Origin of the sequence: Halomonas sp. BC1, from assembly GCF_002078135.1 — a bacterium.
In the GTDB taxonomy this organism is placed as follows: Bacteria; Pseudomonadota; Gammaproteobacteria; order Pseudomonadales; family Halomonadaceae; genus Vreelandella; species Vreelandella stevensii.
Genome location: NZ_LFGS01000011.1, coordinates 77,936 through 121,263, shown reverse-complemented (window position 1 = coordinate 121,263; position 43,328 = coordinate 77,936). Strand labels below are relative to the sequence as shown.

The window sequence follows — 43,328 nt, the reverse complement described above, 5'->3', positions numbered from 1 at the left end:
TTGGGCGAGGGTTTACGCGGAATTTTGCTAAAAATAATAGCACGCTAATCTTGTTCGTTGTCGAGCAGCAGGGCATCGTCAACGTCAGAGATCTCGAGGGCCGTCTCGTCATCCAGGTCGATGGCCAGATAGCTGTGCTCGACGCGCAGGAAATCCTCGAACAGCGCCCAGTCGAGCTTTTCGGGCCACTGGCGCTCATCCTCTTCCCAGGCGCGCAGCTCGGTTTCCAGAATCTCCACGTGCCGGTCGCGGACAAACGTCTCCAGCGCCTCCGGGGTATCCATTTCGGGAATCAGATACACCGTGCTTTCACGCTCGACGTCGGCCAGGGTCAGGTCGTCGTCTCCCATGGTGGGTTCGAGCGCATTGATCCAGTCCACGAAGGTCTGGGTCGGCCTGACGCTCAAGGCAGAGCGATTTAGCAGTTTCATGGGATTCTCCTCGCCGTCGAAACGTTGACCATTATGGGCGCTAAAACGCGCCCTTACCAACTTTTCGTCCGCCCGTGCGACGTTTAACGTTAATCAACCTCGGGGCGCATCGCCGGGAACAACAACACGTCTCGAATGGAGGGACTGTCGGTAAACAGCATCACCAGCCGGTCGATCCCGATGCCTTCGCCTGCCGTGGGCGGCATGCCGTACTCCAGAGCACGAACGTAGTCGGCATCGTAGTACATGGCTTCCAGGTCCCCGGCGTCTTTTTCGGCTGCCTGCTCACGGAAACGCTCCGCCTGGTCTTCGGCGTCGTTCAGCTCCGAGAAACCATTGGCGATTTCACGCCCACCGACAAAGAACTCGAAGCGGTCGGTGACGAACGGGTCGGCGTCGTTGCGACGCGCCAAGGGGCTCACCTCGGCGGGGTATTCGGTAATGAACGTGGGCTGGTCGAGCTTGTGCTCGGCCACTTCCTCGAAGATCTCGGTCTGCAGCTTACCCAGGCCCCAGCTCTCTTTCACCTTGATACCCAGCTTCTCGGCAGCCGCGCGAGCAGCGTCCAGCGTCGCCAGGTCGGCCTCGGTAATGCCGTCGCCGTGATCCAGAATCGCCTGGCGCAGGGTCAGGCGCTTGAAGGGCTGGCCGAAGTCGTAGCTGGCCCCCTGGTAGGTAAGCGTGGTGGTGCCCAGCACTTCCTGAGCCGCCGTGCGCAGCATGGCTTCGGTCATGTCCAGCAGGTCGCGGTAATCCGCGTAGGCCCAGTAGAACTCCACCATGGTGAACTCGGGGTTGTGGCGCGTGGAGAGCCCTTCGTTGCGGAAGTTACGGTTGATCTCGAAGACCTTCTCGAAACCGCCGACCACCAGACGCTTGAGGTACAGCTCGGGCGCGATGCGCAGGTACATGTCGATGTCCAGCGCATTGTGGTGAGTAATGAAAGGGCGCGCCGCGGCTCCACCGGGGATCGGCTGCAGCATGGGCGTTTCCACTTCCATGAAGCCGCGCGCTTCGAAGAAGCGCCGCATGGAGCTGATCACCGCCGCACGGGTTTCGAATACCTTGCGCGACTGCGGGTTCATGATCAGGTCTACATAACGCTGACGATAGCGCGCTTCCTGGTCGGTCAGGCCATGGAACTTGTCCGGCAGGGGGCGCAGGCTCTTGGTGAGCAGCTGCGCTTCCACCATCATGACGTAGAGGTCGCCCTTGCCGGATTTGTGCACCGGGCCGCGGGCCGCGACGATATCGCCGATGTCCCAGCCCTTGATGTCCTCCAGCACGTCTTCCGGCAGCCCTTTCTTGTCCACGTAGAGCTGAATCTGGCCAGCCACATCCTGAATCACGATGAAGGGGCCACGCTGGCGCATGACACGACCCGCTACCGACGCCTGATGGTCAAGCGCTTCCAGCTCGGCCTTGTCCTTGTCACCCAGCAGTTGCTGTAGCTCTACGGTCAGGCTGTCGCGGCGAAAGTCGTTTGGAAAGGCACTCTTGCCCTGCTCTGCCGCCCGCTCACGGCGGGCGGCGAGCTTGGCACGGCGCTCGGCGATCAGGTGATTTTCATTGTCGAAAGAAGACGCGTCTTGGTTGGTCATCGGGCACCCTATTCAAATTCACACGCTAAAAAGATTACAGACCCTGCTTCAGGCTGGCGATGATGAACTGGTCCAGATCGCCGTCGAGTACCTTGTCACAGTTGCTGGATTGAACGCCGGTGCGCAAATCCTTGATGCGCTGATCGTCCAGTACGTAAGAGCGAATCTGGCTACCCCAGCCGATATCGGCCTTGGAGTCTTCCGCTTCCTGCTTGGCAGCGTTGCGCTTTTGCATTTCGAATTCCCACAGCTTCGCTTTCAACTGCTTCATGGCGAAGTCGCGGTTGGCATGCTGGCTACGCTGGTTTTGACAGGCCACCACGATGCCGGTGGGCTCGTGGGTGATCCGCACCGCCGAGTCGGTGGTGTTGACGTGCTGGCCACCCGCACCACTGGAGCGGTAAGTGTCCACGCGCAGGTCCGACGGGTTGATCTCGACCTCGAAGCTGTCGTCGATTTCTGGCGACAGAAAGACGGAGGCAAACGAGGTGTGGCGACGACCACCCGAGTCGAAGGGGCTCTTGCGCACCAGACGATGGACGCCGGTTTCGGTACGCAGCCAGCCAAAGGCATGGTCACCCTGAATATGCAGCGACGCCGACTTGATACCCGCGACTTCCCCGGCAGAGATTTCGATGATCTCGGTCTTGAAGCCGTGGCTTTCGGCCCAGCGCAGGTACATGCGCAGCAGAATGTTGGCCCAATCCTGAGCTTCGGTGCCGCCCGATCCTGACTGAATATCCAGATAAGCGTTGTTCTCGTCCATTTCTCCCGAGAACATGCGGCGAAACTCGAGTTTTTCCAACGCATCTTGCAGCCCGGACAGCTCCTTGCGGACTTCCTCGACCGTGGCCTCGTCTTCTTCCATCTCGGCCAGCTCCAACAGGTCGCGGCTATCCGCCAGGCCCTGCTCCAGCTCGTCGATGGTGGCCACGATGGCTTCCAGGGAGGCCCGTTCCTTGCCCAGTTTCTGGGCGTATTCCGGGTCGTTCCAGACGTTGGGGTCTTCGAGCTCGCGGGAAACTTCTTCTAGCCGATCTTTACGCTCGGCATAGTCAAAGATACCCCCTAAGAACGTCTGTCCGCTCAGACAGGTCCTTGATCTGGTTGTGAATCGGGTTGGTTTCCAGCATGGATGGCCCTAATCTTGGTCGGTAAATAAAGCTCGCTGACGCGGGGTCGCCTCGCGCCGCAAAAGAGACAGTCGCCGTTGGGACGGCCTGGCCACCTGAGACGGTGCCCGCCACCCCAACGGCGACATTCTGGCAGGCATTGTAACCAAACCCGCTGCCAATCGCACCCACCCTGAGAAAGCAAAAAACCCGGCCGAAGCCGGGTCAGTCGATCAGTAAGCGCGAGCCGTCACATCAGAACCGATAGGTCAGCTGAGCACCGAAGCCATGGGCTTCGTTCTTGTAGTCAGCCGAGTAGTTCACCCCGCCAATGGGCTGGCCGCCGGTTTGTGCGCTGGCCAGCAGGTCGCGCCGTTCTTGCTCGACGAAGGTGCCACGCTCGGTCAGGTAGGAGTAGGCGAAATCAAGCGTCAGGTCTGGCGTGGGGCTCCAGCCTGCGCCAATCGAGAAAATGCGCCGGTCATCTGACGGAATACGTACGCTGCGGAACTCATCGCTGGTGGGCGTGAAGTCGAGCGTGACGCCTGCACGCAGGGCAAGCTGCGGTGTCAACTGGTACTCGCCACCGGTCGCGAACGCCCAGGCGTTGGAGTAATCCTGCTGCTCCTGGGTAATGGTATCGCCCTGGCTGCCCTGGACCAGAATCTGATCGAAGCGACTCCAGCGTACCCACGAAGTGCCAAACATCAGCTTCAGCCGATCACTCATCTGTTGCGTCAACGAGAAGCTGATGGTTTCAGGCGTGGTCAAATCCAGCGTTGCATTATCATCCGCCCGCACCACGTTGCCCGCAGGGTCACGCGCCACGAAGGTGCCATCCAGGGTGTAGTCCACCTTGGAGCGATAGGTCAGGCCGAACGTGGTTTCAGGAACAGGCTGATAGATCACCCCCAGGTTGTAACCCCAGGCATCGTCATCCCCTTCCACGCGAGAATCGACATCCGTGGCCGGGTCGAACCCAGGCCCCGTGGGCAGCTGACGACGCAGCTCACCGTCGACGCGGTTATAGGTCACACCGGCACCTACCGACCACTGGTCGTTGAAGCGGTAGGAAACCGTGGGTTGTGCACTGACCACGCGGATTTCGGTGTAGTCGCCAAAGTAACGGCCCTGGAAACTATCTTCGTAGTCGGTTTTAGCACCAAAGGGAGCATACACGCCAAAGCCAAAGGCCAAGCGGTCATTGACCGGCTGAGCATAGAAAGCAAAGGGTATGAGAGTGCCTGGCACCATGTCGCCATCGTTGGTACCGGGTACGCCACCAATCGGCACCTGCACCCCGGCAGGTGCGCCACCCATCGCCACGCCCGCATCAAGCGTGCGGCTGGCTTCCACGTTACGAATGTCTGTATTCACGTTCAGATAAGTGCCGCCCGCCGTCACCTGAGCGCGATCCAGGAACGACATACCCGCAGGGTTACCAAACACGATGGTGGCGTCGTTGACGTTTGAGCTACGGCCTGCGTGACCATACCCCTGGCCGCTAACGCTCTGTTCGTTGATTTGGTACCCGCCTGCGTTAGCTTGGCTGGCAAATGCTACCGCTGCTACTGCAGCGGTCAGGGTGAGCTTTTTAAAGTTATTATACATAGTGGGCCTCTCTCCCGATGATCCGTCGGACGGTCGTTTGAAATCAGTGTTTTAGTCATTTCGATGGAGATGAGGGCGGCCCTTGACCTATGGGTTACCCAAGGGTTTTACACTATCTTTTTCGAAAGCGATGTCAAAAAGGAGGCTTCGTGAGCGCCATCAAAGTCGGTGAACTGGCCAAACGCGGTGGCGTCACGGCGGAAACGGTGCGTCACTACACCCGTGAAGGCCTCTTGACGCCGAGCAGGCATCCAGACAACGGCTATCAGCTCTACACCGCTGGGGACCTGGAGCGCCTGCACTTCATTCAGCGCGCCCGCAAACTGGGTTTTAGCGTGGCCGAAATACGCGACATTCTGGCCCATGCCGACCAGGGCGACTCGCCCTGCCCGCTGGTACGCGACCTGCTGGCCCATCGCCTGCCGCAAATCAGGGCGCGCATTGCCGAGCTGGAAGCGCTGGCGCACCGCATGGAGCAGGCGCTGGAGAGCTGGCAGGCCATGCCCGACGGCACCCCCGATGGCCACAGCCTGTGCCGCTTGATCGAAAGTTTTCCCGAGGAGGCAGCATGCCCCAACGCCCCGCACCGCCCGCACCGCCCACAACGCTGACCCGCACCGTGCCCGGCATGAACTGCCAGGGCTGCGTCAAGCGCATGCGGGAAACAATTCTCGCCGAGGACGCCACTGCCGAGGTGACCGGCTTCCCAGCCGACAAACGCCTGGAGGTCACCACCACCCTGAGCATGACGGCTCTGGATGACGCCCTGGCAAAGGCAGGCTACCCTCCCAGCGAGCTGGCCCCGCCAGCTGTTGACGACACCAAAACCGAGGCCGAAGGTAACGACTCGACGGCAGCGGCCCACACGGCTGACACGCCACGCTCCCACCAGGGCAGCCAGCGAATACGCCTGGCCATCACCGGCATGACCTGCGCCAGCTGTGTCAAAAGTGTCCAGAAAGCCTTGGAACGCGCACAAGGCGTGGATACGGCCAGCGTCAATTTCGCGACCCATACCGCCCAGGTGTTTGGCCACGTCGATGTAGCAACGCTGCTGGCCGCCGTCGATGCCGCAGGCTACCGCGCCGAACCGATTGTCGATATGCGCGCCGCCGAAGAGACGCGTGCAGAACAAGAAGCGCGGCTCTATAAAATCCGCCTGAAGGGTAGTGCCTACTCGCTCGCCTTGGCGCTACCGCTCATGCTCAGTATGTTTTTCTATCACCCACACCCGGTGGGGATGGGGCGCTTGTTCTGGCTGGTGATTGGCCTGCTCACCCTGGCCATTCTGGTCTTTCCTGGCCGCCACTTCTTTGTGAATGCATGGAAGAACCTCAAGCATCATCAAGCCAACATGGACACCCTGGTGGCCATGGGTACCGGCACCGCCTGGCTCTACTCCATGATGGTGGTGCTCTTTGCCCCCTGGTTGCCTGAGGTGGCTCACGGCATCTATTTTGAAGCCTCTGCCATGGTGATCGGCCTGATTTTGTTGGGCAATGCACTGGAGCTCAAAGCCCGCGGTCGCACCAGCAACGCCTTGAAACGGCTGCTCGACCTGCAGGAGAAAACCGCCCGGGTGATACGCGACGGCGTTGAACAAGAAATCGCGGTGGACGATGTAGCGCTGGATGACCATATTCGCGTGCGCCCCGGTGAGCGGCTGCCGGTGGATGGCGTAGTGCTCGACGGCCAGAGCTATATCGATGAATCCATGCTTACCGGCGAACCGGTGCCCGTGCATAAAACAGCGGACGATGACGTAAGCGCGGGCACGGTGAACGGTAACGGTAGCTTGGTGTACCGCGCCACGCGCATCGGCCGCGATACCCGTTTGGGGCGCATTACCGAGCAGGTGGCCAGCGCACAAAACTCCCGCCCACCGATTGGCGAGCTGGCCGATACGATCTCAGGCATATTTGTACCCGCCGTGATGATTATTGCGGTGCTAACGGCCCTTGCCTGGTACAACCTCGGACCCGCTCCGGTGGCTATTCATATGCTGGTTACTGCTACTACGGTGCTAATTATCGCCTGCCCCTGCGCGCTGGGCTTGGCCACCCCGATCTCTACCATGATTGGCGTGGGCAAAGCCGCCGAGCATGGCGTGCTGGTGCGCAGCGGCGAAGCGCTGCAAACCGCTAGCCGCCTGAACACACTGGTCGTCGATAAAACGGGAACGCTGACCGAAGGCAAACCGCGCGTCACCGAGGCAACGGTGCTGCACGATGATAGCACCCAAGTACTGGCCTGGGTGGCCGCCTTAGAGAGCCGCTCCGAGCACCCCCTTGCCAAAGCGCTGACGGCCTACGCCGAAGAGCAAGGCGCCCGACCCGATACGCTGGCTAGCTTTGATAGCGTGACCGGCGGCGGTGTTAAAGGCACCAGCCAAGCTAATGACACGCTGCTGCTAGGCAATGCGCGGCTACTGGATGAGGCTGGCGTTGATCTTTCCCCAGCAGACGAGAGCATTCGCCAGTTGGAAGCCAAGGCGCGCTCGCTGGTTTATTTAGCGGTGAATGGCAAGCTGGCCGCCCTCTTCGGCGTTAGCGACCCGCTGCGCAAAGATGCCGCCGCCGCCGTGAAGCGCTTGCAGGATGATGGGTTAACCGTGGTGATGTTGACGGGCGATAACGAGCATACCGCTGCTGCGGTGGCCCGCGAGGTCGGCATTAGCGAGTTCAAGGCAGGTATGACGCCTGACGACAAGCACGCAGAAATTGAGCGCCGCCAAGCGGCGGGCGAAGTGGTCGGCATGGTGGGCGACGGTATTAACGACGCCCCCGCGCTGGCCCGAGCCAACGTGGGTTTTGCCATTGGCCAGGGTACCGATATCGCCATGGAGAGCGCCGGTATTACGCTGATGCGCGGTTCACTACACGGCGTGGCCACGGCGATTGAACTGAGCCGTGCCACGCTCTCTAACATCAAGCAGAACCTGATCGGCGCGTTTGGCTATAACGTGCTGTGCATCCCGATTGCCGCTGGCGTGCTCTACCCCATGACCGGCATGCTGCTGTCACCCATTATTGCGGGCGCGGCCATGTCGCTCTCCTCCATCACCGTGGTCAGCAACGCCAACCGCCTGCGGTTATGGAAGCCCACCCAGCAGGAGGCCGTATGAGTTTACTGATCAATCTTGCGGGTATCGCCGTCATTGGCTTGATCGTCTGGTGGTTTTGGCTTAACTAGCAACCGCTTAGCTAACCCCGATATAACGCCCTGGCTTGTGGTTCAGGGCGATAATCAAGTTGAGCATCAGCGCCCCCAACACCGAGTAGCCTACTCGATCCAGCGGAAGCTGGGTCAGGGCGATGAGCAGAATGACGGCGTCGATTCCCAGCTGCACAAAGCCTGCCCGCAGGCCATGCTTATCCTGCAGGTAGAGCGCTAGAATGTTGATGCCGCCGAGGCTGGTACGGTGGCGAAACAGCATCAGCATGCCAATGCCCATCAGCGCGCCGCCCATCACGGCGGCGTACAGCGAAGGGACGCTTTCAAAACTGACCCAGCGCTGGGTCAACTCGGAAAATAGCGAGACCAGGCCAATGGCGGCAAAGGTACGTAGCGTAAAGCTCCAGCCCATGCGCTTGATGGCCAGATAGTAAAACGGCAGGTTGATGGCAAAGAACCACACACCGAACCCCCATCCGCTCAGGTAATTCAGCAGCAGCGCCATCCCGGCGGTGCTGCCTGTCAGCAGCACCGCGTGGGTATACAGGGTGACTCCCAGCGCCACGAACAGCGTGCCCAGCAGCATCGCCATCACGTCCTCGTAGGGCTTGTGGGGGTCCTTGGGAAGATCTTCCATACGCATCGATGCGTCCTTTTTAGGATTGTTGGAGCGGCCGGGGCATCGGCCAAGGACGCGAGGATAGCGGAGCGCGTCAAACGGGGCTAGCGTGCTCCACCATCAATTGCAGTGCCTCGCGACCGCGCCAGCGGTTGCGGTTGAGCTTGTAGGCACAGTGCAGGGTGTCGCCCACCCCAAACGAAGGCAGCTCGCCCGGCGTCAGGGCGCGAAACCAGATCGCCTTGCTGGTCACCGCTCCCATGGAAAGCTCCATCATCAGATGCGAGCCTTCGGCCCCCACCGGGCGCAGCGCCTCCACGATGAAGCGTCCTTCGAACAGCGGAGGTTCGAACTCCCGGCCATAGGGGCCCAGGGTCTCGATCTCTTCCAGCGTGGCCAGGCTAAGCTGGGCCGTTGACAGCTCGCCATCGGTCCATAGGCGAGGGTAGAGCGGCATGTTGCCCAGTTGCTCGCCAACGGCCTGCAGAAAAGCCGCCTTGAAGGCCACCAGCTGCTCCCTGGGCACACCGACCCCTGCGGCACCGCGGTGCCCGCCAAAGCGCGGCAGCGCCTCTGGTGCCAGCTCGAAGGTTCTTTGCAGCGCGTCGCGCAGATGCAGGCCGTCGATGGAGCGGCCAGAACCGGTCAGCATGTTGGGTGCAGCGGCCCGCGTCAGTATCAGCGCCGGACGGCCATAGGCCTGTACCAGGCGGGAAGCGACGATCCCTTGCACGCCGGGGTGGCCGTCTTCCAGCACCACCACGATAGCGGGCTCATTGGCCTCCAGAGCCGCGACCGCCAGCGCCTTGGCTTCCTCGGTCATGTCGGCTTCGATGGCCTTGCGCGACTGATTATCCTGATCCAGCACCTCCAACTGCCGATTGGCGACGCCGTCGCTCTCGGCCAGCATGAAGTGCAGCGCCGCATAGGGGTCGTCCAGCCGCGAGCGGGCATTGATGCGCGGGCCCATCTGAAACGCCAGGGTTTCGGCGTTGAACGGGACACTGTCGGCCCCTAACCGCGCGGCCATGGCGCGCCAGCAGGCGGCATCCATACGGTTGATCAGGGTCAACCCATGGCTGACCACCGCTCGGTTGGCAGGGCTGCCCCCCAACGAGACGCAGTCGGCCACCGTGCCCAGGGCCACGTAGGAGAGCCAGGGCGAGAGCTTGGGGGTGGCATCCGGCAGCGCGCCCCACTCCACCAGCACGCTACGGGCCAGTGACATCAGTAGCCACGCCACCATGCAGCCTGCGATGGTTTTATCCGGATAGCGACAGTCGCTGCGGGTGGGGTTGACGCAGGCGTAAGCCGAGGGCGGCGGGCCTTCCAAGGGCAGCGCATGGTGGTCGCTGACCACCACGTCGATCCCCGCCGCTTTCAAGCGCGCGATCCGCGGCTCGTCGGAGCTGCCACAGTCGGCGGTGATCACCAGCGTGGGCAGCGGCTTCAAGCCGAGCGTTCGCTCCACCAGCGGCAGGCTGATGCCGTAGCCGTCGTGAATGCGGTGACCAATTAAGCTGTGTAGCTTGTGCTCGGGCACGCCAAACAGCTCGACCAGCGTACGCCGAATGACCACGTGAGAGGTGATGCCATCGACATCGTAATCGGTCAGGATGCCGATGGACTCGCCTTCGGCGACGGCCTGGGCGATACGCTCCGCGGCGCGCCGACCATCGGCCAGCTTTTCAGGGTGCACCAGATAGCGCAGGCTGGGCGACACCAGCGGCGTCAGTTCGCCGGTATAGCCGGGCAGCCGCGACGCCAACAGGCGCGCCTGCAGCTCGCTTAGCCCTTGCGCCTGGGCGCGCATGTAAACAGCCTCGTCCAGAGGACGAGGCTCGAGGCGAGGGTGACTGGCTGAGAGGGGTGACACTGTCGTCATGCCACCTCAGCGACGGTTGTCGGCAACGAACTGCTGCACCGCACCCAGCTCTGCCGGCAGCACGGTGTAGCGCTCTTCACGCTCCAGCAGGTCGTTCATGTGCGTGGGTAGCGGCACGCCCTGGAAGCCCGCCTTGACCACGGCTTCGGCAAATTTCGCCGGGTGGGCCGTGGCCAGGGTGATCATTGGCGTGGTGGTATCCTGACGCGCCCGCTCCGCCGCGCGATAACCGGTGGCGGTATGGGGGTCGAGAATCTCACCCGTGCGGCGATGGGCTTCGCGAATGACTTCCAGAATCGTGGCGTCATCCACGCTGTAGCTGGCGAATTTTTCCCGCAGCTTGGCCAGCGGCGCATCGGCCAGCGCCGTGGGCTCCTGCTGGAAGCGCTCCAGCAGGGCGGCCACGGCGTCGCCATCACGCTCGTAGGCATCGAACAGCAGACGTTCGAAGTTGGACGACACGACGATATCCATGGAGGGCGCTAGCGTGGCAGCCAGCTCCTTTTTGGAGAAGTCGTTGGCCGCCAGGGTACGATGCAGAATGTCGTTGGCATTGGTGGCAATGATGAACTGCTTCACTGGCAGCCCCATCTTGTAGGCCATGTAGCCCGCAAAGACGTTGCCGAAGTTGGCCGATGGCACACAGAAGCTCACTTCCCGCTGCGGTGCGCCCAGTGCGACCCCGGCGGCCACGTAGTAGACGATCTGGGCCATGATGCGCGCCCAGTTGATCGAATTCACCGCCACCAGCCGGGTGCCGTTCAGGAAGCCCTGGTTGGCAAAGCTGGCCTTGACCATGGCCTGGGCATCGTCGAAGTTGCCCTCGATGGCCACGTTGAACACGTTGTCTGCCAGTACCGTGGTCATCTGACGACGCTGCACTTCCGACACGCGGTTGTGGGGGTGCAGAATGAAGATATCCAGGTTGTCGCAATGGCGGCAGCCTTCGATGGCCGCCGAGCCGGTATCCCCGGACGTGGCGCCCATGATCACCGCACGCTCGTCACGCTTTTTCAGGAAGTGATCCAACAGCCGCCCCAGCAGTTGCAGTGCCACGTCCTTGAACGCCAGCGTGGGGCCGTGGAACTGCTCCAGCAGGAAGTGGTTGGCGTCGAGCTGCTTCAGCGGCAGCACCGCGTCGTGATTGAACGTGGCGTAGGCATCGGTGACCAGGCCGTGGAACGTCTCGTCGTCGATCTCGCCGTTGACGAAGGGCTTCATGACCCGGAAGGCGATCTCGGCATAGGAGAGCCCGGCCATGCTGGCCAGCTCTTCACGGCTGAAGGTCGGGACGCTTTCCGGCACGTAGAGGCCGCCGTCGCTGGCCATGCCGGTGAGCACGACTTCCTCGAACGAAAGCGCGGGGGCCTGACCGCGAGTACTGACGTAGCGCATGCTCACTCTCCTTCGTCCAGAGCTTCCACACGAATGCGGGTGACGGGGCCTGCGATATCGGCCATGGCCTCGATTTCGCGGATCGCTGCGTTCATCTGGCGCTCTTTGGTGCGATGGGTCAGCAGAATGATCGGCACCAGCTCGCCTTCGGTGGCCTCTTTCTGGATCAGCGCTTCGATGGAGATGCCCTGCTCGGCGAGAATCGTCGCCACACGCGCCAGCACACCAGGACGGTCCACTGCCAGCAAGCGCAGGTAGTAGGCCGTGGTGATCTCTTCCATGGGCATGATCGGCAGCTGGCTGACGTCTTCGTCGATGCCGCTGAACGCCAGGTAAGGCACTCGATAGTGGTGGTCGGTGGCGATATCACGCGCCACGTCCAGCAGGTCGGCCACCACGGCCGAAGCCGTTGGCTCGGCCCCGGCACCGGCGCCGTAATAGAGCGTCGGGCCGACGGCATCGCCCATGACCGCGATGGCGTTTTTCACCCCGTGGACATTGGCCAGCAAACGCTCTTTTGGAATCAGCGTGGGATGCACCCGCAGCTCCAGCCCTTGATCGGTACGCTTGGAGATGCCCAGGTGCTTGATCACATAACCGAGGTTGTCGGCTTGCTCCACGTCTTCGGCGGTGATCCGCGAGATGCCTTCGGTAAAGGCTTTTTCAAACTGCAGCGGCACGCCGTAGGCGATGGAGGCCAGAATGGTCAGCTTGTGCGCCGCATCGATGCCTTCCACGTCGAAGGTGGGGTCGGCTTCCGCGTAGCCCAGCGCCTGGGCTTCGGCCAGCACGTCTTCAAAGGCACGGCCCTCGTCCCGCATGTGGGTCAGGATGAAGTTGCCGGTGCCGTTGATGATACCGGCCACCCACTCGATACGGTTGGCACCCAGCCCCTCACGCAGGGACTTGATGACGGGAATGCCGCCAGCTACCGCCGCCTCGAACGCCACGATCACGCCCTTTTCGTGGGCCGCACGGAAGATCTCGTTGCCGTGCACCGCGATCAGCGCCTTGTTGGCCGTCACCACGTGCTTGCCATTGGCAATGGCCGTCAGCACCAGCTCACGGGCGATGTCGTAGCCACCGATCAGCTCGACGAGCACGTCCACGTTGGGGTTGTTGGCCACTGCGAACACGTCGGTGGTGGCGTTGATGCCGGTAATATCGCAGTCAGCATGAATACTGCGGTGAGCGACCTGTTCGATGACGATGGGACGGCCCGCGCGGCGACTGATATCGTCCGCATTACGCGTCAGCACGTTGAACGTGCCACCACCGACCGTACCTAGCCCACAAATGCCTACTCTTACCGGTTTCAAAATACTTCCCCTTTCGTGTTGGGCGCCCTTGGGCACCGCCTCGTGATTCAGTGTCTCAGCGCTATGTTCGTCACTCGGGTGACGTTATTCATCTTCCAAGCCTAACATGGCCACCAGCCGCTCGGCAGGCACAAAACCCGGCACCATCTGGCCGCTGGGCAGCACGATGGCAGGGGTACCTTGAACCCCAAGCGCCTGGCCCAGCGCATACTGCTCGGCCACCGGATTGTCACACCGCGCACTGGCGCCAATGGCCAGCCGCTCCTTGGCCTGATTCATCGCTTCGCTGCGATTGTCGGAGCACCATACCTGCTGAAGCGTTTCCGCAGCGGCGCTGCTCATGCCCGCGCGCGGGAAGGCCAGATAGTGTACCGCAATCCCGCGCTCGTTGAGCTCTGGAATCGTCTCGTGAAGACGCTCACAGTAAGGGCAGGTAGGGTCGGTAAACACGATGACCGTTGCCTTGGGCTCACCGACGCCGCGAAAAATGACACGCTCGTCTTCGGGGACCGCGGCCAGCGCCTCGGCCCGCTGCTGATTGCGCGACTGCTCGGTCAGGTTGACCAGCCCATTATCGGCGTTTTCAAACAGATCCCCCACCAGAAAGTGGCTGCCATCGGCATTGGAGTAGAACGACTCACCGCTCTCCAGGCGCACATGGTAGATGCCCTCCATCGGCGTGACGCTGACCTGCTCTACCGGCATCGGCTGGCCATTGACGCTCAGGCTTTCGGCCAGGCGGTCGGCCGTGGCGTCCGCCAGGGCCAGCGCGGGCAGCAGGCTGATTGCCAACACCCACCAGGGGGCACGGGACGCTACACATTCAGGCATACGTTGACGCATTGTTTTCTCAACCTCTTGGATGGTGGTCGGCATGCAGTTGCTCCAGGCGCGCCTGGGCGACGTGCGTATAAATTTGCGTGGTCGATAGATCGCTATGACCCAGCAGCAGCTGTACGACACGTAAATTGGCACCATGATTCAATAAGTGGGTGGCAAACGCATGACGCAGCGTATGCGGCGACAGTGGCCTCGAGATGCCGGCCGTGATGGCGTGGGCCTTGATACGGTGCCAAAAGGTCTGGCGAGTCATGGCACGGTCACCCCGGCCGGGAAACAGTGCGGGCCGCGTCGGGTCCTGCATCAAGGCAGGACGCGCCGTGCGCAGGTAGCGCTCCAGCCACTCGGCAGCCTCTTCTCCCATGGGCACCAGGCGATCCTTGTCGCCCTTGCCTCGCACTCGCACCACCCCTTGGCGCAGGTTCACCGCATCGCCGGTCAAACCCACCAGCTCGGAAACCCGCAGCCCACAGGCGTACAGCAACTCCAGCATGGCGCGGTCACGCACGCCCAGCGGCGTTTCGATGTCCGGCGCCAGCAGCAGCCGCTCCACTTCGTCCTCTTCCAGCGTGTTGGGCAGGCTGGGGCGCACCCGTGGCAGCGCCACGCGGGCCAACGGGTCGACATCGATATGCCCGTACAGCCGCGCCCAGCGATAGAAGCTGCGCAGCGACGACACCAGGCGCGCATTGCTGCGCAGCTGATACCCCTGCTCACGGCGATGGTCGAGCCACACGCCCAGGCGATCCGGCGAGGCCGTCAACAGCGTCTCGCCCTCCTCCGCCAACCACTGCTGCCAGGCCGTCAAGTCGCGCCGGTAGGCCGCTAGCGTATGGTCACTGGCACCCTGTTCCAGCCAAAGGGCATCCAGATAGGCATCGATCATGCTCATACGCAAACGGTCTCATGCTAGAACGATAAACAAAAACCCCGCTCCGCAAAGCGGTAACGGGGTTTTCCGTATCCGAGCGCCAAGCGCCCGTGAAAGCGTGGTGATTAAACCAGCTTTTCCTTGATACGTGCAGATTTACCGCTACGCTCACGCAGGTAGTAAAGCTTGGCTTGACGAACGTCACCGCGACGCTTGACTTCGATGGAGTCAACCAGCGGGCTGTAAGTCTGGAAAGTACGCTCAACGCCAACACCGTGAGAAATCTTGCGCACGGTGAAAGCGGAGTTCAGGCCACGGTTACGCTTGCCGATGACCACACCTTCAAACGCCTGCAGACGCTCGCGAGTACCTTCTTTTACTTTAACCTGAACGACAACGGTGTCGCCCGGTGCAAAAGCAGGAATCTCTTTGCTCATTTGCTCGGCTTCGATCGCCTGGATCACCTTGTTCTTGCTGCTCATCTTCATGCTCCTAAATAACGTAGTGGTTTGCCGCGCAGTTGTGGAAGGGGCAAACCGTGATCCCGGCGCTCGAAGCGAGCCACGCGGGAGTCGTTATGGGTGACACAGGTGCGCTGGCCAACGCCTTCGCCCTGCACCGCCGCCATCCTCTAGGGTGTCGTTGTCGACACCACAGACGAGGCGTGTTCCTCGATGAACTCATCCAGCAGCCGTTGCTGCTCGGCATTCAGGGTACGTCCGCTCAGCAGGTCGGGTCGACGCTGCCAGGTACGCCCCAGAGACTGCTTCAACCGCCAGCGCTTGATGGCGGCATGGTTACCGCTCAACAGCACGTCAGGCACTTTGCGCCCGTCGATCACTTCCGGGCGAGTATAGTGCGGGCAGTCCAGCAGGCCGTCGTTAAACGAGTCCTCGATAGCGGAGTCCTGATGACCCAGTACACCGGGTATCAGCCTTGCCGCTGCGTCGATCAGCACCATGGCCGGCAGTTCGCCGCCACTGAGCACATAATCACCGATCGACCACTCTTCATCGATGTCACTCTCCACCACACGCTCATCGATACCTTCATAGCGTCCGGCAACCACCACCAGGGGTCCTGCGGCGGCCAGCGCCTGAACTCCCTGCTGATCGAGCTTGCGCCCCTGGGGCGACAAGTAGATCACGGTGGGCGTAAAACCGGTTGCCTGCTCCGCGCGCTGGCGGGCATCGGCAATCGCAGCCCTGAGGGTATCGACCTTCATCAGCATGCCGGGGCCACCCCCGTAAGGGCGATCATCGACACTGCGATGGCGGTCGGTGGCGTAGTCGCGTGGATTCCAGAACTCCAGGGCAATCTGCTGCTTCTCGACGGCTCGACCGATCACACCCTGCTGGGTAATCGCATCGAACATGTCAGGGAACAGCGATACCACGCCAATCCACATGGCGGGCGCGTCTGTCGCACTTTCCACGGGTGCCGGTGAAGTCATCGTCGCATCCGTTTCCGTTCGTTCCGTCAAAGCGTTCTGGCTCATCAAAACTCGGGGTCCCAGTCGACGACCATACGGCCCTCTTCCAGGTGGATCTCAACGATCACGTCATCGGGCAGGAAAGGCAACAATCGCTCTCGCTTGTCGATTGCGTCGTCGTCTCCACGTACCACCATGACATCGTTTGCGCCGGTCTCGAACAGGTAGCTGACCCGTCCCAGCCGCTCGCCTGACTGAGTAAAGACCGCGAGGCCCTCGAGCTCATGCCAGTAATACTCATCGTCGGAAAGCTCGGGCAGTGCGTCCTTGGGCATCAGAATATCCGCCTGGGCCAGCGCTTCGGCCGCCGTACGGTCATCGACCCCTTTCAGTTGCACAACCAGTCCCTTGCCCTGCCGACTGCCCTGAACGACGCGCATGGGGGTCAACGTATTACCTTGACGCACCCACCACTCAGGGTATTCCAGAATGCTGTCCATGGGATTGGTATAGGAGTAGACCTTCAGCCAACCTTTGATCCCGTGAGGGCTGGTCAGCTTACCAAGCACAACGTGCGTGTCGTCAGTCGGGCTGGTTTCAAAACGCGTCATTGACGACCACTCCACAACAGCATTGATGAACGGCGATATCTCACACAACGCTCAGGCTTACGCCTGCTTGCGTGCTTCCTTGACCAGCTCGGCAACGCGACCAGACAGCTGGGCGCCTTGGCTCTGCCAGTGAGTCACACGGTCCAGATCAACGCGCAGACGCTCTTCCTGACCACGGGCAACCGGGTTGAAGAAACCGATACGCTCGATGAAACGGCCGTCACGGGCGTTGCGAGAGTCGGTCACGGTCAGGTGATAAAAGGGACGCTTCTTGGCGCCACCACGTGCCAAACGAATGGTAACCATACGATAACTATCCTTCGGTTGAGGTTACGCGAGTGGGGCATAGCGCCAATGCGCTATCAGAACACTCGTCATACTGTTTTCTTGGTGCTCCTGCCTCACCAAGGCTTGCGAAGCGCTTGCCTGGCCCAGCAGAGGGCACCTTCAGGACCTTCATCCATGGAATATCGCCCAGTGCCAGAGCACTTTTCAGCAACACCCAAACATGAAGAGGCCGCATTCTACGCAAATGCGACCTGCTTGGAAAGCCTGACAGCCAGAAAACTCACAGGCCGTCAACCTTGCAAAGGGGCATCAGGCGGGCTCAGCGCCAGGGCAAACCACCCGGGCCACCCATTCCGCCCATGCCCCCCATACCGCCGGGGCCACCTGGGCCGCCGGGGCCTTTGCCCCCCATCATGCCGGACATGCCACGCATCATCTTCTGCATGCCGCCCTTCTGGCCGGCTTTCTTCATCATCTTTTGCATCTGCTTGTGCTGCTTCAGCAGCCGGTTCAGGTCCGGCACCTGCAGTCCGGCACCTGCCGCAATGCGGCGTTTGCGCGAACCGTTGATGATGTCGGGCTTGCGGCGCTCCTTGGGCGTCATGGAGTTGATCAGCGCCTCCAGCTTGCCCAGCTCCTTTTCTGGCCCGGGGCCCTGGGCCATCTCTGCCATCTGACCCATGCCCGGCAGCTTGCCCAACAGGCCGCCCATGCCGCCCATTTTCTTGAGCTGCTGGAGCTGGTCGCGGAAGTCTTCCAGGTCGAAACCATCGCCTTTCTTGACCTTACTGGCCAGCTTCGCGGCCTTGTCCTTGTCGACGGTGCGCTCGGCTTCTTCGATCAGCGACAGCATGTCGCCCATGCCCAGAATGCGCGAGGCTACGCGATCAGGATGGAAGGGCTCCAGGGCATCGACCTTTTCACCCACCCCCATGAACTTGATCGGCTTGCCGGTCACGTGGCGCACCGACAGCGCGGCACCGCCACGGGCATCGCCGTCGGCCTTGGTCAGAATGACGCCGGTTAGCGGCAGCGCTTCATGGAAGGCCTTGGCGGTATTCACCGCATCCTGACCGGTCATGGCGTCGACGACGAACAGCGTTTCCTGGGGTTCGATGGCTTTATGCAGGGCCTGAATTTCGGCCATCATGGCGTCGTCGATGGCCAGGCGGCCAGCGGTATCTACCAGTACGACGTCATGGAACTGAATTTTGGCGTGTTTGATGGCTGCCGTGGCGATATCCACCGGCTTTTCGTCAGAGCGCGACGGATAGAAATCTACCTGCACCTCTTTGGCGAGGGTTTCCAACTGGTCGATGGCCGCAGGGCGATAGACGTCTGCCGAAACCACCAGCACTTTCTTCTTTTCGCGCTCGCGCAGGTAGCGGGCCAGCTTGGCCACCGAGGTGGTTTTACCCGCGCCCTGCAAACCTGCCATCAGCACCACGGCAGGAGAGCCTTTCAGGGAGAGGCCTTCATTGGCCTCGCCCATGATGGCTTCCAGCTCCTGCTGGACGATCTTGACGAACTGCTGACCCGGCGACAGGCTCTTGGAGACTTCCTGGCCTACCGCACGTTCACGCACCCGCTCGATGAACGCCTTGACCACGGGCAGCGCCACGTCGGCCTCGAGCAGCGCCTTGCGCACTTCTCGCAGCGTGTCTTTGATATTGTCGTCGGTCAGGCGCGCCTGACCCTTGATAGACTTCAGCGTCTGGGATAGACGCTCGCTCAAATTCTGAAACATGGGGCCTCTGCCTCCGTCGCTGTCGCCGGGTGTCTTCACCGGACGAATGTGACATCGATTATACGCGCTCACGCCGCGAGTCTCCATGGCCGCAAGCGTTGGCTAGCCATGACTGTGCGATGCTGCCATGATTCGTTATAGTAGCAGTACCGCTTTAGAAGAAGCGGCAGTGACCGGACCCTGCGACGTTTTGCAGAAACGTTTGGCCGGTCGCCACGTTTACCCCATGACGCGCTGCCAGGCGCACGGATAGCATCATGCAGGCGCTACCTTTCGCCACGATTGCTTTTGTACTCTATGTTGCTGCTGCCATCTGGCAGGGCATGACGCTGTTTCGCCGCGTGCCGCCACGCCAGGGCATGGTGCGCCTGTTGGGCGCCCTTGGCCTGCTGCTGCATATTCCCGTGGTGGTCAAGCTGGTGGGCGCCGCCCCCGGCTTGCTGCCGGGCTTCACCACCAGCGCCACGCTATTGATGGCCGTGGCGGTCAACGTGGTGCTGGTGGCCAGCCTGTTCAAGCCCGTCTTGAACGCCGGTATCGTGCTGTTTCCGCTGGCGGGCATCGCGCTGATCGTCGCCACTTGGCTGCCCAGCCAGGGGAGCCACAGCGGCTTGACCCCCGGCATCCTGCTGCACGCGGTCAGCTCGGCCCTGGCCTTCGCCGTGCTGGCCATCGCCGCCGTACAGGCGGTACTGGTGGGGCTACAAAACCAGGCCCTGCGTCATCACCACATACGCGGCATCGTGCAGTCACTGCCACCACTGACCACCATGGAGCGGGTGCTGTTCGAGCTGGTATGGGCGGGCATTCTGCTGCTCACGATATCCATCGCCAGTGGTCTGATCTTCCTGGACAACCTGTTTGCCCAGCACCTGGCTCACAAGACCGTGCTATCGCTGGGAGCCTGGGTCATCTTCACGACGCTGCTGGTGGGCCGCTACCGTTTCGGCTGGCGTGGCATGCGCGCCGTACGTTGGACCCTGGGTGGCTGTGCTCTGCTGCTGCTGGCGTATTTCGGCAGCAAGTTCGTGCTGGAAATCCTGCTGAACCGCTAGGCGCGCCTTGACACATCACCTGCATGACTCTACAAATCGAGCCTGACACGCCATAAAGGAACATTCGACTTGAGCGACGACTTCCCCCTGGGGTTACTGTTCGGCCTGCTAGCCTTGCTGATTTTACTGTCTGCCTTCTTCTCCAGCTCTGAAACGGGCATGATGTCGATCAACCGCTATCGACTCAGCCACCAGGCAAACAGCGGCGACCGCCGTGCCAAACGGGTCATGCGCCTGCTGACACGTCCCGACCGCCTGATTGGCGTCATCCTGATTGGCAACAACTTCGTCAACAACCTGGCCGCATCCATTGCGACCATCATCGCCATTCACTTTTTTGGCGATGTCACAGGGCCAGCCGTCGCGACGGCGTTACTGACCATCACCATCCTGATCTTTGCCGAAGTCACCCCCAAGACCTACGCAGCCATCAAGCCCGAGCGCATCGCCTACCCCACGTCGGTAGCACTGGAGCCGCTGCTCAAGCTGCTCTACCCGCTGGTGTGGCTGGTCAATATGGTCTCCAATGGACTGCTGAGGCTCGTTGGCGTGAAAAGCGTCGACAACGGCGGTGACAGCCTGACCCGTGACGAACTGCGTACCGTGGTGCATGAAGCAGGCACCCTGATTCCTTACCGCCACCGGGCCATGCTGCTGTCGATTCTGGATCTCGAAAACGTCACGGTGAACGACATCATGGTGCCACGGCATGAAGTGCTGGGCATCGACCTGGACGACTCCCTCGAAGAGATCCTCACCCAGATCCGCACCAGCCAGCATACCCGCTTGCCGGTCTATAAAGGCGATATCAACAACATCATCGGTATGCTGCACCTGCGTAACGCAGCACGCTTTTTATCTCGCGATGAAGTCACCAAGGCCGCCATCGTTCAGGAAGCGCGTGAGCCCTATTTCATTCCCGAGTCGACCCCCCTGCATACCCAACTGCTGAATTTCCAGAAACAGAAGCGGCGTATCGGCATCGTCGTCGACGAGTATGGCGATGTGGAAGGGCTGGTGACCCTGGAAGACATTCTGGAAGAGATCGTCGGCGAGTTCACCACCGACGTGTCCGAAGACGACGAGATTCATCAGCAGGACGACGGCAGCCACGTCATCGAAGGCACGGCCAATATCCGCGAGATCAACAAGATGCTGGGCTGGCAACTGCCCACCGACGGCCCGAAAACCCTCAACGGGCTGATTCTCGAACACCTGGAATCTTTCCCGGACGGCCCGGCCTGCCTGCAGATAGGCAATACGCGAATGGAAATTCTCGAGATTCGTGACAACCTGATCACTTCCGCCCGTTGCTGGCAGAAGCTCCGCCTGCCGCGTCGCTGACGCGGCTAGCGGTGCGCGATATCGCTATCGGCCGCGGCCTTGAGGGCCCTTACCCGGGTTTCCAGATAGCGACGCAGGGCAACACCTTCTACCTCCTGCACCGCAATGGGCGGGCCGAAGTGCAGGCTGACCGGCGCCCTGAACCGCGAAGGCCACTTCTTCAATGCTTTGCCGCCGTGATGTGACGTCCAGGAGCCCCACAGCCCGGCCAGCCCGGCAGGAATCACCGGCACGTTGTCACGGGCCAGAATGGTCTCCAGCCCACGCCGAAAGGTGTGAATCTCGCCATCGGGGGTCAAACGCCCTTCAGGAAACACCATGACCACGTCGCCATCGCGCAGCGCCTTGCTGACCTCGTCCAGCGTCCGCCGCAGCGCGCCGGGACTATGGCGCTCCGACTCGATGGGAATGGCGCCTACCAGTTGAAACCACCACTTGAGCCAGCGGGACTCGAAGATGGGCTGGTCCATCACGAACCGCAGCGGTCGGGGGCTGGCGCCTCCCAGCACCAGAGCGTCCATGAAACTGACATGGTTGCACACTACCAGCGCCGCGCCCTGTTTCGGCACGTGCCCTTGCCCATGCACCGTCAACCGATAGCAGCCACGCATGGCAAGATAGATCAAACGACGTAGCAGGCGGCGCAGCGCCTTCACCCCTGCTGTCACGTCACCGCCTCCCGGTGCCGCAATCCGGCCAATACCGTGCTCATCAACTGCTCCAGCAACTCATCGACCTTCAGCTGCTGCCCCTGCCAGTAGCCCAGCCGTTCATTCAACCCCAACTGCACCAGGCCATGCACACTTCCCCACAGCGTACGCCCCAGGCGGCGCGCTTCGAGATCGTCCAGCGCAGGCTGGTACTGTTTCAGTGAGGTTTCCACTTGGGTAAACAGCGCTTCGATGAGGTCGCTTTGGCGCTGATCGAGCTCGCCCTCCTGGGCCAGCGGATAGTCGAACAACAGCTGCCAGCGGTAGCAATCCTGCTCGGCAAAGCGCCAATAGGCATGCGCCAGGGCACGCAGCCAGGGTTCAGGGTCATCGGCCGCCAGACCGGTAATGGTCTGCTGCAATCGGGCCAGGGTCTCAACGTTGACATGCTGCAACAGGTTATTGAAGCTGCCATATAACTTGAGCAGCGTACTGGGCGCACACCCCACCTCGCGGGCCAGGGCACGCAGTGATAAACCATGAACTGGCTGCTGAGCCAACCACTCATCACAAGCGTGCATGACCTGCGTATGGAGGGCGTCGGGCGCATGCTGTCTGGGACGGGCCATGGCGATCTCTTAGGGTCAACGGCAAACAGGAAAGATTGCCTCATCGCGCTTTAGCGTGAGCAAGGACTACGATAGGATACCTTACATCGAACACTGTTTTCGACACTAAAACACGACATTTAACGTATTCACGCCGCTTACCCCGTTTTGACCTTGCCCAGTGGCAGTCAAGCGACCGCGTTGCACTCGAGGAGACCGCATGACGGGACGCCTACACGTACAGCGCTTACCGCTCGCTCGTCTATTGCCAGCGCTCACCTCGGCGGCGCCGCCGATCGAGTCGCCGAACATGGCCCCGCGCCAGCCTGTCTCTGCCATTCGCATGGCGCAGGGCCGCATGACGCTGTCACCGCTGTTCTGGGGTCTCACTCCCCCATGGCTGAAAGTGCTAGATCACGCCCCCCACTGTGCCAGGGCCGAAACCCTGAGCAAACGCGCCATGTTTCAGGAGGCGTTCAACGCCCGGCGCTGCGTGATCCCGGTGAGCGGCTTTTATGTCTGGAAGCCCCAGGCACGCAACAAGCAGCCTTATCTGGTGACCCACGTGCAGCGCACCCCCCTGCTGCTGGGTGCCCTCTGGTGCCGCTACCACACCACCTTGACGACCTATACCGACTCGACGGCCTTGATCAGCGTGCCCGCCAATGCCTGCCTGTCATCGCTGACCGACCGACTGCCAGTGGTGATCGCCCCCGAAGACGTCACGACATGGCTGGACCCCAGCACCGACCCCGACCAACTGACACCGCTATTGATGCCGGCCCCTTTGGAACTGTTGGGCGCTTTTCCGGTATCAAGGCATGTGAACAACCCTGCCTTTCAGTCACCCTCCTGCGCGCATCCCGTTGGGCCCATGCTGCGCTGGACCGTGCCACAGGAGCTGTAATGCTGCGACTCATCCCTGCTTACCCGCCGCGCCTTGCTGCGCGGCACATCGTCCTTGGCCTGTCTACAGGGCTACTTTGGGGGGCTCTGCCCGGCGCCTGGGCCGAAGAGAGCCCCATTGCCGACGTGGCAACCCCCACCGTCAGTCCCTTCGACGAGCGTGACTATCGAGTGCTGACGCTGGAAAATGGCCTGCAGGCGCTGCTGGTCAGCGACCCCAATGCCGACAAGGCGGCGGCCTCCATGAACGTGCGGGTCGGCAGCGCACAGGACCCGGAAGACCTGCAGGGGCTGGCGCACTTCCTGGAGCACATGCTGTTTCTGGGCACCGAACCCTACCCCCAGTCGGATGCCTACCAGCGTTTCATTTCCGATAATGCAGGCTCCCATAACGCCTTCACTGCCCAGCAGGACACCAACTACTTCTTCGATGTCGCGCCCTCGGCACTGCCCGGCGCCCTGGACCGCTTCAGCGAATTTTTCCTCTCACCGCTGTTCAATGCCGACCAGCTGGAGAGCGAACGCAATATCGTCCACTCCGAGTACATGGCGCGCATCCGTGATGAATCGCGGCGCGAGAACGACGTCCTGAACCAGTTGCTCAACCCGGAGAACGCCACCACCGGCTTTGCCGTGGGCAGCCGAGACACCCTGGCCAACCCGCCAGAGGGCGAGGCGACGCTGCGTGAGCGGGTGATCGACTTCTATCATCGCTACTACGATGCCAATGTAATGAACCTGGCCGTAGTCGCTCCTCAGCCGCTGGACGAGCTGGAAAGCCTGGTAATCGAGCGCTTTGCCGAGATCCCGGATCACGGTCTCAGCGTGCCGGTGATCGATGCACCGCTGGTGGATTCGGATACGCTCCCCCGCTATATCGAGCGTCAATCGCTGCAGGACCGCCGTCAGCTGCGCTTTTACTTTCCGATCCCAGACCCCACGGATGAGTACCGCACCAAGCCCACCCAGCTCATCTCCCATCTATTGGGTGACGAGAGCGACGGCAGCTTACTGGCCGTGCTCCGCCAGGCAGGACTGGCCGATGGGCTGTCGGCCGGCGTGGGCCGCGGTGACGGCAACCACGCCCTGTTCACCGTCTCCATCAGCCTGACCCCCGCCGGGGCCGAGCGGCTGGACGATATCGAAGCCACCCTCTTCGCCGCCATCGAGCAAATTCGTGAAGAGGGCCTGGCCGAATGGCGCTATGAGGAACAGCAGCGGTTGAGCGAGCAAGCCTTCCGCTTCCAGCAGCACGGCGCGCCCCAACAGGAAGCCACGCGCCTGGCCATGAGCCTTTCGCGCTACCCCGTGGAAGACGTGCAGTACGCGCCGTATCGTATGGATGGCATGGATAGCGAGCGCCAGCAGGAGTATCTGGATGCGCTGACGCCTCAGAACATGCTGCGCTTCTACTCCGCCCCGGATATCGAAAGCGAACAGGTCTCGCCCTGGTTCAATACCCAGTGGCGCGAGCAGCCGCCCGCACAGCCGGGCCGGGCCCTGGAGGGCCTGGCGCTGGCAGAACCCAACCCCTTCATTGCCGAAGACCTGACGCTGCAGCCCGGCCAGGACGAGCGCCCCTCCTCGCTCATCGACACAGAGACCTTTGCCGCCTGGCACATGCAGGATAGCCGATTCAACACGCCCAGCGTCGAATGGCGGGTCAGCCTGCAGCACCCCAGCGCCAGCTACTCAGCCGAAGAAGCGGTGCTGACACGCCTGCTGGCCAGCTGGCTGAACGACAGCCTCAACGAATCACTCTACCCCGCTTGGCTGGCAGGGCAAGCCTTCAGCGCCTACCCCCATGCACGCGGCATTACGCTGTCGTTTTCGGGTTGGCGGGATGGGCAAACGCCGCTGATCGAGCAGGCCATTGCGCAGCTCAAACAGGCCGACATATCGGCAAGCGCCTTCGAGCGCGTGCGCTACCAGCTGCAACGCGAGTGGCGTAATGCACCGCAGGCATCGCTCACCGGGCAGGCCAGCCGTGCGCTGGGCGAAGCCCTGCTGACCCCGCAGTGGTCCAGTGCCGAGCTGCTGGAAGCAAGCCAGCGCCTGGAGAAACAGCACCTGGACAACTTCCGGCGCCGCTTCCTGGGCAATCTGTATATCGACGCCATGGCCGTGGGTAACCTGACCGCCGATCAGGCACGGGAGCAGGCCAATCTGATCCGCGGTGCCCTGACGCCGCGCCTGAGCCGTGACGACATTCCCGCCCTGCAGCCGCTGCGGGTGGCCGATGACGCCACCGCGCTACAGCCTCACAGCACCCGTGAAGAGTCGCTGGTACTCCGCTACCTGCAAGGGCGCGATCAGAGCCTCGAAGAGCAGGCACGGCTCAGCGTTCTGGCGCAGTGGCTGGATACGCCGTTCTACCAGCAGCTGCGTACCGAAGAGCAGCTGGGTTATATCGTCAATGCGGGCTACTCGCCACTACTGGAAGCACCGGGGGTTGCGCTGATCGTTCAGTCGCCCGATGTGGATAGCGCCACGATCGCCGAGCGCATGGATGACTTCTTGCACCAGGCGCAAGCGCGCCTCGAGGCGCTGAGCGATGAGGAGCTGGCCGCGCACCGTCAGGCCGTGCATGACCGGCTGCGTCAAAGGGACACCAGCCTGCAGGGTATGGCCAACCGCTACTGGCAGGCCACGGCGCTGGAAGAGATTCGTTTTGACCGCCGCGAGCAGCTGGCCGAGCTGGCTCTGGACGTGACCCCGGAAGCGCTGCAGACACTGTGGCCCGAGCTGCTCGGCCATCGTCTGGACATTCGCTTCGACCCGGGTGACGCGCCCAGCGACATCACCGCCTACCGCAACGCACGCGCCTCCTTCAACGAGCGCTAGCCTTCCACCCCGCTCAGGCGTCGAACGCCTGGGCGGGCATCATGGCCTCCACGTACATCACCAGCTCTTCCAGTATCTGCCGCTCATGGTCACTCAGCGACTGCTGATTGTAACGTTCGATTTCTCGAGCAAACGCCTTCAAGGTAAACCCGGATAACGCCGGATCGTTCATGCGCATCCAGCGAAAAGCTTCCCACTGCTCACGCTCATCGCCTTCCAGCGTTTCCGGATAGCTACGGGCGCGGAAGCGGAACAGCATCTCTTCCAGACGCGGATCCTGAAAGGCAAAGCGCTGACCCACCAGATCCCATGGCTCCATGGCCAGCACGCTTTCCATCTGCTGGCGGTCTGCCGCCGAGAAAAAGCTGCCGGCGTACAGCATCAGGTCAGGGTCCTGGGGCGATGCGTCATGCTTGGCATCAAACACCTCTCTGACCTTCTGGGCCACCCCGGCGGCAGCGCGCAGGGTTTTCCAGTGGCCTCGGCAGGCCTCGATATCCACACCCAGCCGGGCAGCAATCGCCCCGTACTCTCCCTTGTGCTCACCCTCGATATCCTTGAGCACCGTGGCTGGAAAGACCACCGGGCAGCGGTTGATGTGAATCACTTTGAGGGGAATACGCGCCTCGCCTTCAGAAAGATCCTGCTGGCTGACGAACACCCGCTCACGAATCTGCTCGGCACTCAATGAGAGCAGGTCGTCCGGTGCCACGCTCAGGTCATAGACGATCACCCCGTTGGGGTTGGTGGGATGCTCGGCCAAGGGCATGACCAGGGCGCTACAGCCACGACTGGCCGGGTAGCGGCGCGAAATATGCAGCAGCGGCTTGGCATTCGGCAGATCCAGCTGCTGGGCCACCGCCCGTTTGCCGCGCAGGCCCAGCAAGTAGTCGAACAGCTTGGGATTGCGCGTCTTGAGCAACCTTGCCAGGGCAATGGTGGCACGCACATCGGCCACCGCATCGTGGGCCCCTTCATGGGCAATGCCGTTGGCCGCCGTCAGATGCTCCAGTTTGAAGCTGGGTGCGCCATCGTCACGTAGCGGCCACTCGATACCCTCCGGGCGCAGCGCGTAAAAAGCCCGTACGACGTCGATCAGGTCCCAGCGAGAATTGCCGTTCTGCCACTCACGGGCATAGGGGTCGAGCAGGTTGCGGTAAAACAGGTGGCGGGAGACTTCATCGTCGAAGCGCAGGCTGTTGTAACCCGCGACACAGGTGCCCGGCTCGCTCATGGCGCGCTGTACCTGCTGGGCAAACTGGGCTTCCGGCAGCCCTTTGCGACGGGCTTTCTGAGGCGTGATACCGGTAATCAGACAGGCTGCCGGGTGCGGCAGGTAGTCGTCGGCGGGCTTGCAGTAGAGCTCGATGGGGTCGCCGATTTCGTTGAGTTCGGCGTCGGTGCGCAGTGCCGCAAACTGGGCAGGCCGATCACGGCGTGGGTCAGCACCGAAGGTCTCGTAGTCGTGCCATAGAAAACTGGCCGGGGCGGCATGGGATGGCGCCATGAATGCATACTCCCTTGAGCGAAACCCCCTACCCACAGGCAACGCCCATGCGGGTCGGGTGGGAACAAAAGCTCAAGACTAGCACACCCACGACGCCTATCGCCGCTACATCGCCCAGCCCCTAGCTCTTGGGCAACGTCACGTTCAGCTCCAGCACCGAGCAGTTGTCTTCTCTGTCCAGCGAGATTTGAATGGCATCGTCATCCACGTGCACATAGCGGCGGATGACTTCCAGCAGTTCGCGCTCAAGCAGCGGCATGTAGTCTGGCTGACCACGCTGGCTACGCTGATGCGCCACGATGATTTGCAATCGCTCCTTGGCCACCGAGGCGGATTTCTTGCGCTCACGCTTCAAGAATTCCAGCAGTTTCATCGACGACTACCCCCAAACATCCGGCTCAGCAATCCCTTACGCTGAAGCTCATGAAAACGCAGCGGCATCTCTTCACCCAGCAGCCGAGACACAGTGTCGGTGTAGGCTTGCCCAGCATCACTGGCCGCATCGTGGGTCACCGGCACTCCCTGATTGGAAGCGCGCAGCACCGCTTCGGATTCGGGAATCAACCCCAGCAGGTCGATGGCCAGAATCTCACGAATGTCTTCCAGCGTGAGCATGTCGCCCGAGGTTACCCGTGACGGGTTGTAACGAGTGATCAGCAGATGCTCCTTGACCGGCTCCCCACCCTGCTCGGCGCGCTGGGTTTTAGAACCCAGCAGGCCCAGAATACGATCCGAATCGCGTACCGACGATACCTCGGGGTTGGTCACCACGATGGCCTCGTCGGCAAAGTACATGGCCAACTGGGCACCGCGCTCGATACCTGCCGGGGAGTCACACAGGATAAAGTCGAAATCCTCTTTCAACTGCTCGAGGATCTTTTCCACACCTTCCTGGGTCAGCGCATCCTTGTCGCGGGTTTGCGAGGCGGGGAGGATAAACAGGTTCTCTACCCGCTTGTCACGAATCAGCGCCTGGTTCAGACCAGCCTCTCCCTGGATCACGTTGACCAGATCGTAGACCACCCGGCGCTCGCACCCCATGATCAAGTCCAGGTTACGCAGCCCCACATCGAAATCGATCACGACGGTTTTCTTGCCGCGTAGCGCCAGCCCCGTCGAAATTGCCGCAGCGCTGGTAGTTTTACCGACCCCCCCTTTACCAGAGGTCACCACAATAATCTTGGCCAAGAGTCACTTCCTTCTTGAAGTCGTTTGTGGCGAGCGCCGTAGCGCTATTCGCCTAACGGGAACATCAATGTCGTCAAAAGCGGTACTGTAACGGATCACGACGGTGGCGTCGCCAGGTAGAAAACATCAGTCGCTGCCCGGCCGTTCAGCCACTCGACTCAGTCCAATGGTTTGATATCCAGCTGTTCCGCAATGAAATGCACCTCAGCTGACCGCCCCAGCAGCTGAGAATCGATATCTTCCAGGCGCTTGTAGTTGCCCGCCACGGACAACAGCTCGGCTTCCAGCTCACGACAGTAGATCCCCACATCGGTATTGCCGTGGATGCCCGCCAGAGCGCGCCCTCGCAAGGCGCCGTAAATATGAATACTGCCTGCCGCCAGCACTTCGGCGCCCGCATTCACCGCACCAATCACGATCAGATCCCCTGCGGCGGAACTTACCTGTTGCCCAGAACGCACGGTGCCACGATAGAGACGCGTCACCCCCGGCGGCTGGGCGGTCGGAAGCGCTTCCTCATCGGCCGCTGGGGTTGACTCGGCCAGCGGCGCGACACTTTCCAACGCCCTTGCGCGCCCCTCTTCTACCGGGGCAAACCAGCCCAGCCCCAGCGCCCAGGCAGACTGGCGTATTGGCTCGGCCCCACCGCGCACGGCCACGGGCAGCAGCTTGTGATCGCGACATACGGCACAGATACGCTCCAGCGCCAGGTGCGGCTCATCGAGTTTTTCCACGCTCAACACAACCGGTGTATGCTGAAAGAACGCGGGGGATTGCGACAACTTGCCAGCCAACTGCCGGCGGATGCGCTCCGGGTCAGCACTGGTCAGCTCCATGACGGTCATCGGCAGCATGCCGCCCTTGAAGGTGAAGGCTATGTCGGCACTGTTGGCGTTGAGGCTCATGGCCGAACTCCATGTCTTGTTCAGATAAAATAAGGGTAGCGCAATCTCACGCCTTGGGTTGTGATTGACTGGAAAACTCACAACCATAGGGCAAAGCTAAGCGACAGTGACGATGACTGCAACCGCCTACTCATCGATGGCTGATTTTTTTCATATTACGCACCTCTTGGCAGGATGATCCATGCACGGACTGTTACGACGCCTGTTCGCTCCTCGGTGGCAACACCCCGATCCCGAGGTGCGTCTCAAGGCACTTCATACGCTGGACCCACAGCATCCTGAGCAGCGCACCGCGCTTGTCACACTCGCCCAGGACGACAACACCGAGGTAGCACTGGCCGCCTTGCTGGCGCTGGATGACCTGCAAGGCCTGATGGCAGGCTATCCCGAACAGACCCATAACGAGGCGTGGTTCAACGCGCTTTGCCAGCGGCTCACCGGCGCCGAGGGCCGCACCGACCTGGCCACGCGACAGAGTGTCGTGGCGCAACTGACTGACCCACGCTTATTGAACGCGTTAGCCGCCCAGGGCGACAACCTGAGCCTGCGCCTGGCCGCCCTGGAACGGATGACCGATGAGCAGATGCTGGTGGAGCACGCCTGCCATAACAGCGTGGCGGCCGTGCGTCAGCAGGCGGCCGAGCGTATCACCGACGAAGACAACCTCAAGCGTCTCCTGAAAGAAGCCCGGCGTGACCGGCAAGTGGTCCGGCTGGCCAGGAAAAGGCTCACCCAGCGACGTGACGATGCCGAGTGGCTGGCCGAGCAGCAGGCTCAACGCGAGCACCTTCTGGCACAAATGGAAAAGCACGCCCACGCCCCCTGGGAACCACTCTATGGCGGGCGCTTTCGCCATCTCGAGCGGGAATGGCGGCAGTTGGATCACCCGGCCACCGCTGAACAGGAGCAGCGTTTCCAGCAGGCCATACTGGGTTGCCGCAAAACACTGCAGGATCATGAGGCACAAGAGCAGGCACGCCAACAAAGCCTGGCTCGCCGGGCCGAAGTCGAGAACACCCGCGATCAGCTGTTGAGCGGACTCGAAGAAACGCTGGAAGGCCTGACCCACGGCACTGACCTGACGGCTCAGGATATCGATAGCCTGCGCGCCCAGCGACAGCTGCTGGACCAGCGTTGGCAGGCGCTCTCCGATCAGCACGCCCCCCATGAGACTGCCCAGCAGCGCTATTATCAGGTGCTGCAGCAGTACGAACACTGCCTGGAGGCCTGGCAGCGCTGGCTGGCGGTACGCAGCGCGCTGGAGCAAGCGGTGGTCCAGCACGACACGGCGGCGCTCAGCGCACTGATGACCCAGTGCGATTGGCCAGCCACCTTGACGTCTCCCGCACTGCTGGCACAGGCGCAAACACAGCTGGCACATACGCCCCAAACCAGCGCCACACCCCCCCCGGGGCCTTCGCTCAAGGCCCTGGCCGCCGACCTGGATAGCTTCGAGCATCTGCTGGAGCGCGGTTCGTTCAAAAGCGCCAGCCGCCAGCACCAGCGCCTCAAACCGCTGATAGAAGCGCTGTCCGGCGACGAGGCCCAACCCCTCAAGCGGCGGCTCAAGCAGCTAGGCGCCCGGTTGGCCGAACTACGTGACTGGCGCGGCTTCGTGGCAGGTCCCAAACGTGAACAGCTGTGCGCCAGCATCGAGACGCTGGCCGACGACCAGCACATGGCCGAAGCGGCACTGGATCGCCATCACCGCCAACTGGTCAAGGAGTGGAAAGCACTGGGAGATGCCGCCGCCAATCGCGAGCAATCCGCACGCTTTCGCCACGCCTCCGACCGGATTCACGAGCGCCTCGCCCCCTGGCGCGCACAGCTCGACGCCGAACGCGGTGCCAACCTGCGTGGCCGTGAAGCGCTCTGCGAACAGCTCGAAACCCTGCTGGCCCAGCCTGCCGAAAATGCCGACCCGGACGTGCTGCGTGAAATTCGTGACAAGGCACGTCTTCAGTGGCGCCATTACTCCCCCGTACCACGCGAGCATAGCGAAGCGATTGGCCGACGATTTGGCGCCATTCGCCATCGGCTGCAGGCTCTGATCGATCAGCGTGCGGAGCAGATTGCCCATCAAAAACGTGACCTGATCGAGCAGGTCAATGCCCTGCAAAGCGAGGACGCACAGCCGCTGGACGCGCGTATTGCGCGTACCAAACAGCTGCAGCAGCAGTGGCGGACGCTAGGCCGCGCACCCAAGGGGGAAGAGCAGGCCCTTTGGAAGGCGTTCCGCAGCGCCTGCGACCAGCTGTTTGCCCAGCGAGAGGCTCGCAAGCAGGCACAAGCCTCGCGGCAACAGCAGTCCCTGGACCAGCTGCAGGAGATCATTGATGAAATGGACAGCTGGCAGCCCACCCATGCCAGTGACACCCGTACGCTGGAACAGTATCTCTCTCGTGTCGAGCAGTGGGAGCCCCTGCCCAGGCATCGGCGCAGTGACGGCATGCAGCGCCGTTTGGGCGGCATCGTGCGTGCCAAGCGCGAGCGACTCAACCGTTTGGCCATGACCGAGGCCGTAGCCCGCTGGCAAGCGCTGACGCCCCTTATCCACGCGCATTTGCAGGCCGACCAGCAGGCCTTACAAGGCGAGTCCACGCCCAGCGTCGACGCATCCCAAATACAGGCCCCACCGCTGCCCGAACACTTTGCAAACGCGCATCAGCAGCGCAACCAGGCCCGACAAGCGCTGCTTGCCGCCGGAACGCCCGCGCAGGATAACGCTCTGGAAGAGCCACTGGCCCGCCTGAGGGTGCATCTTTCATTGCTGGCGCTGGGAACCGTCAATCAACGTGACGAGCCGCTTCGCCTGGCCATTCAGGTCGAGCGGCTCAACAGCGGTATTCATCAAACGCGCAGCCCCGTCGATGAGCTGAATGACGTCCTGGCCGAGCTGCTCGCACTGGGACCGTTACCCAGCGAACTGTGGCAGCAAGAAGCGCCTGAAATCGAGCGACTGCTGCAGCGACTGGCCAGACCACCCCAGCCCTGAATCCCCAAAAGCAGACGGCACTCACGCAAACGGGAGGCGCATGGCCTCCCGTTTTTCACATCGCTCTTGTGAAGAGTCGTGCCTGACAGCAGGGCTTAGCCCATGAACTGACCGCCGTTGATGTCGATATTGGCGCCGGTAATGAATCCCGACTCCTTGTCTGCCAGGAAGGTCACCAGGCGGCCGATCTCTTCCGGCGTGCCGTAGCGCTTCACCGGGATGGTTTCACGGATCGCCTCGCGCACCGGCTCGGGAATCTTCATGATCATATCGGTGGCGATATAGCCCGGCGATACGGTATTGACCGTAATCCCCTTGGTGGCGGTTTCCTGCGCCAGCGACATGGTCAAACCATGCATACCGGCCTTGGCCGCCGCATAGTTCACCTGGCCAAACTGTCCTTTACGTCCATTGATGGAGGAGATATTGATAATCCGGCCGTAGCCATTCTCCAGCATCATCTCGATCACGCTGCGGCACGTGTTGAACACCGTATTGAGGTTGGTATCAATGACTTGATACCACTGCTCATAGGACATTTTTTTCATGGTGCCATCGCGTGTGATACCGGCACAGTTGACCAGCACACTGATGGGGCCATGCTTTTCGTGGATCTCGCGGGCACCTTCGATACAGGCATTGTGGTCGGACAAATCCACACCGGACAGTGCGATGTTGTCATAGCCATCGGCCTGCTGCGCTTCCAGCCATGTTTTGGCCTTGTCAGGGTTATGGTACCCCGCCACCACCAAATAACCCGCATCTGCCAACGCGCGGCAGATTGCCGTTCCGATTCCACCAGTTCCACCAGTTACCCAGGCGACGGGGGCTTGATTGGCCATTGACTACCTCCCTGATATGACAAATGGCTTGGACTGTAAGCACTGTTATGGTGTCGCAAGCCACTTTGAATAAGCGCCTTCACGCTTTTCTCACTGACAGCGAGCCGCTTGAACTCATCAGCGGCACGCTGACCGCATGCTTTTTATTATGCCTACTGAAAGCATAGCTATACTCTGGCCATGTTGCAGCACGATGATCATGACCGCCAGCATAAAAGCGTTTTATCGAAGGGGTTGACTTGGCGATAAAAATGCGTAGAATACGCCACACGTTGATGCGGGGTGGAGCAGTCTGGTAGCTCGTCGGGCTCATAACCCGAAGGTCATCGGTTCAAATCCGGTCCCCGCTACCAATATTTTGAAAGGCAGATCAGTTATTTACTGATCTGCCTTTTTTGTTGCCTGTCATTTCAAAAAGCTCTGTGCCCAAATTGTGCCCACACCGTGCCCAGGGTATTGGAACGTAAGGACCGTATCGAGACGTTTCTGAATGCACCCGCCAGCGTGACCTACCACCACGCCTATGCAGGTGGGTTGCTAGAGCATTCGCTGAACGTCGCGAATAATGCTGTTTCCATGTTGCACTTAAATGAGCCAGCTATGCCGCGCCTGATGCAGGAAACGTGCTTTGTAGCGGGGCTGTTGCACGATATTGGTAAGACGTATACATACGACTCGAAAGGCAAGCCTAACGCGGCGTGGAAGCTCTGTAGCCACGATGCGTTTACGCTAGAAGCGTGTGCCTATGGCCTTGCCTATTTAGACCAACATGAGCCTGATATTGCGATGACCTTACGCCATATCTGGACATGCGCTTCCCCGGGCGCGCGTTATGGCCAGCCAGCCGCCATGACACTGGCTCGCTACATTCGTGATGCAGATGGGCAAAGCGCCATGACAGATAACCAACAACGTGCGTTTCGTAGCAAAAGCCAGTGGGGCTTTAGCCGGATTGGGCAAAACGTTTTCTGGCGGCCAGAGACACCTATGTTGCAGGCACAATAGCGCTAGAGAGTAGAAGCATTAGCCTGCCGCCGACGCTAACGCGTGGCGGCTTTTTTTATGCCTTACTTCGTCTGTCTTACAAACCCTAGGCGGGTCTACTGCTCATGCGGTGGTTCTCTTTTGACGGGTTTTCTTCGCTGGCTTCGATGCCGCCCGCTCCGCCTTGATCCTCTCTAGCAACGCTTCCGCACTGTTCTCCCCGCTGATCAGCTCCGGGTTGTCCTTGCGCCACTGCTCGGTGAGTTCACCCCGGAAAGCCTTGGCCAGGATGGACTGGGTGAGGTTGTTGACACGGGCCAGGGCGTTGTTGACCTGTTGTTCGATGCGGTCGGCGTGGGCGAAGAGTTGGTCTACTCGGCGGACGATTTCGCTTTGTTCATCAACTGGAGGCAGATGAATAGGCATCTTCTTCATTGAGCCAACATTAAAATGTTGCTGAGCGACCCCTACCTGGTTATCCGATACGTTCTTCCGCGCCACCTCGGAGTTCATAAAAATGCATCCAAACTCCGGGAGCAAGTTAGAAGATGGTCGCGCAATAACAAGATCTGAACAGTTGGCTGCACCAAGGGATTTAGGAATTACACATGTAGTTCCCGGAGCGCCGGAACGCACAATCGCCAAATCTCCGGGTTCAAGCCTAGATTTATAGATTTCCTGGTGAAATGCCGGGGATATATAGAGCAGATTTTTGTCAGAATATCTGAATGCCCTTACATTTTGTGATCGCAAGAAAGGTACACCAGATTCTTCATATCGGTTAGCCATGCGCCCAACAAAGCCTACGGTAATCTCGCGGCAGATTTTCTGAAAAGTAGTTTGCTGCCAAGAGTCTAAGCTGGTTCCTTGAGTAGCCCGCCACTCCTCCGTCAACCGCCCACTCACCGCCGCAGCCAGCACGGACTGGCGGAAGCGTTTGAGGATTTGCGGGATGCGTTCGAGGCGGGCTTTGGTGTTTTCCACCTGGGCCAGCAGGGTGTCGAGTTTGTCGGCGATGACTTTTTGTTCGGCGAGGGGGGGGAGAGTCACGGGTGCTTTCGAAAATTTTCCCTTATTGATGATCGTGACTGTCGTTGCAGATGCATTCTCTTGCATCCATGGCTTCAAGGTTTGCAGTTGGTAATAAAAAAAACGGTAATCGACCTGAGAAGACGGCACTATCGTGTTTATTTGCTGGTTTGTGGCACTGATTTGGTTGGTAATGCCTACCTTCCCTAAATTCCCAATACATGTAACGGGAATTGAATTTGCGGGGATGGTTGGAACTAACTTTGCTCCCGCGTCAGTCAGCGTGTCCGCCGTTCGGGTGACGTATCCACCATTATCTAAGTCAGCTGGTTTGATAAACGGAATGCTGCCACCGAAATTATCGGGATTCTTGGTGCTTGGGGTTTTTCCTGTGACAATCTCGCCGACATCGTTCAGCAGAACGCGCAGCCAGCACTGAGGGAAGTCTGCGCTCATCACTTAACCTCACCCATCACTTCCTGCAAAAGCACCCTCGCCCCATCAGCCTCCTCTTCAGCCCCCAACCCCCGCATCAACGCATCCAGCTCGCCCAGCGCCTGAACCAGTTCCCCCATGGCCTCACCCGCCAATACACTCGGCTCCGGCAGGTTGGCGGCATCCACGCTGTCGCTGTCCTTCAGCCAGGAAATATCCAGCGAATCGCCCTTGTGCTCGGCAATCCATTGGCGGCTGAAACTGCGCCAGCGGCTATGTGCCAGGCGCGGGTCGATGCCTTCGTTTTCGTCGCTGTGTTCGGGCAGTTCGATGTCTTCGGAATGGAAGCTGTATTCACCCTCTTTGCGCTCGCTGTCGCCGTTAGGGCTTTCGCCATAAACAGCTTCAAACGGCTTCAGGTGTGGGTCGCCAAAGGGGGTGCGTTTGCCGAAGCTGGGCATGTTGGTACGCAGGTCGTAGACCCAGACGTTTTCGGTGCAGTTCTCTTCCTGGTATTTGTCTGCCGCGCTGCCTTTGGTGACCTTTCCTTTTGTGAAAAATAGCACGTTGGTTTTCACGCCCTGGGCGTAGAAGATGCCGGTGGGCAGGCGCAGGATGGTGTGCAGGTTGCACTTGTTCATCAGGTCCCGGCGCACGTCGGTGCCCACGCCGGCTTCGAACAGCACGTTGTCCGGCAGCACCACGGCGGCGCGGCCACCGGGTTTGAGGTTGCGGTAAATGTGCTGCAGGAAGGCGAGCTGTTTGTTGCTGGTTTTGTAGGTGAGGTCGTCCCGGGTGATGCTGGCGTCGCCGCCTTTGCTGGTGCCGAACGGCGGGTTGGCGAGGATCACATCGGCTTTTTCCAACGTGGCGCCTGCCTGGCCCAGAGCGTTGCCCAGATGCACCACGCCTTCGGCATCCCCTTCCATGCCGTGAAGCAGGCAGTTCATCAGCGCCAGGCGGCGGGTGCCGGGCACCAGTTCGATGCCTACGTAGGCCTTGGTGGTCTGAAAGGCTTTCTGTTCGGTGGTCAGGTCATACAGGTCGTCGGTCTGGCCTTTGATGTATTCGTGGGCGGCAATCAGAAAGCCTGCGGTGCCCGCTGCCGGGTCCTGGATGCGTTCGCCCGGTTGCGGCTTCAGGCAGCGCACCATGGTGTTGATCAGGGCGCGGGGAGTGAAATACTGGCCGGCGCCGGACTTGGTTTCGTTGGCGTTCTTTTCCAGCAGGCCTTCGTACAGGTCGCCCAGGCCGTCTTTCTGGGCACTGAACCAGTCGATCTGGTCCAGGGTCTTGATCATCTGCTCCAGGTGCCTCGGCTCCCGCAGACGGGTCTGGGCATCGGCGTAGATGGCGCTGATCAGCGGGTCGTCGTGTACCAGATTGCCGTCGCCGTTGTTGCCGGTGGACAGGCTGAGCAGGATGCGTTTGTAGTCGTTCAGCAGGTTGATGCCGGATTTGCCGTTCAGGTCGGTCCAGCGGCAGCCTTCCGGCAGCGGGTGCTTTTTCAGGGTGCCGGCTTCGGTGTTCTCGTGGACCATCTTGATGAACAGCAGCAGCACCAGTTCGGTGACGTAGTCGGAGTAGTTGATGCCGTCGTCCCGCAGAACGTCGCAGAGGTTCCAGAGTTTCTGGACGATGTCGTTGTTGGTCATGTGTGTTCTCAAGGTTGCTGAATTCAGTGGTAAGGCTGAAGCTCGTTGCTATCGCTGGTCATCAGGCGTAGCAGGCGCGGATTGAGGAACAGCTTTTCGTTGCCTGCTGTTTTCTCCTGCAGTACGCCAATCTCGACCAGCTGTTTCAGGTAACTGGATGCTGTCTGCCGTTTGGCTATGTCTTTTTCTACCAGGTTGCTGATGCGGCAATAGGGCTGCTCAAAAATGGTCTGGACCAGTTCGTGGCTGTAGATCTTGGGCAGCGCTTGTCTGACATGGTCTTCAGTTTCAGTAATGAGCTTTCTCATGGCGGCGATCTTGGCGCAGGTCCAGGACGATACCTGCTCCACGCCGTTAAGCATAAAGATAATCCACTCCTGCCACTCACCGGTGCGGGTAACCTGGGTCAGTAGGCGGTAGTAATCGTTTTTGTGCTGAACTATGTAGCGGCTCAGGTAGAGTATGGGCAGGGTGAGTAGCCGCTGTTCGATCAGGTAAAGCACATTGACGATACGGCCGGTTCGTCCATTGCCGTCGTGGAACGGATGAATGGCTTCGAACTGGTAATGGCTGATGGCCATTTTGATCAGTGGGTCCGTGTCGTCGTCTGCATGCAGATAGTTTTCCCAGTTGGTGAGCAGGTTGCGAATAACCTCTTCACCAACCGGTGGGGTGTAGATGGTTTCACCGGTTGCCTGATTGCCAATGATGGTCCCGGGCACCTTACGTACATCCATATCCACGCCTTTCAGCGTGCTGCACACCTCTATAGCGGTGCTCGCGCACAGTGGTTTGCGCTGAAGATGGACGAAGCCCTCATAAAGGGCTGTGCGATATCGGAGCGCTTCTTTGGTAGCCGGATCGGCCCCCTGATCTTCCTGCGAAAACTGAAACAGTTTGTCGGTGGTGGTGACGATGTTCTCGATCTCGGAACTGTCTTTGGCTTCCAGCAGTGGCAGAAGGTTTATCAGCAGTGATTGATTCGGAATCAGTTCACCTGCCTGTTTAAGCTCAGCCAGAGCGGCCCGGGCGGGAATGCAGGCTTTGAGGATGCCCAGAGTCTCGGTCACTTCTTTGGCAGGCGGAAGCGGCGGTAACTGGTTGTAAGGCTGATCCGGTCGCCAGGCCATGTTTAAATTCCTTGAAAATTTCGACAAAGGTGTGTGTTTTGCGCAGTCTATGTTTATGCGGTAAACATAGCAATGATCTGTGTCGAAAAAATACTGAAAAATCGACACAGGTTAAACCTATGTCGATTCCATAAACATGGCATTCTCAAGCACTCCGCTCCGGCCACATCGCCTCGTTCAATTCCTCCAGCACGGTATCCAGCTGCTCTCCCAGCACCTTGTTCATCTGCTTCGCCCCGCCGTCGTCGGCAAAGCGGTGGTTCACAAATTCCCGGTCGATGATGACTTCATGCACCAGCTGCTTGGCCAGGCGTTCCAGCCATTTGCGCTGGTTTGGGGTCCAGCTGTGCTGAGTGTAGATTCGGTCCATGGCTTCGGCCACGCGCTGTTCGAAAGGAACCAGCGGCTCGCCCAGGGCGGCGCGGCGGATGTAGCCGATGATGCTGGCAGCGATGTCTTTGTTGGTCTGGTTGCGCACGGCGCTTTGCAGGCGGGCTTCGGAGTAACCGTGGTTGTCCAGCAGCAGTTTTACTTCCCGTAGCTGTTCGCGGGTGAGGTCACGGGGTTTGTTGACCACCACGGCCAGCGCGGCGGACTGGTTGAGTTGTTGTTTGATGAACTCGTTGAAGCTGTCCAGGTAGTCTTCCGGCTTGTCATGCTCGCCGTAGCTCTGGATACGTTCGCGGATTTCGTCGTCGTGGTCGGAGATCAGCGGCAGGTAATCGCTGCCCACCAAGGCCTTCACTTCTGCCAACTGGTTCAGCAGGCCGCTGTGCTGTTTGATGAACGCCGAGGCCTGCCGTGGGCCGAGCTGGTGCAGATGGGTGTGCAGAGATTTGGGCTCCACACCCCAGCTCTGGTGCAGTTCGTCCAGTTTCCGTTTCAGTGCCGGGCGGTTTTCAGCTTTGTTGTCGGCCTTGCGCAGCACCCGCATAAGTTTTTGGCTGAGCTGGCTGAGTACCACATCGGCGTGGCTTTCATCAGGCTGTTCGCCGGGGCTTGCGAGGGCCTTTTCCAGGTGCTCGTCATCGGTGAGCTCATCCACCAGTTGTTCCAGGGTGATGTTGGGGTCTTTCACCAGGGGCTTCATGGTGTTCACATCTTGCAGGGCGGCGTAGATGTCCACCGGGTCGTAGATGCGGAACACAGTCTTGCCGATCTCGTCGCAGCGGCGGGTGGCGCGGCCGATCATCTGTTCATACAGGATGCGTGAGCGCACGCGGCGCATGAACACCAGGTTGCAGATGCGCGGTACGTCGATGCCGGTAGTCAGCAGGTCTACGGTGATGGCGATGTTGGGGTAGCGTTCGTTCTTGTAGCGGCGGATAAGCTGGTCCACCTTGTCGCTCTGGCCGGTGATCTTGGCCACCGCGGCTTCGTTGTAGCGGCCGTTGTAGAGATCCTTGAAGGCATCATCCAGCAGGCGTTTGACCATGTCCGCGTGCAGGTCGGTGGCGCAGAAAATCATGGTCTTCTCATCGCCGAACGGGTCCAGCTCCTGCACCAGCTGTTCGCAGATTACCTGGTTGAAGTTCTCGTTGATCACCCGGCGGTTGAAGGCCTCGACCTCGAAGGTGAGCTCGTCTTCCAGCTCGGTGGTGTCCACTTCTCCGGTCTGGCGGTTGATGACTTCGACCGGTTTTCCCTTCTCAAAGGTAATGCCGTTCTGGGTAAGGAGGGTTTCGTAGCGGATGGGCGGTTCGTGGTCGATCAGCCAGTCATCCGCCACCGCTTCCCGGTAGGAGTAGGTGTACACGGGCTTGCCGAAGATTTCGCTGGTGTGCTTGGCCGGGGTGGCGGTCAGGCCGATTTTCACCGCATCGAAATAGTCCAGCACGCGGCGGTAGCTGGACAGGTACTGGCTGGTGTCCCGCAGGGCCAGTTCGCCTTCGGTCATTTCCTGGTCCAGGGTGTAACCCCGGTGGGCTTCATCGATGATGATGCAGTCGAACTGGTCGATAGGCGGCGGGTTGTCGCTCATGAAGATGCGTTTCACCATGGCCTGCACGGTGGCCACCTGAATGCGGGTTTCCGCTTCGGCGGCCATGTCGCCCAGCTCGGCAACGTTGTAGATCTTGCTGAGGGTGTGGTTCTGTTCCAGCGGTGCTTCGTTGAAGGCATCAATGGCCTGCTGGCCCAGTGCGGTGCGGTCCACCAGGAACAGGATGCGGTGGAAGCGCTCGGCTTTCAGGAAGCGATACATCAACCCGATGATGGTGCGTGTTTTACCGGTGCCGGTGGCCATGGCCAGCAGCGCGGTGCGCACGCCACGGGCCAGGGCGTGTTCGGTGGCGACGATGGCGTTCTGTTGATAGTCCCGGAGTTTCAGGTAGCCGAAGGGCTCTTCCTTTAACAGTTTCTCCGCGTTTTCCTTGTCCCTCTCCAGCAAATCCAGCAGCCCGCCTGGGGTGTGGAACTGCGGCAGTGCCCGGCGCAGGTTGCTGGGTTCGCGCACATACCGGAACCAGGTGCCGGACTGTTCCGCCAGTTGCGGAATATAGGGTCGACCGTTGCAGGAATACACGAAGGGTACGTGGTAATGGCCGCTTTCATCGGCGGGCCAGGCGATGGTGCGGCCCATCAACTCCCAGGCGCTGACTAAGGGTGCGTCTACCTTGAAGCCTTTGCTGTAACGTTCGGCCTGGCGGATTTTGCCGGCGACGTTGGTGTTCTCTTTCTTGGCCTCTACCACTGCGATGGGTGTAAGGCCTGCAAATAGCACGTAATCGGCCCGGCCCTTCTTGCCATTGTGATTGGTGGGCCATTCGGCGATGGCGCGATAGGTGCCTTTCTCCGGGCGGGCGCCTTTCTGGAAGGTGATATCCTGGCTGTCGGCTTCCCAGCCCGCTTCCTGCAGTTGCTGGTCGATGAGAATGCGGGTGAGTTCTTCGTTCAGTACCAGAGTATCCGTGGCGGCCTTTGTTTTCTTGGCCACCTGCTGGCGCTGTTGATTAACGGTTTGTTCGCCCTGCTCCGTGAGCTTCTGTTGCAGGGCTTTGATCTTCTGCTCGTAGGCCTGCTGCTGTTGGCTCAGGGCCTGTTCGTGCTGGCGGGCCTGTTCCGCCAAAGCGCGGGATTCTTCGTCCATGGCCACGGCCAGGGCTTCGTATTCGGCCTTCTCTTTTTCGATCAGCTGGCTGAGCTGCTGGCTGCCCTCCAGCGCCATGTTGGCGTGTTGCAGATCGTGCCGCAGTTTTTCGATGTCGCTCTGAAGCTGGCGCAACTGGGCGCTGGGGTCGGCGGGGGGTATGAAAGGGCCGGGCTTGAAGCTGGCACAGGCTTTACCGAAGGAGCGGTGAAACCAGATGGCCAGGGCCCGCGCCACTTTCAGGCCATCCATGGCTTCTTTGTGTTGGGTACGGAACTGGTGAGTGGCTTTGTTGCCTTCAATCCGCAGGATATGAAACAGTTCTTTGATCTGCGGTTCCAGCCGCAATTCCCGGTTCAGGCGGTAAAGAAGCTCCGACTGGCTGGTTTGTTCGTCACATTCGATACCGGAGAGCGCAGCCAGATGTTGAGCAAGCGCTTCGCCTAGCTGGCGGAGTTTGATAAGGGTAGTGTTAGGGTCGCTGGAGAAAGCCCCCTCAGCAGCGGATGCCAACTGCACAAAAAGCGCGTCATGCTCGGCTAGGAAACTAAAATTTGTTGAGATTTGGTCGCTGACTCGCACAAACGGCTCCATGTCATCTGCATTTAGCACTTGCTAAGAAAGATTCAGCTTTCAGCATTATGCTACTAATCAATGGACTTTATCAGGGTGGTGCGAAATGACCACCCATAACGCAGCTAAATATACAGAACACTTAATTCATCAGCAGTGCTGCAGGGACAAACCAACCCATAGTTAATGGCGTCACCAAAACATCGTTAGCAACCTGAAAGAGTCGCCCTGCCCGATACGCTATTCCAGCGTTGTACAAGTTGACATGCAGTTCTATGCTTCTTTTGGGGTTACTACATAGGGCAGGGGCAGGCCATGAACAAAAAGAAAATTATGGGCGCACTTTTATTGACGCTGGGTATGACAGGCGATGCCCTCGCAGAGAGTGGCTTCTATGGTGGGACGAGCATCGGTCAGTCAACCATCGATGCCTGTGGCGGTGTCACCAATTGCGACGACACAGATACCAGCTGGAAAATCTTCGGCGGCTGGGAGTTGAATTCGAACATCGTCTTCGAGGCTGCCTGGGTAGATTTTGGTGAGGTCAGTGGGTCTGTAGACGGTTCGGCAGTTAGCGCCGAAGCGGACGGCTGGACGATTGCTGCGAAAGGCATTTTGCCGCTCAACGAGCAGTTCGGCGTGTTCGGCAAACTG

Annotated in this window: 34 protein-coding genes, 1 tRNA gene and 1 pseudogene; 10 read left to right on the top strand and 26 right to left on the bottom strand. The window is 60.5% G+C overall.

Annotation, left to right across the window (positions count from 1 at the left end):
* Nucleotides 1-44 precede the first annotated feature (44 nt).
* The 4 genes from B7L72_RS09315 to B7L72_RS09300 form a co-directional block, all read right to left on the bottom strand.
* The gene (locus B7L72_RS09315; protein WP_016916012.1) at nt 45-431 is read right to left on the bottom strand and encodes a hypothetical protein; all 387 of its coding nucleotides are present in this window, start codon (nt 429-431) and stop codon (nt 45-47) included.
* An 89-nt stretch (nt 432-520) separates the two neighbouring features.
* Complete coding sequence (lysS, locus tag B7L72_RS09310) at nt 521-2,032, bottom strand: lysine--tRNA ligase (protein ID WP_081193964.1); 1,512 nt, start codon at nt 2,030-2,032, stop codon at nt 521-523.
* Between the two features lie 34 nt (nt 2,033-2,066).
* Nucleotides 2,067-3,165, bottom strand: a protein-coding gene (gene prfB, locus B7L72_RS09305) for a peptide chain release factor 2 (protein ID WP_139788488.1) whose coding sequence is annotated in 2 segments (ribosomal slippage) — nt 2,067-3,089 and nt 3,091-3,165 — 1,098 coding nt in all. Because the reading frame shifts where the segments join, the coding sequence is not laid out codon by codon here.
* A 234-nt stretch (nt 3,166-3,399) separates the two neighbouring features.
* The gene (locus B7L72_RS09300) at nt 3,400-4,755 is read right to left on the bottom strand and encodes an OmpP1/FadL family transporter (protein WP_081193960.1); all 1,356 of its coding nucleotides are present in this window, start codon (nt 4,753-4,755) and stop codon (nt 3,400-3,402) included.
* Nucleotides 4,756-4,913: 158 nt separating this feature from the next.
* Here B7L72_RS09300 and B7L72_RS09295 point away from each other — a divergent pair, with 158 nt between their 5' ends.
* Entirely contained in the window at nt 4,914-5,366 is a 453-nt protein-coding gene (locus B7L72_RS09295; protein ID WP_081194006.1) for a MerR family transcriptional regulator, read from the top strand.
* Nucleotides 5,324-7,879, top strand: coding sequence for a heavy metal translocating P-type ATPase (locus tag B7L72_RS09290; RefSeq protein WP_081193958.1), 2,556 nt, complete (start codon nt 5,324-5,326; stop codon nt 7,877-7,879). Before B7L72_RS09295 ends, B7L72_RS09290 begins: the two co-directional genes overlap by 43 nt.
* A 75-nt stretch (nt 7,880-7,954) precedes the next feature.
* On the opposite strand, the gene B7L72_RS09285 is transcribed toward B7L72_RS09290, so the two are convergent.
* The 11 genes from B7L72_RS09285 to ffh all read right to left on the bottom strand — a co-directional run bounded on the left by B7L72_RS09285 (nt 7,955) and on the right by ffh (nt 18,936).
* Nucleotides 7,955-8,572 carry a YitT family protein gene (locus B7L72_RS09285; RefSeq protein WP_081138832.1) on the bottom strand — a complete coding sequence of 206 codons (618 nt, stop codon included), beginning with the start codon at nt 8,570-8,572 and terminating at the stop codon, nt 7,955-7,957.
* Between the two features lie 70 nt (nt 8,573-8,642).
* Nucleotides 8,643-10,433 carry a single-stranded-DNA-specific exonuclease RecJ gene (locus B7L72_RS09280; RefSeq protein WP_081193956.1) on the bottom strand — a complete coding sequence of 597 codons (1,791 nt, stop codon included), beginning with the start codon at nt 10,431-10,433 and terminating at the stop codon, nt 8,643-8,645.
* 6 nt (nt 10,434-10,439) lie between these two features.
* Nucleotides 10,440-11,828 carry a threonine synthase gene (gene thrC, locus B7L72_RS09275; protein ID WP_016916003.1) on the bottom strand — a complete coding sequence of 463 codons (1,389 nt, stop codon included), beginning with the start codon at nt 11,826-11,828 and terminating at the stop codon, nt 10,440-10,442.
* Nucleotides 11,829-11,830: 2 nt separating this feature from the next.
* A complete protein-coding gene (locus B7L72_RS09270) occupies nt 11,831-13,147 on the bottom strand; it encodes a homoserine dehydrogenase (RefSeq protein ID WP_081193954.1) in 1,317 nt (438 codons plus the stop codon).
* A gap of 84 nt (nt 13,148-13,231) precedes the next feature.
* Nucleotides 13,232-14,023: a DsbC family protein gene (locus B7L72_RS09265; RefSeq protein ID WP_081193953.1), complete on the bottom strand. Its 792-nt coding sequence runs from the start codon at nt 14,021-14,023 to the stop codon at nt 13,232-13,234.
* Nucleotides 13,998-14,879 (bottom strand): site-specific tyrosine recombinase XerD, encoded by an 882-nt coding sequence (gene xerD / locus B7L72_RS09260; RefSeq protein WP_081138827.1) that lies wholly within the window; start codon nt 14,877-14,879, stop codon nt 13,998-14,000. Before xerD ends, B7L72_RS09265 begins: the two co-directional genes overlap by 26 nt.
* A gap of 104 nt (nt 14,880-14,983) precedes the next feature.
* Nucleotides 14,984-15,340: a 50S ribosomal protein L19 gene (gene rplS, locus B7L72_RS09255; RefSeq protein ID WP_016915999.1), complete on the bottom strand. Its 357-nt coding sequence runs from the start codon at nt 15,338-15,340 to the stop codon at nt 14,984-14,986.
* Between the two features lie 149 nt (nt 15,341-15,489).
* Entirely contained in the window at nt 15,490-16,266 is a 777-nt protein-coding gene (gene trmD, locus B7L72_RS09250; protein ID WP_026001959.1) for a tRNA (guanosine(37)-N1)-methyltransferase TrmD, read from the bottom strand.
* Nucleotides 16,267-16,355: 89 nt separating this feature from the next.
* Nucleotides 16,356-16,901 carry a ribosome maturation factor RimM gene (gene rimM / locus B7L72_RS09245; RefSeq protein WP_016915997.1) on the bottom strand — a complete coding sequence of 182 codons (546 nt, stop codon included), beginning with the start codon at nt 16,899-16,901 and terminating at the stop codon, nt 16,356-16,358.
* A gap of 57 nt (nt 16,902-16,958) precedes the next feature.
* A complete protein-coding gene (gene rpsP, locus B7L72_RS09240; RefSeq protein WP_009098555.1) occupies nt 16,959-17,207 on the bottom strand; it encodes a 30S ribosomal protein S16 in 249 nt (82 codons plus the stop codon).
* 301 nt (nt 17,208-17,508) lie between these two features.
* The gene (ffh, locus tag B7L72_RS09235; protein ID WP_081193952.1) at nt 17,509-18,936 is read right to left on the bottom strand and encodes a signal recognition particle protein; all 1,428 of its coding nucleotides are present in this window, start codon (nt 18,934-18,936) and stop codon (nt 17,509-17,511) included.
* A 257-nt stretch (nt 18,937-19,193) separates the two neighbouring features.
* Between ffh and B7L72_RS09230 the strand changes: the two genes are divergently transcribed.
* Nucleotides 19,194-19,991 carry a cytochrome C assembly family protein gene (locus B7L72_RS09230; RefSeq protein WP_016915994.1) on the top strand — a complete coding sequence of 266 codons (798 nt, stop codon included), beginning with the start codon at nt 19,194-19,196 and terminating at the stop codon, nt 19,989-19,991.
* A 69-nt stretch (nt 19,992-20,060) separates the two neighbouring features.
* Nucleotides 20,061-21,335, top strand: a complete 1,275-nt coding sequence (locus B7L72_RS09225) for an HlyC/CorC family transporter (RefSeq protein ID WP_081193951.1) — start codon at nt 20,061-20,063, stop codon at nt 21,333-21,335.
* Between the two features lie 5 nt (nt 21,336-21,340).
* Here B7L72_RS09225 and B7L72_RS09220 read toward each other — a convergent pair whose 3' ends face one another.
* Together B7L72_RS09220 and B7L72_RS09215 are read right to left on the bottom strand one after the other, a co-directional pair.
* A complete protein-coding gene (locus tag B7L72_RS09220; protein ID WP_371317414.1) occupies nt 21,341-21,946 on the bottom strand; it encodes a 1-acyl-sn-glycerol-3-phosphate acyltransferase in 606 nt (201 codons plus the stop codon).
* 53 nt (nt 21,947-21,999) lie between these two features.
* Nucleotides 22,000-22,614 carry a TetR/AcrR family transcriptional regulator gene (locus B7L72_RS09215; RefSeq protein ID WP_081193949.1) on the bottom strand — a complete coding sequence of 205 codons (615 nt, stop codon included), beginning with the start codon at nt 22,612-22,614 and terminating at the stop codon, nt 22,000-22,002.
* 199 nt (nt 22,615-22,813) lie between these two features.
* Between B7L72_RS09215 and B7L72_RS09210 the strand changes: the two genes are divergently transcribed.
* Together B7L72_RS09210 and B7L72_RS09205 are read left to right on the top strand one after the other, a co-directional pair.
* Nucleotides 22,814-23,500, top strand: a complete 687-nt coding sequence (locus tag B7L72_RS09210; protein WP_081193947.1) for an SOS response-associated peptidase — start codon at nt 22,814-22,816, stop codon at nt 23,498-23,500.
* The gene (locus B7L72_RS09205; RefSeq protein WP_081193945.1) at nt 23,500-26,343 is read left to right on the top strand and encodes an insulinase family protein; all 2,844 of its coding nucleotides are present in this window, start codon (nt 23,500-23,502) and stop codon (nt 26,341-26,343) included. Before B7L72_RS09210 ends, B7L72_RS09205 begins: the two co-directional genes overlap by 1 nt.
* A gap of 13 nt (nt 26,344-26,356) precedes the next feature.
* Here B7L72_RS09205 and sbcB read toward each other — a convergent pair whose 3' ends face one another.
* From sbcB to minC, 4 genes are all read right to left on the bottom strand, one after another.
* Entirely contained in the window at nt 26,357-27,850 is a 1,494-nt protein-coding gene (sbcB, locus tag B7L72_RS09200) for an exodeoxyribonuclease I (RefSeq protein ID WP_081138816.1), read from the bottom strand.
* Nucleotides 27,851-27,971: 121 nt separating this feature from the next.
* A complete protein-coding gene (minE, locus tag B7L72_RS09195) occupies nt 27,972-28,223 on the bottom strand; it encodes a cell division topological specificity factor MinE (protein ID WP_081138815.1) in 252 nt (83 codons plus the stop codon).
* Nucleotides 28,220-29,038: a septum site-determining protein MinD gene (minD, locus tag B7L72_RS09190; RefSeq protein WP_081193943.1), complete on the bottom strand. Its 819-nt coding sequence runs from the start codon at nt 29,036-29,038 to the stop codon at nt 28,220-28,222. The genes minE and minD overlap by 4 nt, the downstream gene beginning before the upstream one ends.
* Before the next feature lie 158 nt (nt 29,039-29,196).
* Nucleotides 29,197-29,943, bottom strand: a complete 747-nt coding sequence (gene minC, locus B7L72_RS09185) for a septum site-determining protein MinC (protein ID WP_081193941.1) — start codon at nt 29,941-29,943, stop codon at nt 29,197-29,199.
* 181 nt (nt 29,944-30,124) lie between these two features.
* Between minC and B7L72_RS09180 the strand changes: the two genes are divergently transcribed.
* Nucleotides 30,125-32,938, top strand: coding sequence for a DUF349 domain-containing protein (locus B7L72_RS09180; protein WP_081193939.1), 2,814 nt, complete (start codon nt 30,125-30,127; stop codon nt 32,936-32,938).
* A gap of 95 nt (nt 32,939-33,033) precedes the next feature.
* On the opposite strand, the gene phbB is transcribed toward B7L72_RS09180, so the two are convergent.
* Nucleotides 33,034-33,780 carry an acetoacetyl-CoA reductase gene (phbB, locus tag B7L72_RS09175; protein ID WP_081138809.1) on the bottom strand — a complete coding sequence of 249 codons (747 nt, stop codon included), beginning with the start codon at nt 33,778-33,780 and terminating at the stop codon, nt 33,034-33,036.
* A gap of 276 nt (nt 33,781-34,056) precedes the next feature.
* On the opposite strand from phbB, the gene B7L72_RS09170 reads away from it, so the two are divergent.
* Nucleotides 34,057-34,133: transfer RNA gene (locus B7L72_RS09170), tRNA-Met, on the top strand.
* A gap of 103 nt (nt 34,134-34,236) precedes the next feature.
* Nucleotides 34,237-34,785: an HD domain-containing protein gene (locus tag B7L72_RS09165; protein ID WP_237718633.1), complete on the top strand. Its 549-nt coding sequence runs from the start codon at nt 34,237-34,239 to the stop codon at nt 34,783-34,785.
* Between the two features lie 102 nt (nt 34,786-34,887).
* On the opposite strand, the gene B7L72_RS09160 is transcribed toward B7L72_RS09165, so the two are convergent.
* From B7L72_RS09160 to hsdR, 4 genes are read right to left on the bottom strand one after another with little or no spacing between them, the layout of a single operon-like run.
* Entirely contained in the window at nt 34,888-36,249 is a 1,362-nt protein-coding gene (locus tag B7L72_RS09160) for a restriction endonuclease subunit S (protein ID WP_198517604.1), read from the bottom strand.
* The gene (locus B7L72_RS09155) at nt 36,249-37,883 is read right to left on the bottom strand and encodes an N-6 DNA methylase (RefSeq protein WP_081193935.1); all 1,635 of its coding nucleotides are present in this window, start codon (nt 37,881-37,883) and stop codon (nt 36,249-36,251) included. The genes B7L72_RS09160 and B7L72_RS09155 overlap by 1 nt, the downstream gene beginning before the upstream one ends.
* A 23-nt stretch (nt 37,884-37,906) precedes the next feature.
* Nucleotides 37,907-39,121, bottom strand: a complete 1,215-nt coding sequence (gene fic, locus B7L72_RS09150; protein WP_446718565.1) for a protein adenylyltransferase Fic — start codon at nt 39,119-39,121, stop codon at nt 37,907-37,909.
* A gap of 37 nt (nt 39,122-39,158) precedes the next feature.
* Nucleotides 39,159-42,695 carry a type I restriction-modification system endonuclease gene (gene hsdR / locus B7L72_RS09145; protein WP_081193931.1) on the bottom strand — a complete coding sequence of 1,179 codons (3,537 nt, stop codon included), beginning with the start codon at nt 42,693-42,695 and terminating at the stop codon, nt 39,159-39,161.
* 294 nt (nt 42,696-42,989) lie between these two features.
* Here hsdR and B7L72_RS09140 point away from each other — a divergent pair.
* Nucleotides 42,990-43,328 (top strand): annotated as a pseudogene (locus tag B7L72_RS09140) (hypothetical protein); the annotation flags it as partial.

Coding starts and splice junctions, on each gene's coding strand:
- B7L72_RS09160 (WP_198517604.1), bottom strand. CDS start 36,249: ATGAGCGCAGACTTCCCTCAGTGCTGGCTGCGCGTTCTGCTGAACGAT.
- B7L72_RS09285 (WP_081138832.1), bottom strand. CDS start 8,572: ATGCGTATGGAAGATCTTCCCAAGGACCCCCACAAGCCCTACGAGGAC.
- B7L72_RS09280 (WP_081193956.1), bottom strand. CDS start 10,433: ATGACGACAGTGTCACCCCTCTCAGCCAGTCACCCTCGCCTCGAGCCT.
- B7L72_RS09155 (WP_081193935.1), bottom strand. CDS start 37,883: ATGACCAACAACGACATCGTCCAGAAACTCTGGAACCTCTGCGACGTT.
- B7L72_RS09230 (WP_016915994.1), top strand. CDS start 19,194: ATGCAGGCGCTACCTTTCGCCACGATTGCTTTTGTACTCTATGTTGCT.
- B7L72_RS09210 (WP_081193947.1), top strand. CDS start 22,814: ATGACGGGACGCCTACACGTACAGCGCTTACCGCTCGCTCGTCTATTG.
- trmD (WP_026001959.1), bottom strand. CDS start 16,266: ATGTGGATTGGCGTGGTATCGCTGTTCCCTGACATGTTCGATGCGATT.
- phbB (WP_081138809.1), bottom strand. CDS start 33,780: ATGGCCAATCAAGCCCCCGTCGCCTGGGTAACTGGTGGAACTGGTGGA.
- rplS (WP_016915999.1), bottom strand. CDS start 15,340: ATGAGCAGCAAGAACAAGGTGATCCAGGCGATCGAAGCCGAGCAAATG.
- B7L72_RS09290 (WP_081193958.1), top strand. CDS start 5,324: ATGCCCCAACGCCCCGCACCGCCCGCACCGCCCACAACGCTGACCCGC.
- rimM (WP_016915997.1), bottom strand. CDS start 16,901: ATGACGCGTTTTGAAACCAGCCCGACTGACGACACGCACGTTGTGCTT.
- lysS (WP_081193964.1), bottom strand. CDS start 2,032: ATGACCAACCAAGACGCGTCTTCTTTCGACAATGAAAATCACCTGATC.
- rpsP (WP_009098555.1), bottom strand. CDS start 17,207: ATGGTTACCATTCGTTTGGCACGTGGTGGCGCCAAGAAGCGTCCCTTT.
- B7L72_RS09265 (WP_081193953.1), bottom strand. CDS start 14,023: ATGCCGACCACCATCCAAGAGGTTGAGAAAACAATGCGTCAACGTATG.
- B7L72_RS09300 (WP_081193960.1), bottom strand. CDS start 4,755: ATGTATAATAACTTTAAAAAGCTCACCCTGACCGCTGCAGTAGCAGCG.
- xerD (WP_081138827.1), bottom strand. CDS start 14,879: ATGAGCATGATCGATGCCTATCTGGATGCCCTTTGGCTGGAACAGGGT.
- sbcB (WP_081138816.1), bottom strand. CDS start 27,850: ATGGCGCCATCCCATGCCGCCCCGGCCAGTTTTCTATGGCACGACTAC.
- minE (WP_081138815.1), bottom strand. CDS start 28,223: ATGAAACTGCTGGAATTCTTGAAGCGTGAGCGCAAGAAATCCGCCTCG.
- minC (WP_081193941.1), bottom strand. CDS start 29,943: ATGAGCCTCAACGCCAACAGTGCCGACATAGCCTTCACCTTCAAGGGC.
- B7L72_RS09215 (WP_081193949.1), bottom strand. CDS start 22,614: ATGGCCCGTCCCAGACAGCATGCGCCCGACGCCCTCCATACGCAGGTC.
- B7L72_RS09220 (WP_371317414.1), bottom strand. CDS start 21,946: ATGCGTGGCTGCTATCGGTTGACGGTGCATGGGCAAGGGCACGTGCCG.
- ffh (WP_081193952.1), bottom strand. CDS start 18,936: ATGTTTCAGAATTTGAGCGAGCGTCTATCCCAGACGCTGAAGTCTATC.
- B7L72_RS09205 (WP_081193945.1), top strand. CDS start 23,500: ATGCTGCGACTCATCCCTGCTTACCCGCCGCGCCTTGCTGCGCGGCAC.
- B7L72_RS09315 (WP_016916012.1), bottom strand. CDS start 431: ATGAAACTGCTAAATCGCTCTGCCTTGAGCGTCAGGCCGACCCAGACC.
- hsdR (WP_081193931.1), bottom strand. CDS start 42,695: ATGGAGCCGTTTGTGCGAGTCAGCGACCAAATCTCAACAAATTTTAGT.
- thrC (WP_016916003.1), bottom strand. CDS start 11,828: ATGCGCTACGTCAGTACTCGCGGTCAGGCCCCCGCGCTTTCGTTCGAG.
- B7L72_RS09180 (WP_081193939.1), top strand. CDS start 30,125: ATGCACGGACTGTTACGACGCCTGTTCGCTCCTCGGTGGCAACACCCC.